At 58.2% G+C, this 57,671-nt stretch carries 51 protein-coding genes (1 of these 51 running past the window's edge); 30 read left to right on the plus strand and 21 right to left on the minus strand.

Annotated elements, in window-relative coordinates:
* Positions 1-462: 462 nt before the first annotated feature.
* The 4 genes from hisF to hisB form a co-directional block, all read right to left on the minus strand.
* Positions 463-1,233: an imidazole glycerol phosphate synthase subunit HisF gene (gene hisF, locus ACP15R_RS19330; protein ID WP_224868493.1), complete on the minus strand. Its 771-nt coding sequence runs from the start codon at positions 1,231-1,233 to the stop codon at positions 463-465.
* A gap of 17 nt (positions 1,234-1,250) precedes the next feature.
* A complete protein-coding gene (gene hisA, locus ACP15R_RS19335) occupies positions 1,251-1,994 on the minus strand; it encodes a 1-(5-phosphoribosyl)-5-[(5-phosphoribosylamino)methylideneamino]imidazole-4-carboxamide isomerase (RefSeq protein ID WP_077407482.1) in 744 nt (247 codons plus the stop codon).
* 210 nt (positions 1,995-2,204) lie between these two features.
* Positions 2,205-2,867 carry an imidazole glycerol phosphate synthase subunit HisH gene (gene hisH / locus ACP15R_RS19340; RefSeq protein ID WP_224868492.1) on the minus strand — a complete coding sequence of 221 codons (663 nt, stop codon included), beginning with the start codon at positions 2,865-2,867 and terminating at the stop codon, positions 2,205-2,207.
* 18 nt (positions 2,868-2,885) lie between these two features.
* Entirely contained in the window at positions 2,886-3,473 is a 588-nt protein-coding gene (hisB, locus tag ACP15R_RS19345; RefSeq protein ID WP_010133126.1) for an imidazoleglycerol-phosphate dehydratase HisB, read from the minus strand.
* Between the two features lie 557 nt (positions 3,474-4,030).
* Here hisB and ACP15R_RS19350 point away from each other — a divergent pair.
* The 4 genes from ACP15R_RS19350 (at position 4,031) to ACP15R_RS19365 (ending at position 10,466) form a co-directional block, all read left to right on the plus strand.
* The gene (locus ACP15R_RS19350) at positions 4,031-6,250 is read left to right on the plus strand and encodes a TonB-dependent receptor (protein WP_224868491.1); all 2,220 of its coding nucleotides are present in this window, start codon (positions 4,031-4,033) and stop codon (positions 6,248-6,250) included.
* Positions 6,251-6,507: 257 nt separating this feature from the next.
* Positions 6,508-6,990 carry a DUF4198 domain-containing protein gene (locus ACP15R_RS19355; protein WP_224868490.1) on the plus strand — a complete coding sequence of 161 codons (483 nt, stop codon included), beginning with the start codon at positions 6,508-6,510 and terminating at the stop codon, positions 6,988-6,990.
* Positions 6,991-7,015: 25 nt separating this feature from the next.
* A complete protein-coding gene (locus ACP15R_RS19360; protein WP_224868489.1) occupies positions 7,016-8,176 on the plus strand; it encodes a lipase family protein in 1,161 nt (386 codons plus the stop codon).
* A gap of 154 nt (positions 8,177-8,330) precedes the next feature.
* Positions 8,331-10,466 carry an AsmA family protein gene (locus ACP15R_RS19365; protein ID WP_424987877.1) on the plus strand — a complete coding sequence of 712 codons (2,136 nt, stop codon included), beginning with the start codon at positions 8,331-8,333 and terminating at the stop codon, positions 10,464-10,466.
* 65 nt (positions 10,467-10,531) lie between these two features.
* Here the strand turns inward: ACP15R_RS19365 and ACP15R_RS19370 are convergent, their stop codons facing one another.
* From ACP15R_RS19370 to ACP15R_RS19380, 3 genes are read right to left on the minus strand one after another with little or no spacing between them, the layout of a single operon-like run.
* Positions 10,532-11,575, minus strand: a complete 1,044-nt coding sequence (locus tag ACP15R_RS19370; protein WP_224868487.1) for a phosphotransferase — start codon at positions 11,573-11,575, stop codon at positions 10,532-10,534.
* Between the two features lie 29 nt (positions 11,576-11,604).
* Positions 11,605-12,810: an acyl-CoA dehydrogenase family protein gene (locus ACP15R_RS19375; RefSeq protein WP_224868486.1), complete on the minus strand. Its 1,206-nt coding sequence runs from the start codon at positions 12,808-12,810 to the stop codon at positions 11,605-11,607.
* Positions 12,811-12,826: 16 nt separating this feature from the next.
* Positions 12,827-13,522 carry a histidine phosphatase family protein gene (locus ACP15R_RS19380; protein ID WP_224868485.1) on the minus strand — a complete coding sequence of 232 codons (696 nt, stop codon included), beginning with the start codon at positions 13,520-13,522 and terminating at the stop codon, positions 12,827-12,829.
* Positions 13,523-13,669: 147 nt separating this feature from the next.
* On the opposite strand from ACP15R_RS19380, the gene ACP15R_RS19385 reads away from it, so the two are divergent.
* The 3 genes from ACP15R_RS19385 (at position 13,670) to ACP15R_RS19395 (ending at position 17,442) form a co-directional block, all read left to right on the plus strand.
* Positions 13,670-14,560 carry a LysR family transcriptional regulator gene (locus ACP15R_RS19385; RefSeq protein WP_224868484.1) on the plus strand — a complete coding sequence of 297 codons (891 nt, stop codon included), beginning with the start codon at positions 13,670-13,672 and terminating at the stop codon, positions 14,558-14,560.
* A 130-nt stretch (positions 14,561-14,690) separates the two neighbouring features.
* Entirely contained in the window at positions 14,691-15,539 is an 849-nt protein-coding gene (locus tag ACP15R_RS19390; RefSeq protein WP_424987878.1) for a type 1 glutamine amidotransferase domain-containing protein, read from the plus strand.
* Positions 15,540-15,600: 61 nt separating this feature from the next.
* Positions 15,601-17,442, plus strand: coding sequence for a sulfatase-like hydrolase/transferase (locus ACP15R_RS19395; RefSeq protein WP_424987879.1), 1,842 nt, complete (start codon positions 15,601-15,603; stop codon positions 17,440-17,442).
* A gap of 116 nt (positions 17,443-17,558) precedes the next feature.
* Here ACP15R_RS19395 and ACP15R_RS19400 read toward each other — a convergent pair whose 3' ends face one another.
* Both ACP15R_RS19400 and ACP15R_RS19405 read right to left on the minus strand, forming a co-directional pair.
* Positions 17,559-19,763, minus strand: coding sequence for a TonB-dependent receptor (locus tag ACP15R_RS19400; protein ID WP_424987880.1), 2,205 nt, complete (start codon positions 19,761-19,763; stop codon positions 17,559-17,561).
* 389 nt (positions 19,764-20,152) lie between these two features.
* A complete protein-coding gene (locus ACP15R_RS19405) occupies positions 20,153-20,722 on the minus strand; it encodes a TetR/AcrR family transcriptional regulator (RefSeq protein WP_424987881.1) in 570 nt (189 codons plus the stop codon).
* Positions 20,723-20,947: 225 nt separating this feature from the next.
* Here ACP15R_RS19405 and ACP15R_RS19410 point away from each other — a divergent pair, with 225 nt between their 5' ends.
* The 10 genes from ACP15R_RS19410 to ACP15R_RS19455 all read left to right on the plus strand — a co-directional run bounded on the left by ACP15R_RS19410 (position 20,948) and on the right by ACP15R_RS19455 (position 31,079).
* The gene (locus ACP15R_RS19410) at positions 20,948-22,036 is read left to right on the plus strand and encodes a DUF2855 family protein (RefSeq protein WP_424987882.1); all 1,089 of its coding nucleotides are present in this window, start codon (positions 20,948-20,950) and stop codon (positions 22,034-22,036) included.
* A 6-nt stretch (positions 22,037-22,042) separates the two neighbouring features.
* Positions 22,043-23,158, plus strand: a complete 1,116-nt coding sequence (locus ACP15R_RS19415) for a hypothetical protein (RefSeq protein ID WP_424987883.1) — start codon at positions 22,043-22,045, stop codon at positions 23,156-23,158.
* 51 nt (positions 23,159-23,209) lie between these two features.
* Positions 23,210-23,893: a glutathione S-transferase family protein gene (locus ACP15R_RS19420; RefSeq protein WP_224868477.1), complete on the plus strand. Its 684-nt coding sequence runs from the start codon at positions 23,210-23,212 to the stop codon at positions 23,891-23,893.
* A 14-nt stretch (positions 23,894-23,907) separates the two neighbouring features.
* Complete coding sequence (locus tag ACP15R_RS19425) at positions 23,908-24,549, plus strand: glutathione S-transferase family protein (protein ID WP_224868476.1); 642 nt, start codon at positions 23,908-23,910, stop codon at positions 24,547-24,549.
* A gap of 104 nt (positions 24,550-24,653) precedes the next feature.
* Positions 24,654-25,889 carry a glutathione S-transferase family protein gene (locus tag ACP15R_RS19430; protein ID WP_224868475.1) on the plus strand — a complete coding sequence of 412 codons (1,236 nt, stop codon included), beginning with the start codon at positions 24,654-24,656 and terminating at the stop codon, positions 25,887-25,889.
* Positions 25,890-25,941: 52 nt separating this feature from the next.
* The gene (locus ACP15R_RS19435) at positions 25,942-26,379 is read left to right on the plus strand and encodes an SRPBCC family protein (protein WP_224868474.1); all 438 of its coding nucleotides are present in this window, start codon (positions 25,942-25,944) and stop codon (positions 26,377-26,379) included.
* Positions 26,376-28,370, plus strand: a complete 1,995-nt coding sequence (locus tag ACP15R_RS19440; protein WP_424987884.1) for an alkyl/aryl-sulfatase — start codon at positions 26,376-26,378, stop codon at positions 28,368-28,370. Before ACP15R_RS19435 ends, ACP15R_RS19440 begins: the two co-directional genes overlap by 4 nt.
* 36 nt (positions 28,371-28,406) lie before the next feature.
* Positions 28,407-29,639: an iron-containing alcohol dehydrogenase gene (locus tag ACP15R_RS19445; protein WP_424987885.1), complete on the plus strand. Its 1,233-nt coding sequence runs from the start codon at positions 28,407-28,409 to the stop codon at positions 29,637-29,639.
* 52 nt (positions 29,640-29,691) lie between these two features.
* On the plus strand, positions 29,692-30,381 hold the full coding sequence (locus ACP15R_RS19450) for a hypothetical protein (protein WP_424987886.1): 690 nt from the start codon (positions 29,692-29,694) through the stop codon (positions 30,379-30,381).
* Between the two features lie 35 nt (positions 30,382-30,416).
* On the plus strand, positions 30,417-31,079 hold the full coding sequence (locus tag ACP15R_RS19455) for a nitroreductase (RefSeq protein WP_424987887.1): 663 nt from the start codon (positions 30,417-30,419) through the stop codon (positions 31,077-31,079).
* Between the two features lie 27 nt (positions 31,080-31,106).
* On the opposite strand, the gene ACP15R_RS19460 is transcribed toward ACP15R_RS19455, so the two are convergent.
* The 5 genes from ACP15R_RS19460 to ACP15R_RS19480 all read right to left on the minus strand — a co-directional run bounded on the left by ACP15R_RS19460 (position 31,107) and on the right by ACP15R_RS19480 (position 36,493).
* The gene (locus ACP15R_RS19460; RefSeq protein WP_424987888.1) at positions 31,107-32,462 is read right to left on the minus strand and encodes a DUF1254 domain-containing protein; all 1,356 of its coding nucleotides are present in this window, start codon (positions 32,460-32,462) and stop codon (positions 31,107-31,109) included.
* 48 nt (positions 32,463-32,510) lie between these two features.
* Positions 32,511-33,587, minus strand: a complete 1,077-nt coding sequence (locus tag ACP15R_RS19465; RefSeq protein ID WP_424987889.1) for a glutathione S-transferase N-terminal domain-containing protein — start codon at positions 33,585-33,587, stop codon at positions 32,511-32,513.
* A 61-nt stretch (positions 33,588-33,648) separates the two neighbouring features.
* On the minus strand, positions 33,649-34,458 hold the full coding sequence (locus tag ACP15R_RS19470) for an SDR family oxidoreductase (protein ID WP_224868467.1): 810 nt from the start codon (positions 34,456-34,458) through the stop codon (positions 33,649-33,651).
* 64 nt (positions 34,459-34,522) lie between these two features.
* Positions 34,523-35,464, minus strand: coding sequence for a haloalkane dehalogenase (locus ACP15R_RS19475; protein ID WP_224868466.1), 942 nt, complete (start codon positions 35,462-35,464; stop codon positions 34,523-34,525).
* Positions 35,465-35,488: 24 nt separating this feature from the next.
* Entirely contained in the window at positions 35,489-36,493 is a 1,005-nt protein-coding gene (locus ACP15R_RS19480; RefSeq protein ID WP_224868465.1) for an NADP-dependent oxidoreductase, read from the minus strand.
* 171 nt (positions 36,494-36,664) lie between these two features.
* Between ACP15R_RS19480 and ACP15R_RS19485 the strand changes: the two genes are divergently transcribed.
* The 4 genes from ACP15R_RS19485 to ACP15R_RS19500 all read left to right on the plus strand — a co-directional run bounded on the left by ACP15R_RS19485 (position 36,665) and on the right by ACP15R_RS19500 (position 40,939).
* Positions 36,665-37,261 (plus strand): hypothetical protein, encoded by a 597-nt coding sequence (locus ACP15R_RS19485; protein WP_224868464.1) that lies wholly within the window; start codon positions 36,665-36,667, stop codon positions 37,259-37,261.
* A gap of 75 nt (positions 37,262-37,336) precedes the next feature.
* On the plus strand, positions 37,337-39,010 hold the full coding sequence (locus tag ACP15R_RS19490) for a sulfatase-like hydrolase/transferase (RefSeq protein ID WP_224868463.1): 1,674 nt from the start codon (positions 37,337-37,339) through the stop codon (positions 39,008-39,010).
* Between the two features lie 30 nt (positions 39,011-39,040).
* The gene (locus tag ACP15R_RS19495) at positions 39,041-39,784 is read left to right on the plus strand and encodes an SDR family NAD(P)-dependent oxidoreductase (protein WP_222231341.1); all 744 of its coding nucleotides are present in this window, start codon (positions 39,041-39,043) and stop codon (positions 39,782-39,784) included.
* Between the two features lie 51 nt (positions 39,785-39,835).
* Positions 39,836-40,939, plus strand: coding sequence for an NADH:flavin oxidoreductase (locus ACP15R_RS19500; protein WP_224868462.1), 1,104 nt, complete (start codon positions 39,836-39,838; stop codon positions 40,937-40,939).
* A 242-nt stretch (positions 40,940-41,181) separates the two neighbouring features.
* Here ACP15R_RS19500 and ACP15R_RS19505 read toward each other — a convergent pair whose 3' ends face one another.
* The 4 genes from ACP15R_RS19505 to ACP15R_RS19520 all read right to left on the minus strand — a co-directional run bounded on the left by ACP15R_RS19505 (position 41,182) and on the right by ACP15R_RS19520 (position 47,210).
* A complete protein-coding gene (locus tag ACP15R_RS19505; protein ID WP_224868461.1) occupies positions 41,182-43,635 on the minus strand; it encodes a hypothetical protein in 2,454 nt (817 codons plus the stop codon).
* On the minus strand, positions 43,635-44,240 hold the full coding sequence (locus ACP15R_RS19510) for a hypothetical protein (RefSeq protein WP_224868460.1): 606 nt from the start codon (positions 44,238-44,240) through the stop codon (positions 43,635-43,637). Before ACP15R_RS19510 ends, ACP15R_RS19505 begins: the two co-directional genes overlap by 1 nt.
* A gap of 164 nt (positions 44,241-44,404) precedes the next feature.
* Positions 44,405-46,150: a phytoene desaturase family protein gene (locus ACP15R_RS19515; protein ID WP_224868459.1), complete on the minus strand. Its 1,746-nt coding sequence runs from the start codon at positions 46,148-46,150 to the stop codon at positions 44,405-44,407.
* Between the two features lie 124 nt (positions 46,151-46,274).
* Positions 46,275-47,210 (minus strand): LysR family transcriptional regulator, encoded by a 936-nt coding sequence (locus tag ACP15R_RS19520; RefSeq protein WP_224868458.1) that lies wholly within the window; start codon positions 47,208-47,210, stop codon positions 46,275-46,277.
* Between the two features lie 158 nt (positions 47,211-47,368).
* Here ACP15R_RS19520 and ACP15R_RS19525 point away from each other — a divergent pair, with 158 nt between their 5' ends.
* From ACP15R_RS19525 to ACP15R_RS19540, 4 genes are all read left to right on the plus strand, one after another.
* The gene (locus ACP15R_RS19525) at positions 47,369-47,602 is read left to right on the plus strand and encodes a hypothetical protein (RefSeq protein WP_224868457.1); all 234 of its coding nucleotides are present in this window, start codon (positions 47,369-47,371) and stop codon (positions 47,600-47,602) included.
* Positions 47,603-48,544, plus strand: a complete 942-nt coding sequence (locus ACP15R_RS19530; RefSeq protein ID WP_224868456.1) for a sodium-dependent bicarbonate transport family permease — start codon at positions 47,603-47,605, stop codon at positions 48,542-48,544. It abuts the gene before it with no gap.
* A gap of 108 nt (positions 48,545-48,652) precedes the next feature.
* Positions 48,653-49,888, plus strand: coding sequence for a Na+/H+ antiporter NhaA (gene nhaA / locus ACP15R_RS19535; protein WP_224868455.1), 1,236 nt, complete (start codon positions 48,653-48,655; stop codon positions 49,886-49,888).
* A gap of 159 nt (positions 49,889-50,047) precedes the next feature.
* Positions 50,048-50,296 carry a DUF6482 family protein gene (locus tag ACP15R_RS19540; RefSeq protein WP_224868454.1) on the plus strand — a complete coding sequence of 83 codons (249 nt, stop codon included), beginning with the start codon at positions 50,048-50,050 and terminating at the stop codon, positions 50,294-50,296.
* A gap of 105 nt (positions 50,297-50,401) precedes the next feature.
* Here ACP15R_RS19540 and ACP15R_RS19545 read toward each other — a convergent pair whose 3' ends face one another.
* Positions 50,402-50,905, minus strand: coding sequence for a YHS domain-containing (seleno)protein (locus tag ACP15R_RS19545; protein WP_224868453.1), 504 nt, complete (start codon positions 50,903-50,905; stop codon positions 50,402-50,404).
* Positions 50,906-51,322: 417 nt separating this feature from the next.
* On the opposite strand from ACP15R_RS19545, the gene ACP15R_RS19550 reads away from it, so the two are divergent.
* From ACP15R_RS19550 to oppF, 5 genes are all read left to right on the plus strand, one after another.
* Positions 51,323-52,999 carry a peptide ABC transporter substrate-binding protein gene (locus ACP15R_RS19550; protein WP_224868452.1) on the plus strand — a complete coding sequence of 559 codons (1,677 nt, stop codon included), beginning with the start codon at positions 51,323-51,325 and terminating at the stop codon, positions 52,997-52,999.
* Between the two features lie 132 nt (positions 53,000-53,131).
* The gene (oppB, locus tag ACP15R_RS19555) at positions 53,132-54,055 is read left to right on the plus strand and encodes an oligopeptide ABC transporter permease OppB (protein ID WP_224868451.1); all 924 of its coding nucleotides are present in this window, start codon (positions 53,132-53,134) and stop codon (positions 54,053-54,055) included.
* A 15-nt stretch (positions 54,056-54,070) separates the two neighbouring features.
* Positions 54,071-54,979 carry an oligopeptide ABC transporter permease OppC gene (gene oppC, locus ACP15R_RS19560; protein WP_222230618.1) on the plus strand — a complete coding sequence of 303 codons (909 nt, stop codon included), beginning with the start codon at positions 54,071-54,073 and terminating at the stop codon, positions 54,977-54,979.
* A gap of 11 nt (positions 54,980-54,990) precedes the next feature.
* On the plus strand, positions 54,991-55,968 hold the full coding sequence (gene oppD, locus ACP15R_RS19565; protein WP_224868450.1) for an oligopeptide ABC transporter ATP-binding protein OppD: 978 nt from the start codon (positions 54,991-54,993) through the stop codon (positions 55,966-55,968).
* Positions 55,968-56,975, plus strand: coding sequence for a murein tripeptide/oligopeptide ABC transporter ATP binding protein OppF (oppF, locus tag ACP15R_RS19570; RefSeq protein WP_224868449.1), 1,008 nt, complete (start codon positions 55,968-55,970; stop codon positions 56,973-56,975). Before oppD ends, oppF begins: the two co-directional genes overlap by 1 nt.
* A 146-nt stretch (positions 56,976-57,121) precedes the next feature.
* On the opposite strand, the gene ACP15R_RS19575 is transcribed toward oppF, so the two are convergent.
* Both ACP15R_RS19575 and ACP15R_RS19580 read right to left on the minus strand, forming a co-directional pair.
* Positions 57,122-57,523, minus strand: coding sequence for a hypothetical protein (locus ACP15R_RS19575; RefSeq protein ID WP_224868447.1), 402 nt, complete (start codon positions 57,521-57,523; stop codon positions 57,122-57,124).
* A 42-nt stretch (positions 57,524-57,565) separates the two neighbouring features.
* Positions 57,566-57,671, minus strand: the 3' portion of a protein-coding gene (locus tag ACP15R_RS19580; RefSeq protein ID WP_424987890.1) for a zinc metalloprotease. 812 nt of this gene lie beyond the right edge of the window; only the last 106 of its 918 coding nucleotides appear in the window; its start codon lies beyond the right edge, outside the window; its stop codon occupies positions 57,566-57,568.

The following is a 57,671-nucleotide window of genomic DNA, read 5'->3' on the forward strand; positions in this document are numbered from 1 at the left end:
CCAACCATATAGGACTCCATACCAACTGCCCCCCAGATCGCGAAAACAAGGGCATGAAAATAGACTAAGTGAGTCGGGGCGTCCGTTCGGTCTCCCCATAGAAAATAGGGTTACCGTAGTAACCGGAGGGATGCGCAAAAGCACAAATATTCATCGCGAGTATGCCAAGAACTGCAACACCTCGTAGAACATCCAACCTTTTATTTCGGCTACCGTCGGAAACCGGTGATGGAATAGCGGACATAGCGAACTCCTGGATCATATCCAGACCCGGGTGCCGCTGGGCCTTTTTCGAGAAAGAGATGAGGGATCACGTATAACGTGCTGACAAAACCAAGTCAATTACAGGCAATTACACACGAATTCACATTCTTGGGAACAAAAATGAGCAATGTGACTTTTGAGAATTAAGAAGCCCGCAGGAACGGCGGGCTAGAAGGGCGAAACATTTAGATAGAGCACCTACAGTCGCATTTCAATTCCCGCGTCCTGCATAAAGGCCTTGGCTTCACCCACGGTGTATTCACCGAAGTGGAAGATGCTCGCCGCGAGGACCGCGTCGGCCCCGCCCTTCAATACACCGTCGGCCAGGTGCTGCAGATTACCCACACCGCCGGAAGCAATCACCGGTACCGATACCGCATCGGAAATCGCGCGGGTCAGCGCCAGATCAAAGCCATTTTTGGTACCGTCTCTGTCCATGCTGGTCAGCAGGATTTCGCCGGCGCCGTAGCTATCCATTTTCTTCGCCCACTCCACCGCGTCGATACCGGTGGGCTTGCGTCCGCCGTGGGTAAAGATTTCCCATTTGGGCTCCTTGTCATTACCCACCTGCTTGGCATCAATCGCGACGACGATACACTGGCTGCCGAAGCGGTCGGCGGCTTCGCGCACGAAATCCGGATTGAATACGGCGGCGGAGTTGATCGCGGTTTTATCCGCACCGGCGTTCAACAGGTTGCGGATGTCCTGTAGCTCGCGCACGCCACCACCAACGGTCAGCGGGATAAACACTTCTGACGCCATTTTTTCTACGGTGTGCAGGGTGGTGTCGCGGCCTTCGTGGGTGGCGGTGATGTCGAGGAAGGTGACTTCGTCGGCACCGGCTTCGTTGTAGCGACGAGCGACTTCTACCGGGTCACCGGCATCGCGGATGTCGACAAAGTTAACGCCTTTGACGACGCGACCGGCGTCAACGTCGAGACAGGGAATAATGCGTTTGGCGAGGCCCATGGTCGGTTCCCGGTAAGTTATTTGGTCCAGTTGTCGCACAGTTCCTGTGCTTTGCGCAGGTCGAGCTTGTCTTCGTAGATGGCCCGCCCGGTAATGGCGCCGAAGATTTCGGTTTTGTCGTCGCCGGCTTTCAGCAGCTGTTCGATGTCTTCGATGCAGCTGACACCGCCGGAGGCGATGATGGGGATCTGTACGGCGCGGGCGAGATCCATGGTGGATTCGAGGTTCACTCCCTGCATCATGCCGTCGCGGGCGATATCGGTGTAGACGATGGCGCTGACACCACAGTCCTGGAACTGTTTGGCCAGTTCGGTGGCCTGCACGTCGGAAACTTCGGCCCAACCTTCGGTGGCGACGAGGCCGTCTTTGGCGTCGAGGCCGACGATGATGTGACCTTCAAACTCGCGGCAGGCTTCTTTCACCAGCTTGGGGTTCTTTACGGCGGCGGTGCCGATGATGGTCCAGCTGACGCCGGCCTCCAGATACCATTCGATGGTTTTGAGGTCGCGGATGCCGCCACCGATCTGGATAGGAAATTGCGGGAACTGGCGGGCGATGGCGTTGACGGCGTCGCCGTTCACGGGGTTGCCGGCGAAGGCACCATTGAGGTCGACGATATGCAGGCGTTTGGCACCCTGGCCGAGCCAGTGTTCGGCGGTGGCAACCGGGTCGTCGGAGAAGACGGTCGCGTCTTCCATTTCACCCTGGCGCAGGCGCACGCACTGGCCGTCTTTCAGATCAATGGCTGGGATTACGATCATTTGTATAACTTCCTGTAGCTCTAGGCCCCGGGGTGTTTTTATCCGGTTCTGTGGCGGTGAAGCATCGGACTTAGGGTTTCGGAACCGCTGTGAATACGTCCCTGTACGCTGCGTCGGCAACATCCCTGTTGCCGACGCTTCCGAAACCCTAAGTCCGACACTCCACCTTCTCGAATTAGATTCTTACTTCGTTAGCAGAAAAAATATTTTCTAATTTGAGCCGTTCCAGCCAACGAAATTTTTCAGCAACTGCATACCCGCATCCGCACTTTTTTCAGGGTGGAACTGGGTAGCGAAAATATTGTTCTTGGTAACCGCAGCCGCAAACGGCACACCGTAGTCGGTCTGGCCGGCAACGGCATCGTTGTTTTCGGCGGGCACATAGTAGCTGTGCACAAAGTAGAAGCGGCTACCGCTTTCGATGCCGTTCCACATGGGGTGATCGATGGTCGGCTTTACACGGTTCCAGCCCATATGTGGCACTTTTAACCTTGGGCCGCGGGCGCCATCCGCTCCTTTATCATGCAGGTCCGTGCCGAAGAATTTCACCGGTTGCGGGAAGATACTCAGGCAGTCAACGCCGCCGTTCTCTTCGCTCTGCGACATCATGATCTGCATACCCACGCAGATACCCAGAATGGGCATGCCGGATTCGATGCTCTGGTTCAGCAGGGGTACGAATCCGGGGCGAATGAAGCCTTCGATGCAGTCGCGGATGGCGCCGACGCCGGGGACGATCAGGCGGTCAGCGCCTTCGGCTTCTTCCGGTGTAGTGGCGAGGACGACCTGGTCATCGGGGGCGACCTTTTGCAGGGCGCTGGCCACGGAGTGGAGGTTGCCCATGCCGTAGTCGAGGACGACGATCTTTTGCATCTTGAGCAGTCTCCTGGCTTACAGCACGCCCTTGGTGGAGGGCATGGCGCCTTCCATGCGCGGGTCCGGGGTCAGGGCCATGCGCAGGGCGCGGCCGAAGGCCTTGAACACGGTCTCGATCTGGTGGTGGGCGTTGAAGCCGCGGATGCAGTCGATGTGCACGGTGACCAGCGCGTGGTTTACGAAACCCTGGAAGAACTCGTAGAACAGCTCGGTATCGAAGTTGCCGATGCGCTTCTGGGTAAAGGGCACGTTCATGGTCAGCCCCGGGCGGCCGGAGAAGTCGATGACGACGCGGCTCAGGGCCTCATCCAGTGGTACGTAGGCGTGGCCGTAGCGGGTCATGCCTTTCTTGTCGCCGACGGCCTGGTTTATGGCCTTGCCGATGGTGATGCCGATATCTTCCACGGTGTGGTGGTCGTCGATATGCACGTCGCCGTCACAGGTGATGTCCAGGTCGATCATGCCGTGACGGGCAATCTGGTCCATCATGTGCTCGAGGAATGGAACGCCGGTGTTGAATTTGCCGGTACCTTTGCCGTCGAGGTTAAGGCTGACCTGGATCTTGGTTTCCAGAGTGTCGCGGTTGACGCTGGCGGTGCGCATAGGGACTACATCCTTTATTGCGAGGTGGGGATGACCCGCTCGGCCGGCCCCAGAGGATAGATGGCGCGGATTATACGCCCAAATGAGGCGAAATTTGGGGGATAGTCTCAGATGTAACTTGATTCACCCCAAAGATCAAATATCATACGCGGCATGAACCTATGTCCCCGCCATAAGACCCCCGTCTGGGTCAGCCTATGCCTGCTGTTTGCGCTGATGCTCGCGCAACCGGTAGCGGCGGAGCATATTCACATCGAAGATCGCGCGCACCAGCTGTGCGACCTGTCCAATAATCACGCCCCCGCCCTCGGTGGTAGTGACCTCACTTTTGTTTCCGACGACCTCGCACCGCTTTACATTGAGCAGCAGGCCCCAGCAGCACGCGACTGCCAACCGGAACGCCAGTCCGCCCGCGGGCCGCCCGCAATCCTGTCTCTTAGCTGATCTCTCTGTCGCCATGCCGCCGTTACCGGGCCGCCGGGCGACCTAATAACGCTTATTTTCCGGGTGTCGGCCTCTTGGGTGGCCGCTGCCCGTGTTCGACAGGATAAAAAACAATGTACCGAGTAAACACTCTGGCGCTGGCCGTTGCCTGCGCGCTGTCTTCTGCTGCCTACGCTCAAAACGACACTGACAAGAACGAAAACCTGGAGCTGGTGAATGTCACCGTTTCCCCACTGGCCAAGCCTGCCGATGTAGTCGCCGCCCCGGTTTCCATCCTCACCGGCGAAGAACTGCGCCAGCAAGCTGCCGGCACCCTGGGTCAGACCCTGACTAACCAGCTGGGCGTGGCCAATGCTTCCTTCGGTAGCGGCGTTGGCCTGCCGGTGATTCGCGGCCAGAGCGCCAACCGCGTGCGCGTGCTGAGCGACAACCTGGACGTATCCGACGCATCCAACACCTCCTCAGACCACGCCGCCAGTATCGAGCCCTTACTGGCCGAGCGCATTGAAATCCTGCGCGGCCCGGCGGCCCTGCGTTACGGCAGCGGCGCCATCGGCGGCGTAGTAAACGTGCTCGACGGCCGTATCCCCAGCGAAGTACCGGAAGCAATGGAAGGCGCTGTTGAACTGCGTCACGACAGCGGCAACAGCCAAGACGCCGGTGTCTTCCGCCTGAACGGCGGTGCCGGTCAGCTGGCCTGGTACCTGGACGGCGTATATCGCGAGAACGGCAACACCCAGATCCCGGGCGAAGCCATCGTGCATCACGAAGAGCATGAAGAGCACGCCGACGAAATGGCTGGCGAAGCCCATGAAGCGCACGAGGAAGAATTCAACACCGACGGCTTCGTGGGTAACACCAACTCCCGCGCCAGCAGCTACAGCGGTGGCCTGTCCTGGATCACCGACACCGGTTTTGTCGGCTTCTCCGTAAACCAGCTGGACAACAACTACGGTATCCCGCTGGGCGCACACGCACACCATCATGAAGAAGAAGAGCACGCCGGCGAAACCGCCGAAGAGCACGCGGAGCACGAAGAAGAAGGCGCAGAAGCCGTGCGCATCGCCCTGCAGCAAACCCGCTACGACCTGAAGGGCGAGCACCGCTTCAACAGCGAATACTGGGAAAAACTGAGCGTGCGTCTGGGCTACAACGACTACGAGCACGTTGAGCTGGAAGAAGACGTCGAAGGCACCCGCTTCACCAATAAAGCGTGGGAAACCCGCGTGGAAATCACCCACGACAACGGCGGCCTGTGGCGTGGCGCTTACGGCCTGCAACTGAGCGACAAAGACTTTGCCGCGGTGGGTGACGAAGCGTTTATCCAGCCGAGCAACACCCAGAGCATCGGCGTGTTCACCATGAAGGAACGCACCTGGGGTAACTGGCACCTGGATCTGGGCGGCCGCTTGGAGCAGGTCACCATCGACCCGCAGGAAGGCGCGTCTCAGGACTTCAACCTACTGGGCCTGAGCGGCACCCTGCAGTACTTCCTGGCCGAGCACCAGCACCTGAGCTTCGGCCTGACCCACGCCGAGCGCGCGCCGGTGGCCGAAGAGCTGTTCGCCGATGGTGAGCACCTGGCGGAAGCACGCTATCTGGAAGGCGAAGAAGATCTTGATAAAGAGAACTCCTTCAACCTGGAACTGGGTTACCACCACCACAACGAAGGCGGTTCCGGCTGGCACGCGCTACAGGTTGAAGCCAACCTGTTCTACAACCGCGTAAACAATTACATCTACGCCGCCAACACCGGCGAGCTCTTCGAAGAAGGACATGAAGAAGGCGAAGTGCACCTCGAAGAGGAACACGAAGAAGAAGGCCTGGCGATCTACGGCTACACCAACCGCGATGCGGTCTTCTACGGTGCTGAAGCGTCCGTGCGCTACCCCTTCGCCGGCGGTCACTACGTAGAACTGTTCGGTGACAGCGTGCGCGCCAGCTTCACCAGCGACCTCGAACTGCACCACGAGGAAGAGGAAGGCCACGAGCACGAAGAGATCGTCGACAACAGCCGTGCGGTCCCGCGTATGCCGCCGCTGCGTGTTGGCCTGGCCTTCGGTGGCAACTACGACCAGTGGAACTGGCAGCTGCGCACCACCAAAGCGTCTGCACAGGAACGCGCCGGTGCCTTTGAAGAGGGAACCGAGGGCTACACCCGCATGGACCTGACCGCGCACTACAACCTGAACATCGGCGGCAACAATGCCGTTCTGTTCGCCAGCGCGCGCAACCTGCTGGACGAAGAAATTCGTCAGTCCACTTCTCTACTGCGTGACTTCGCTCCGGAAGTCGGACGCAGTGTTGAGGCGGGCGTACGCTTCCAGTTCTAAGCACCAGGCTGCGGCCTACGCCGCAACCGAGGCTCTATGAGAAACGCCCGACAGGGAAACCTGCCGGGCGTTTTTTATGGCCGTCCGATTGCCCAATCCGCACCAATTACAACGTTAAAAACGCGCAACACACTGCGGAATATTGTTTTTTTGCAGCACGTAAGTACCAATTAAAACCATTTTCAAACCCATCCTCGACAAGCCCATTTTTCCGCTTTAAATTGTTTGCTCAAACAAAAATCACGGACGAACAATCAGTGCAAAAAATTATTATCATTTTTACGGTGGTACTGATCATTCTTGCCCTACCTTGGCCCGGAGCTGCCATGTCGAACCTGAACCCACTCAAAGCCTGCACCTTTTCTGAAATGCAGATCTCACTTTTCTTTGATGGAAAGCCTGCAACCGGGGCGAAAATCACTCGTACAATCGAATGGCGTAAAGAGCATGTAGATGAATTCACCGCCGACGGGAATGGACAGGTCACACTTCCGGCAGAATTTGAAAATTACTACCTCAAGTTTTTCCCGATGGAGTTTGTCTCAGCACAGTTTCTGACCGTGCAATATGAAGGTAAGGAATACGAAATCTGGAACTACGCCAAGCGCAAAACCGAACTGAATAGCGAGATGGACGGTGAACCGCTGAAACTGTCCTGCGAACTTACCAGCGAGTCCATAACAACGAGAGCCTTCGGGTCCATTCTTGGCACCCGCTGCACTTTGCCACAAGAAAGCTAACAATTTATGTCGAAAAGGATTTCACATGGCTCAGCTAACCCCGGAACTCAGCGCAAACATTGCGAATGATATCTATCTGATTACAAACCAGAATACACGGAAATTATTTTTCGACCTGTACGCAGATCAGTTCGCATTCAAAGATGACGCCAATCTGCAGGGCAAGACTGGCGCATTCATCCTTCTAAAAAAAGAACAGTCGCTGGGTCTGGCGGCTACCGGCATCAAGCAGCGCAAGGGTGAAGCGCTGATTGCGTTAAAGGGGACCTCCAACGGATACGACGGGCTTACCGACCTGAACGCAGGCCTGAAACAATTCAATACCGGAGGATTCGTCCATCAGGGCTTCTATTACGCCTTTCAATCATTTTTGCCGGAGCTCGATCAGTTTCTCGCAAACCTGCCCCCTGACATCCACACAGTCCACTGTGTCGGCCACAGCCTGGGCGGCGCGCTTGCGACCCTGGCTGCCGACTACCTGAAAGCAAAAAGTGGCTGCGCGGTAAACCTGTACACTTTTGGCAGCCCACGTGTAGGCCTGAGTCTTTTTTCCGAGGGCGCACTGCGTCGCCTGGGAGAGAAAAATATCTTTCGGGTATACCACCGTACCGATCCGGTACCCATGGTGCCAACCTGGCCATTTATCCATGTACCCAATGGTGGACTTGGCGATCTATTGCTGAATTCCAGCGTGGCACTCAATCCCATTGAATATCACAAGATGGAAAACTACATTGGCTCCCTATCCGGCTCGGAGATAAAGCACAATTGGGAACTGGTACGCAAAAAGCGCCCACCCGCGCCCATTACCCGCAGTATTGAAAGCTGGCTGAAATCCGATGGGCCGCTGTCGCTCACCCTGAATACGGCATGGGTAGCCGCTGAAGCGGTTATGTGGGTATTGAAGAAAGTGGTGGAGCTAACCGGTATCGCACTGGTAGTGGGCGGTGGCACCGCCTTTACCCTACTCGACCAGATGGCGATCTTCCTGAAAAAAGCCTACGACTTTGGCAAGAAAGCCTCTTACTGGGTCACCCGCCTGCTGGTGCGCCTCGGCAAACTGATTGGCATCACGGTGAGTGAAAGCGTCAACATCACTGCCGCGCTGATTCGGGCGATTTTTATCCGCATGCACTCCGCGGTCTCCGAGCTGGTGATGCGCGCCGGGCGCAACGTCGAGCATTAACGAATGAGCGCCATGGGAGGCGCTCACGCTTTTTGTCCCCGCCGGTTTCATTTCTGACCGGCAACTGCTTCAATAGTCGCATCCATGGTGCCTGCTAATGTTGCCTTGCAGGCGCCGCTTTCCCGCCTTTCTCAGTATTAAGGATGCGCCCTGTATGGCCTGGATCAAACGCGGACTTATCACCCTCGTTGTTCTCTTTGCACTGTTTGCCGGTGCCGTCGCCTGGTTCCTCTCCGGTCTCGATGCCAACCAGTACAAACCCAAGATTGTGCAGCTAGCAGCCGATCAGGGGGTCTCCCTGACGCTGGACGGCGATATCGGCTGGCAGTTGTGGCCGAATATCGCACTCAAGCTGGAAGGAGTGAAAGTCGCGCCACTGGCCCTGCCCAGTGAATCCCTGCTGCAGGCGGACAAGGTCGCCGTTGGCGTGGGGCTGATGCCACTACTCAACAAGCGTATCGAAGCCCAGGAGATTGTATTACTGGCTCCGCAAGTCGCCCTTACCGTGGACCAGAACGGCAAGGGCAACTGGGAGCTGATTACCGACGCCATCGAGGCCAAAGCAGAGCAGGATGCCAAGCAGCAGCGTGAAACGCCGCCCACCTTAGAAGTTCCCCAGCAGGAAGCCGCCCCCAGCGCCGGACTGGAACTGGCCCTGCAGGAACTGCGCCTTGAAGACGGCCTACTGCGCTACACCGATAAACAGAGTGGCAGCGAATACTCGATCAGTGAATTGAATGTTACCGCCGATAATCTGGTGCCCGGGGGCAAGCCCGGCGATGTGCAAGTGCGCGCAAAACTTGCCGGCAGCGATTTCCCGGAGCCGGTGGACCTGAATATTCACAGCAGCCTCGCCATTGACGAAGGGCTGAACGGCCTGCGCCTGCAGCCAGCTACCATCAAGCTCACCAGCGGCGACGATGCGAGTGCGGAAGTGTACCTGCGCGGTAACGTGCGCCGAGCCAAAGCCGACGCACCCTGGCAGATCCAGTTGAACCTGAAAGTGAATGTAGAGCCTGTTTCCGGCTGGCTTGCTGCCGTGGGCAGTAGCTACAAGCCACAAAGCACCAGCGCTCTGCAGAAACTGAAAATCGACACCGACGTAACCGGTAGCGACCGCCAGATGAATATGCAGCCGCTGGAACTGGTGCTCGACGAACATACCTTTACCGGCAGCGCCAGTTATCAGGCCGCTCTTGATAACAGCAAAGGGGCAAACGGAGCCAAGGGCGTGCCCACTGTCTCACTAAGCCTCAAAGGCGGCGACCTGAATGTGGATGACTACCTGCCACCACCAGTTGCCACGCCGGAACAGGATGAGCTCAGCGCGGATATTGCCGCAGCCAAGCCGGTACCACTGCCACTGGAGGCCATGCGCGGCTTTAACGCCAAACTGGATCTGACACTCGACAAACTACACGCACTGGATTTCGATATCGACAAACCCGAGCTCGCCATCAATGTGCAAAACGGCCTCTACCAACTGAACAAACTGGCGGCCGGTGTATACGGCGGCACCCTGAACAGCACCGGCGTATTCAATGCCCGCGGCAAGTCCGCGCGCGGCGAACTGAGCGGCGGTCTGAGCGGCGTGGAGATTTCCAAGGTGCAGGAAGCCCTGTTCGCCAGCGATGAGCCCCAGGCCGCCGACCAGAACAAAGTCACCCTGTCCGGCAAAACCGACCTCACCTGGGTAGGCCAGACCTCCGGCGCAGACACCCAGGCCCTGCAAAAGAACCTGCGCGCCGCGGTTCAACTCAACTCGCAGGAACTGGCATTGGCCCCGTTCAACCTTGAAAAGGGCATGTGCCAGCTGGTGAGCTACGCAGAGAAAACGCCGATGCCAGAGCGCGAATGGCCCGCACAGACCCGCATGCAGGACCTGCGTGCCAGCGTGAATTTAAATGGTGATGTAGCCAAGGTAGATGGTATCAATGCAGGGATTGAGAACATCGCGCTGAGCGGTGATGGCACCATTAATCTGCAACAGCAGAATTTTGATTTTGCCCTGGGCCTGGCACTGGTTGGCGAGCGAACTTCCGGTAACGGCTGTTCCGTGCAGAATTCGCGCTGGCGCAACCGCCCACTGCCGCTGCGCTGCAAGGCGAAATTCTCTGAAGCCGGTGCCACCACCTGTAAACCGGACAGCCGCCGGCTGGATGACCTGATCCGTGAAGAACTGAAATACAAGGCGCAGAAGAAGTACGGCGACCAGCTGGAAGAGAAATCCGAAAAGCTGCGCGACAAGCTAAAAGATCGCTTCAAGGGGCTGTTTAATCGCGGCGATTAAACTACCAACTCCACAATAGAAATAAAAAACGGGGCCAGTGGCCCCGTTTTTTATTTGGTGTATTGCTAACTTTCTTTTTGAATAATATCCAGCGCCATCGCCGCCAGAGGCTCGACAAAGGCGCCGACTTTGGACGCCTCCTTGCTGGACGCATTGCCACCTTGCGCACGTTTGGCGACCCCCTGCACAATCGCGGCCAAACGGAAGAAACTAAACGCTAAGTAATAGGTCCAGTGCTCAATCTGCGCGATCCCCATACGATCACAGTATTGCGCCACATAGTCCTCTTCAGAGGGGATACCAAGCGCGGCGCGGTCGGCGCCCATCAACCCTGAAATATTACCCATACCACCCGGCATACGCAGCTGCATGCACTGGTAGGCGAGATCGGCAAACGGGTGGCCGAGTGTGGACAATTCCCAATCCAACACCGCAATGACCTTGGGTTCCTGTGGCGCAAACACCATATTGTCGAGGCGGAAATCACCATGCACCAGCGACACACGACCGTCGTCCGCTGGCTGCGCCTCGCCGAGCCAGCCAATTAGTTTCTCCATCGCGTCGATTTTATCGATCTCAGATGCACGATACTGGCTGCACCAGCGATCGTACTGCCGTGCGAAGTAGTTACCCGGCTTGCCGTAATCGCTAAGCCCCGCCGCATCCACATCCACACTGTGTAGGTCTGCCAGCACCCGCCCCATCTCGTTGTACATGGCCGTGCGTTCGGCCTTGGCCACTTCTGGCAACTTTGCATCCCAGAAAATACGCCCCTCCATGTGCGACATCACATAGAACATGGAGCCGATTACATCGCGGTCTTCGCACAGGTGGAAAACTTCTGGCACCGGTACGGCGGTGTTTGCCAGCGCCTTAATTACCCGATATTCACGGTCTACCGCGTGGGCGCTTTTCAACAGTTTGCCCGGGGGCTGGCGGCGCAGTACATAAGTCCGTTCCGGTGTTTCCAGTTTGAACGTCGGGTTCGACTGGCCACCGGAAAATTTGCTCGCGGTTACCGGCCCGCTGAAGCCATCAATATGTTCGGCGAGATACTCTGCCAACAGCGCTTCGTCCAGTTGATCAACGGCCTGTTTCAATTCACTCACAACATCCTCTCCCAATTACGCGCCCTGAATTACGCACCGTAGGCCGCAGCAATACCGCGCCCCAGTTGCATCATATGCACCTCGTCCGGACCATCCGCGAGGCGGATAATCCGTGCGTAGGAATAACCCCGTGCGAGGAAGAAATCCTGCCCCAGGCCGGCGGCACCGTGGATCTGAATCGCGCGGTCGAGCACATTGCAGGCCATTTGCGGTGCGACGATTTTAATCATCGCAATCAAATCCTTCGCCCCCTTGTTGCCGACCTTGTCCATACGCTCGGCGGCCTTCAGGGTCAGCAGGCGCGCCTGCTCGATCTCACACTGGCTCTTTGCCAGCACCTCGCGCACACCACCATGGCGCGCCATGGCGCGACCGAACACCTCGCGCTCGCTCGCCCGCTTGGCCATCGCTTCCAGCGCGCGCTGCGCAAGGCCAATCAGGCGCATACAGTGGTGAATACGGCCCGGGCCCAGGCGCCCCTGGGCAATTTCAAAACCGCGCCCTTCACCCAACAGCATGTTGGACGCCGGCACCCGCACATTGTTGAATTTAATTTCCGCGTGACCTTCTGGCGCATCGTCAAAGCCGAGCACCTGCATGGGACGTACCACTTCCACCCCGGGGGTATCCATGGGCACCAAAATCATGGATTGCTGGCGATAGCGATCCGGATTATCCGCGTCGCTTTTGCCCATTACGATCAGGATTTTGCAGTGCTTATTGGATGCACCGCTGATATAAAATTTGTGGCCATTGATTACGTAGTCGTCGCCGTCGCGTAGAATCGATGTTTCGATATTCGTAGCATCACTGGAGGCCACCTTCGGCTCGGTCATGGCAAATGCTGAACGAATTTCTCCGTTTAGCAGTGGCGTCAGCCACTGGGCTTTATGCTCTTCGCTACCGTAGCGTGCCAGCACTTCCATGTTGCCGGTATCCGGCGCACTGCAGTTAAACACTTCCGAGGCAATCAGCGAGCGCCCCATTAACTCGGCGAGTGGCGCATATTCCAGGTTGGTCAGGCCCGCACCGTATTCGGACTCCGGCAAAAACAGGTTCCAAAGCTCCGCGGCCTTGGCCTTCTTTTTCAATTCTTCCATCACCGGCGGCGTATCCCAGCGGTTTTGCTGGAGCTGCTCCTCATAGAGCGCTTCCGCCGGGTAGATGTGTTCCTCCATAAATTGCTGCACTCGTGCCTGCAGTCCTTTTACCTTGTCGGTGTAATCAAAATCCATAGTGCATCGCCTCGTTTTATGCGTAAGTTATGGCGTCCTGGCGCTCGGGGTGCTCCAGGTGCGGTGTGTGGTTGAAGGAGTGCAGGCTGACCGAATCGCGGCCGCGCTGTGCCTGAAAGAAAAAGCGGCTGAGGGAGGTGTTGCGAGTCTGCATATTGAGCTGCACCACGGTTTGCGAGGGTGCACTCAACACCAGCCGGGTGAGCATGGAGATGGTGCCACCGGAGCTGACTACCAAGGTGCGGCCATTGCCCTCGGCGATAATGTCCATGCCCCGCTGCACGCGCTGCTCAAACCCAGCCCAGGTTTCCTCAACCTGGATCTCGTCATCGATCCACGCGTGCATCGCGTCGCGCAACACACGGAAAAAAACACGGGTATCGGCGCCGTCCGGCGGGCGCCGCTCCGGGTGCTTTTGCAAGAACGCGCCCATCACCTGCTTGAACTGGAATTCGTTCAGCTCGGGAAAGCATTCCAGTGCCGGCGTTTGCTGGTCTTCACCTGACCCGCCCTGCATGCCCGCACAGATGGCCTCGGCGGTTTGCCGGTGGCGCAACAGATCGCCGCACAGGATGCGCTCGAAGCGGGTGCCCTGACGGCGAAAGTGTTCGCCCAGCCAGCGGGACTGCTGCTCCCCCAGGGCGGACAACTGGTCATAGTTGTCGCTGCCCAGGGACGCCTGCCCATGCCGTACGGTAAAAAATTCTGCCACCGCAACCTCCCGTCGCCCATCCATCAATGAATACCATTGACGCAATGTAGCGCAGGGCTTTTAATCATTAAAATCAATTGTTCTGATATACCGACATTCACAAAAATTATCAGAAGTGTATTTAAAACCAGTCACATATAGAAAGACATGCACCCCCACCGCATCGACCTCAACCTGTTCGTGGTGATCGACACCATTTATCGCGAGCGCAACCTGACCCGCGCCGCGGAGCAGCTGCACCTTACCCAGCCGGCAGTGAGCAACGCCCTTGCCCGCGCCCGAGAGGCTCTCAATGACGAGCTGTTCGTGCGCACCCCACAGGGCATGCGACCCACAGTATTTACCGAGGCCATCATCGCGCAGGTAAAAACGGGGCTGCAGCAATTGCACCAGAGCGCCACCGCCAATGTGACCTTCGACCCGGCCAGTGCGGAAAAAACCATTCGCCTGAGCATGAACGACCTCACCGAGACCATGCTGTTGCCGGCCTTAGTAGAACGGTTGCAGCAGGCGGCGCCGAATATGCAACTGGAGTCCTACAACGTACCGCGAGAGCAGCTGGAGCGGGAGCTTGCCAGCCACAGCTTGGATTTCGCCATCGACGTGCCCATGATGGGTAATACCCAGCTGCAGCAGCACCCCCTGGGCAAGGACCACTTCGTGTGCATGTTGCGTCGCGACCACCCCCAGGTAAGCAACAATCTGACGTTGGACGACTATCTGGCGCTGCAACATATCCACATCTCCAGTCGCCGCTCTGGCCCAGGACTGGTGGACCTGCAACTGAACAAGCTCGGCCGCCGCCGCAAGATCACCCTGCGCGCCCAGCACTACCGCATCGCACCGATGATTGTGGAATCCTCCAGTCTCGCCCTCAGCGCCCCCAGCAGCTTTGCCAGCCGCTACAACGTGGACTGCTTTGACCTGCCATTCCCGGTGCCCAAAATCGAATCCTGTTTACTCTGGCACAAGAACGCCGAGCAGGATCCGGCCCACCAGTGGCTGCGGGAGTTGATCGTGGACGCCCTGAACGCCTGACATGCCACACCGGGTATCGCCCTGCAAAGGCGATTACTCACCGCAGATGCGCGAGCGAGCCCAGCAATCCTTTTCCTTGAATAAATATTGTCATATATTGTGCCTATATATAAAGCTCGGGATACAGACCATGGCGAAGAAACTACTGATTGGCGCGGCAGGCGTAGCGCTCTTTTTTGGATTACTGGCCGCACTGCTGCCCACCATCCTGCACAAGGCCGGGTTGCACCCGAGTTATCAGGGCGAGATTGTGGAACTGCCGGGCAAACGCGCACTGGTGATCACTACCAGCCACGGCACCCTGAACGCGCCCGGCGAGACCGCCGGCAAAGCGACCGGTGTGTTCGCCTCGGAAATGACCGTGCCTTACTACACCTTCCTGGATGGCGGTATGCAGGTTGATATCGCCAGTGTTCAGGGTGGCGAGATCCCCGTGGACCCGGAATCCTTCTTCTACGCGGTGCGCACCGCGGAAGACGAGCGCTACCTGCAGGATGCGGTAGTGCAGGCCAAAGTAAAGAATTCCCTGCGTATCGACGAGGTCGACTTTACCCAGTACGACATCATCTTTATGGCCGGCGGCTGGGGTGCAGCCTACGACCTGGGTTATTCCGATGTCCTGGGACGCAAGGTCAGCGCGGCCTATTACGATAGCAGCGCGGTGATCGGTGGGGTTTGCCACGGTGTGCTGGGCCTGATCAAGGCCGAGGACAAGGACGGCAACCTGCTCATTGCCGGGCGCCGCATGACCGGAGTCAGCGACAAGCAGATCAAGGAGCTGGGTATCGAGGTCACCCCACAGCACCCGGAAACCGAGCTGCGCAAGGCCGGTGCCGAGTATGAAAAGCAAACCGCCTTCCGCGACATCTTTGCCACCCACGTTGTCGTGGATGATGAACGCCGCTTTGTCACCGGTCAGAACCAGAACTCCGGCTACGAAACCGCGCACCAGATGATGGCCATTGTCGCCGAGCCCTAAGCCCCACGTTCACGTCGCCAGCACTGTCGCTGGCGACCAGCCCCATACAGGCGCAGCCCCTATGTACCGCAAGCCCGCTTCAACCGCTCGCCGCACCGGCAAACGTTTCACCCACACACTGCTCTGCACCTCACTGGCCGCTGCCATCAGCGCTGTGGCGCAGGCGCAAATGAGCGAAAGTACGAGTGAGCCAGAAACATCCGCCGCCGCGAAGCGCCCCAACCTGCTGGTGATCCTCGCCGACGATCTCGGCTACACCGACCTCGGCGCATACGGCAGCGAGATCGAAACCCCCAACCTGGATGACCTCGCGCAACAGGGCCTGCGCTTCAGCAAATACCGCACCGCGCCCAGCTGCGCACCGACCCGCGCCATGCTGATGTCGGGCGTCGACAGCCATCGCGCCGGCGTCGCCAATATCGCCGAAGCACTGACACCGGCACAGTCGCACTCGCCCTTTTACCAGGGGCACCTGCGCAAGGACGTGGTGACCATCGCCACCCAGCTCAAGGATGCGGGTTATCACACCTACATGGCGGGCAAGTGGCACCTGGGCTACAAGGATCCGGCGTTGCGCCCGATCAACCGCGGCTTTGAACAAACCGTCATGATGCCGTATTCCGGCGGCGACAACTGGTCCGACAAAAGTTACCTGCCGCTGTATGAAAAAACCCTGTGGTTTGAGAACGGCGAACCATTTGAACTGCCGGAAGACTTCTATTCCTCGGAGTTCCTGGTAGACAGGGCCATTGCGCAGATCGACAGCAACCGCGCCGACGGCAAGCCATTCTTCACCTACTTGCCATTTATGGCCGTGCATATGCCCATGCAGGCCCCAAGGAAATACACACAGAAATATCTGGAGACCTATCGCCAGGGCTGGGACCCGATCCGCAGCCAGCGCCAGCAAGCGGCGAAAGCGAGGGGACTGGTGCCCGCCGATGCGGCGATGAAGCACATGAACACCACCGCCGAGTGGGCGACGCTGTCGGAAGAGGAACAGCGCTACAACGCCAAACGCATGGCGGTGTATGCGGGCATGGTCGATGCCATGGATGTCCACATCGGCCGACTGCTGCAGTACCTGAAAGACATCGGCGAATACGACAATACCGTTATCGTCTTCACCTCCGACAACGGTCCCGAGCCCAATGAAATTACCGGCCCACAGCGCCTGCTGATGCTCAAGCTGCTGGACTACACCGACGACTACGAAACCCTCGGCGAAAAGGGCAGCTTCGCCACCATCGGCCCGAGCTTTGCCAGCGCCGCTGCCGCGCCCCTCGGGCACTACAAATTTCACTCGGGGGAGGGCGGCATGCGGGTACCGCTAGTGGTCAGTGGCCCAGCCGTTGCCGATGTCCTGCGCGGACAAATCAGCCACGCCACCGCCTATGTCAAAGACCTGGCGCCGACCCTGCTGGAACTGGCCGGGGTTGCCGACCACCGCGGCCAATACCGCGGCCGCACTGTGGAGCCGATGACCGGTCGCAGCCTGCGGCCACTGCTGGAACAGCCCAGTACAGCGGTATACGGCCCCGAGGACACCATCGCTTACGAAATCGGTGGCAATGCGGCACTGATCAAGGGAGATTACAAGATCACCTTCAACCGCGGCCCCAACAACGATGGCCAGTGGCACCTTTACCATATCGAACGCGACCCTGGTGAAACCACACCGCTGGAACAGCAGGAGCCGGCACGCTTTGCCGAGCTGCTGTCCGATTACGAAGCCTATGTGCGCGACAACGGCGTACTGCCGGTACCGCCGGACTACAACCAGCGACGCCAGGTAACCCGCAATGCCGTAAGGCAGCGCTTGCCGCAGATCGCCTTTGCTGCCGGACTATTACTGGCCGGCGTCGCAACGCTGCTGCTGTGGCGCCGTCGCCGCCGGGGCTAGCGGGACGAAAGTACAAACCGAAGAGCACAAAAAAGCCGGCAGCTTCCCGCCGGCTTTTTTGCGTCTGCATGCGCCCATTGTTGGACCCAACACTCACACTAGATCAGCTCCACACCTCAGAACTGGTAGCTGACCGTAGCACCAATGGTGCGCGGCTCGGCGAGCCAGTCCTGCTGGGCGCCGGTCATCGCTGCGGGCACGGTGCGCAGGTAGGAGTAGACATCGTTGGTGGCGTTTTTCGCCCACAGGGCCGCATCCCAGCTTTCGTTACGCCAGCCGGCACGCACATTGACAGTCTCACGGTCCTGCACGAAATCCGGTACATCCGGGTTCACGAGGTGATCCGATGCGTAGTTGTAGTCGGTACGCAGGTAGGCGGCACCATCGGCTACCGGCGCCATCAGGGTAGCGGCCAGGTTGGAGGTCCAGCGCGAGGCAGGGAAGACATCGTTATCCAGGTACTGTACGCCGCCGCTCAGCTTCAGGAACTGCCAGGGTGCCGCGGCAAAATTCAGGTCCACGCCCTTGATCGTGCCTTCGTCCTCCTCATTGGCGACATAGGTACCCAGGCCAATGGCCTGCTGTCTCAGGTACTGCAGGTCATCCACCAGCATATGGAACGCGGTGGCATTCAGCTCCAGCTGGTTGTCGAACAGGCGCGACTTGATACCCAGCTCGTAGTTGGTGGTCTGCTCGTTATCGTAGGTGCGCTCCGCACCCGCCCCCGCCACGCCGTTGAAACCGCCGGACTTGTGGCCAGTGGCGATAGACGCAAACACCATCACATCCTCATTGACGAAATGGGTCAGGCTCGCCATGCCGGTGACACTTTCATCCTCGAGACTGAAGCTGTCGTCCACCGGCGCATAAAGTGCAGACACCAATGTCGGGATAGGCATGGCCGGCACCCCCGGCCCAAAGGCACCGGCGGGGATACCGGTTGCGGTGGAATCAGCCCGCACATACATGTCCGCGGACTTTTCCTCTGCGGTATAGCGCAGGCCAACGCTGGCCTCCCAGCTGTCGGAGAAGGTATAGGTAGCCTGCCCGAAGGCCGCAAAGGTATCAGTCTCCCAGGTATTCTCCGCTGTGGCGCTGTCACCGGGGCGCACCAGCATGGCAAATGCCTGCCCCAGCGGATGCACTTGAGTGCCCACGGTGAGGATGTCCGAACCAAAGGTCGCAATCGGCTGACCATCACCGCGGCCCAGCTCCTCGTGACTGAAGTAGAGGCCCGCCAGATACTGCAGCGGTCCGTCCAGGTCGCTGCTCAGGCGCAATTCCTGCACCAGGCTCTCGCCACGGTAGCTATCATCCACATAGTAGAGGTCGAGCTCGGTGCGATCGCCGTCAAAACTGCTCGCCCATTCGTAATCGTTCCAGGCGGTGATGGAGGTGAGAGTACCGAACGAAAGGTCGTAATCCACCACTGCGCTCAGCGCATCGGCCGAGAGGGTAAACGCCAGCGGGTAATCGTTGTTGCTGTAGTAATCCAGCGGATCGTTTTCGGGCACTTCCAGGCCCTTCATCTGCAACACGCTGGCCATAGCCGGGCTGATGGTAGTGTCGGCGCCACAGCAACTGGAATCCCGTTCTACATGGCTGGCAATCAGGTTCACACTGAGCGCATCGGTGGGCTCCCAGGCAAATTTACCGCGCAGGTTCCAGTCAGACCGGTCGTTCTGGTCCGGGCCGGTACCACTCTCCAGCCAGCCATCGCGCTCGTGAACAGAACCGCTCAGGCGGTAGCCGGCTGTGTCGCCAATCGGTGCGCTCACTGAGGCAGTGTACTTCTGCAGCCCGTAATCGCCGGCGGACGCTTCCAGGCGCGCTTCAGACTCCTGCATGTTCACGCCACGGGTAACGATGTTGAGCACACCCGCATTGGCGTTCTTACCATACAGAGTGCCCTGCGGCCCCTGCACCACTTCCACCCGCTCGATGTCCACCAGGTCCGAAAGGCCGAGGCCGGAGCGACCCAGGTAAACCCCATCGACCACAACCGCCACCGAGGCCTCCAGCGAAGGATCGTTCTGGTTGGTGCCCAAGCCGCGGATGCGGATACCAGCCGCAAACGGGCTCAAATTGCGGTTAACCGTCAGGCTCGGCACCTGCACAGCCACATCCTTTGCATCGTCGATGCCCGCCTGCTGCATTTCTTCGGCGGACAAGGCGCTCACCGAGACGGCAATGTCCTGCACGCTCTGCTCGCGCTTGGTGGCGGTAACGGTGACTTCTTCGAGTTCCGCCCAGGCAGTGGTGGCGGCGCTGGCGAGGCCGACCGCGAGCGCGGTCTTGGTAAACAGTTTATTGATCGGCATGGGTTCTCTCCCAGATCGCTGGATTTTTTATTGTGAATTGGCGAACAAGCCTCACCCAGACCACCGGTGATCCTAATCGCCAACTATTGTCATAACTTGCGACATCAATTTAATGCTAGCCAAGTCGAGGGATTGAATGCAAGGCAAATCGCGGACAGCCGAATAAATCGGCACAACTTGTGTCACTTCTACCCAAATGAAGAGAAACTGTTACCCAGCTATTACGGAAAAAGGCGCAGAACGGAGCAGGCGGACTGCATTGGTGCAGCGGTCGTATGCACCAATCAGTTAGCAGTCAGTTAGCAGTTACCTGAAAGGGAGAAAGATTCAGGCAGAAACAGGGTACATCAGGGAAGCTGAAGAAAGCGGGTAAAAGGAAGGTGACAAGCTCAGGTGAGCAAATCCTTCAGCAGCCCCTCAACGACCCTGCCACAGGCCTTATCAGAGAGCTTCTGGTGCCGGGAAAGACGCTCGTAAAATTCAAACGACATAATTGCATCCACGGCCTCGCGCTTGTCCGCAGGCAACTGCAAAATTTCCGGCAGGCACTTTTCCAGGTTCTTGCGCATCTTGCGCACATTGGATGCATAAACGTCGGAGATGACCTGCGAGCGCCACAGCAGGCTCCACGTCGCCCGCTGCAGCTGGATCAGCTGGGCAAAGGCTTCCATGCGACAGCGCACCGAACCGGTCAGCCGCTCCTCAAGGGAACCCTCCACCGGCATTTTATTGAACAGGGCTTCATACACAGGACGCACCTGCGAATTGAGTTCCGCGTACAGCAGCTCCATTTCGGTGAAGTGCCGGAATACTGTGCGGATGGAAATACCAGCCTCATCCGCCACCTGCTGCGCCGTGGGGATATAGATTTCGCGCTCCATCAGCGCGAGCATCGCGTCAATAATCTGCTGGCGGCTACGCACACTGCGCAGGGCACGACCATCTACTTTGACTTCCATAACGTCCCCGTTTCCTCTTTGAACTTGCCACCACCCATAATTCGGCGCGATATTGTGCCACAGCATACCCTGACGACCTATTCACCGCACAATTTCTCCAGCACCCAGTCATTCTCCCGAATTCGAGCTACCGGTACTTGCTTCTTGCGTGACGAATTGCACTTGGCGAATCAAGTATTGGCATATATAGTGCCATTATATTCATAAAACATAAAGGACCTGAAAATGGCGAGCTGCACTGAACTCTGGGTCGACCGCAAGGACTTCCGCAAGACACGCACGGTCGGTGAACAGGACCTCACCGCCGGGGACGGCCAGGTACTGGTCGCCATCGACAAGTTTGGCCTCACCGCGAATAACGTCAGCTACGCCCTGTCCGGGGAGATGATCGGCTACTGGGGCTATTTCCCTGCGGAAGGGCAATGGGGCAAGGTGCCGGTGTGGGCCTGCGGCACAGTGGTCGAATCCCACAGTCCCGAGGTCCCCGTTGGCGAGCGCCTGTGGGGCTTCTTCCCCATGGCGAGCCACACGGTACTGACTCCGGGCAAGGTGCGTGAAGACCAGTTTATGGATATGGCGGAGCATCGCCAGGCCTTGCCCGCCATGTACAACGCCTACCGCCGCACCCAGGCGGAGCCAGACATCCTCACCAAGCTGGAGAATGAGCGCTGCCTGCTGTTCCCGCTGTTCGCCACCTCCTTTGTACTGTACGACTACCTCATCGACAACGCCCTGTTCGGCGCCGAGCAGGTAATCATCGGTTCCGTCTCGTCCAAGACCGGCTTCGGCCTGGCGCACCTGCTGCATCGCGATAGCGAAATCAGCGCCAAGGTGGTGGGCGTGACGTCCGCCCGCAACACCGCGTTTGTGCGCGACCTGGGTTGCTGCGATCAGGTGGTGAACTACGGCGAGGAAAGCCAGATCGACGCGAGCCTGCGGACCGCCTATATCGACATGTCCGGTAACGTCACCCTGACCCGCGCCCTGCACCAGCATATCGGCGACAACATTGTCGAGAGCGCCATGGTTGGCGCCAGCCACTGGGAAGGCGGCGGTGCTGCCGGCGACCTGCCCGGGGCCAAACCCACCTTCTTCTTTGCCCCCGGCCAGATCGCCAAACGCGATAAGGAGTGGGGGCCCGGTGCGATGATGCAAAAAGCCATGATGGCCAGCGCCGAGATCGCCACGGCCACCAGCGGCAACCTCAAGGTCGAGTGGCTGCACGGGCCCGAGGCCCTGGATAACGCCTGGCAGCAACTGCTGGACAACCAGGTCGGCGCCAGCCGCGGGCTGATGGTTTCACTACTCGACTGATTGCTTATGAAACGCTATTCCTGCGTACTGCTGGCCGGCACCAGCGCCGCCCGACGCATCCGTGAGGAGGGGCTGCACCAGCAGCAGTTCTCCACCCTGATCGGCGCCTCCGGTGGCCCCAAGTGGCTGGCGATCAGCCACCTCGACCGGCTGCTGGCAGGCGAGTTTTTTGCCGGCCGCAACACGCCAATCACCAGTGTCGGCTCCTCCATCGGCAGCTTCCGCAATATGTGTTACGCGCTGAAGGATGCCCCCGCGGCTATTGGCCGGCTCGAAGATGCCTACATCAACCAGCAGTATGAATCGGACAACCCTACCCCTGCGGAAATTACCGCGGTCGGCGAACAGATGGTGCTCACCGCCCTGGGCCCAACCGGCGCCCAGCAGGTAGCAAACAACCCCATCTGGCAGAGCCATTTCGTGACCGTGCGCGGACGCGGCCCGCTGGCCAGCGAAAACCGCGCGGTACTGGCGCCGGTGTTGATGGCATCGGCCATGGCCAATGCGGTGTCGCGCCGCACATTGCGCGCCTTCTGGGAGCGCGTGGTCTTCCACGCCGGCAAATCTGCGTCGGTGCAGTTCGACAACCTGCGCACCGTCAACACCCGGCTGTCCGAGCACAATGTATCCGATGCGGTACTGGCAAGCGGTGCGATTCCGCTGGTCATGGCGGGAGTACAGAATCCCCACGGCGCACCGGCGGGCAACTACCGCGACGGTGGTATTACCGACTACCACTTCGACCTCGCTTTCCGGCACCCACAGGGCCTGGCCCTGTACCCGCATTTTTTCCCGTATATGGTGCCGGGCTGGTTTGATAAGTCCCTCAGCTGGCGCTGGGTGCGCGGTGGTGCGATGGAAAACACCTTGCTTGTGGCGCCGTCACCGGCCTTCGTCGCCAGCCTGCCCTACGGCAAAATTCCCGACCGCGACGACTTCCGCCGCCTGACCGAAGATGAACTGCGTAAGTACTGGAACACCGTGGCCGATATGAACCGTCGCCTCGCCGACGATTTCTTCGAACTTTGGCAAAGTGGCAACCGCGGCGCGCTGGCCGATCACCTGATCGAAGTTGGCCGCGACGACCTGCCACACAAACTCGACCGGGTCACTGCGGCCTGAACCAGCCGCATTTTGACGCGGCAATAATAATCAACAGGAGAGTTAACGCCCATGATCGATCTCTACACAGCCCCAACGCCCAACGGGCACAAGGCATCCTGCACGCTGGAAGCGCTGGAGATTCCCTACGAATCACACTTTGTAAATATCGTTGAAGGCGAGCAGAAAAAACCGGAATTTCTGGCCATGAACCCGAATGGTCGCATCCCGGTCATCGTTGACCGCGCACAGGACAACTTCGCGGTATTCGAGTCCGGCGCCATCATGGTCTATCTGGCGGAAAAGGCCGGCAAGCTGCTGCCCACCGACAGCAAGGGCCGCACTACGGTCATGCAATGGCTGATGTTCCAGATGGGCGGCGTCGGTCCGATGATGGGCCAGGCCAATGTGTTCTACCGTTATTTCCCGGAGAAACTGCAGCCGGCGATCGACCGCTTTCACAATGAATGCCGGCGCCTGTTCGAAGTACTGGACACGCGGCTGGCGGAGCGCGAATGGCTCGCCGACGACTACTCCATTGCCGACATTGCCAACTGGTGCTGGGTGCGCACCCACAAATGGTCCGGTGTATCGGTAGAAGGCCTCGAGCATCTCAATCGCTGGCTCAGCGCCATGTACGAACAGCCCGGCATGCAAAAAGGCATTGCAGTGCCGTTCAGCCTCGGCAACCTGCTCGACGACGAAAAAGAGCAGGAGAAATTCAAAACCGGCGCGCGCAAAGCGCTGCAAACCTAATTGGGGAACACAACATGATTCAGGTCTACGGTGTGCACGGCTCACCCTTTGTCCGCAAAGTTTTGATCGCTCTGGACCTCAAGGGCATCCCCTTCAAGCTGATTCCGCAAATGCCATTCAGCGGCGACGCGGAGTACCTAAAAATCAACCCCCTCCGCAAGGTCCCCACACTGGTGGATGGCGACCTGACCCTGGGGGACTCCAAGGTGATCTGCCAGTACCTGGAAGCGGCCTACCCGGAAACACCACTGTATCCGCAAACCGTGGCTGACAAGGCCAGGGCACATTGGTACGAAGACCTGTGTGGCGGGCGCGTTTCCGAACTCGCCGCGGGTATTTTCTTCCAGCGCTTTATGCGGCCACTTGCGTTCAAGCAGGAACCGGACGAAGCAAAAGTCGCAAAGATCATCGACCGCGACCTGCCGCCGCTACTGGATTACCTGGAGAGCCAGATTCCCGCAGAGGGTTTTGTATTCAGCGACTTCTCCATGGCGGACCTGTGTATTGCCAGCCCGTTCTTTAATGCCAGCTACGCCGGCTACGATGTCGATCCAGCGCGCTGGCCGGCACTGGCGGGTTTGATTGAGCGAGTGAAGGCACTGCCGGCCGTTCAAAAAATTCTGGAAAAAGAAGCACGGGTTCTGGGGCTGAGTTAAACAGCTATACCAGGCGTTACTAACGCACCCGATGAAACGTGAAGCTAAAAATATAATTTGCCAGCGTTTGATACGAGTAGACGGCTCTACCCAACGGAAAAAATATGCAAGAGAATAAAGAAATCCCGGCCAACATCGCACACCAACAGAAGCTGCACGAAGAAAGTAAACAGCTCCACCGCGGCCAAGAGGATCACTACCGCATCTGGCAGGCACAGGCTTCGCCCTACTCCTACAAAGTCATGACCTTTATGAACTACAAGGGCATCCCTTATAAGAAGGTGGGCGCCAACCATATGGAACTCGAGTGGGCAAAGAAAGTGGCCGGACAATCCATTGTCCCCATTATGCTGACACCCGATGATCAGGTGATGCAGGATTCCACTCCGATTGTGATGCATCTGGAAGAAAAATTTCCGGCAGTGGAAACCGTACCGCACGATGCGCGCCTCGCATTCCTGATGTGGCTGATCGAAGAGTTTGCCGATGAATACATGCCGCGCATTCACATGCACACCCGTTGGGGCAATGAACAGAACCGGGCCGCCGTGAGCCACCGCATCGCCAGGGGTTTCACCTTTGGCAGTGCCGACATGGAAGCCAAAGACCTGGCGCCATTCCTGGTGGAACGCCAGTCCGGCTTTAACCAGCACCTGGGTCTTGTGGGTGACGAGGTGCGTGCCAGCATGGACCAGCAAGTTGAAGATCTGCTGGCGATACTCGAACAACACTTCAAGCACCATCAGTTTTTGCTGGGATTCAAACCGTCAGTCGCGGACTTCTCCCTATACGGGCCGCTCAAGGTGCACCTGTATGAAGACCCCCGCTCCAACGAAATCATGGAAGTGAAGGCCCCGCGCACCTGCAACTGGATACAGACCATCACCGACCTGGGGGATACCCGCGGCTGCGCCGGCCAAACCGAGTTCGGCGACTGGATCGACTTTAATGAAGGGTTGCCAGACAGCCTGCTGGCACTACTGGGCTTTATCGGCAAGACCTACCTGCCATTGGCAAAAGCCACCGCGAAGGCCTGCATTGCCCGTGAAAGGCACTTCGAGGAAACCATTTACGGCGCAACCGCGTCCTTCAGTGCGCATCAATACCGCGCCTGGAGCTTCGAGCAGCTGCAGTTGCGTTACGAAGCACTTACCGATGGCGAAAAAGCGGACCTGAGCACCGCACTGCGCGACGCGCAGATAATGCCCGGATTGATCGGCGATGGAATCCTCCACAACAGCCTGTTCGACGGATTCACCCCGCCCTTTATCAAAGATGGTATCCCTGACGCGCGTATTAAGCGCATCAAGGAGAAGGCCGCGCAGGCCAATGCCACCTGATGCGTATCCACTGTTATGCCATTCCCTGTAGCGAATAACGAAGTAAAATTCCATGTTTGATATTCATGTAGAACGTATTATCGACAAAGACATTAATACCGTATTCGAAATACTCGCCGACCACGCGGCGTATGCACGCTTTCGCGGAGTAAACGGTGCAAAGCTTCTGGAGCCCGGGCATACAGAAAAAAATGGCGAGGGAGCGCTGCGCCACATTGACCTGGGCGCGATAAAATTTGCAGAGCGCATTACCTGCTTCGAGCGCCCCTACCGGCTCGATTACAAGATCGAAAAATCCTCGCCCCTGCCATTCAACCACGATATCGGCAGCGTTACCCTGAGCGAGGTAGAAGGGGGGACCAAGGTCACCTGGATTTCCAGAGGTTCCATCAACATCCCTGTTCTCGGCAAACTCTTTCTCGGCCCCCTGTTCGAGCGCAAGGGGCGCCAGGGCTTTGGCTCACTACTCAAGCAAGTCTCTGCACTATGAAGCCGCTTATTCCCGTATTGCTCTGTGCCGTCGCCCTGACTGGTTGCGGCAGTAGTTCTGATAACAACGCCGACAGCAGCATCAACGACAGCCCGGATAAATACGGTTTCAGCGCACCCACCGCAGCGACCATCCGCGCGAATGCCGATGTGCTGAACCAACTGCCGTTTGCCAATCAGCAGGACTTTGCCGATGCCCGCCGCGGCCTGATTGCCAGCGCTGACAAGCTTCGGATTGATGGGCCCGGATCCGGCCCCGTGTGGGACCTTACCGCCTACGACTTCATTCAGGGCGACGCGCCCGCCAGCGTCAACCCCAGCCTCTGGCGCCAGGCCAAACTGAACAATATCCACGGCCTGTTTGAAGTCACCGAGGGCATATATCAGCTGCGCGGCTTTGACCTCGCCAACATGACGCTGATCGATGGGGAAAAGGGCTGGATCGTTGTCGATCCGCTCACCTCCAAAGAAACCGCCCATTACGCCTTCGAATTTGCCATGCAGCACCTGCAGCGCAAGCCAATTTCTGCGGTTATCTTTACGCACAGTCACGTGGACCACTTTGGTGGCGCCACTGCACTGGTCTCCGCCGAGGAGATCGCCAGTGGCAAGGTGGACCTCATCGCCCCCGAAGGCTTTATGGAAGAAGCCACCAGCGAGAACTCCATGGCCGGCATGGCGATGTATCGCCGCGCCCTGTACATGTATGGCAAGCGACTGCCACGTTCCGAGCGCGCACATGTGGACACCGGCCTGGGCAAAGAGCCCGCGCTGGGCTCCAGCAGCGTGTTACCACCAAATTATCTCGTCACTGAAACGCCGCAACAGCACGTGATTGACGGCGTGCCTTTTGTCTTTCAGAACGCACCCCATTCGGAAGCCCCCGCGGAACTGACTTTCTACCTGCCCGAGCACAATGCATGGTGTGGTGCCGAACTGGTTTCACAGCAGATGCACAACGTCTACACCCTGCGCGGTGCCAAGGTGCGCGACAGCCTGAACTGGAGCAACACCATCGATGATGTGATCCAGCGCTTCGGGAATGCGGAGATTTATTTCGGCAGCCACCACTGGCCGATCTGGGGCAACGCGCAGGTGGTGGACTTTCTCAAAAAGCAGCGCGATGTTTATAAATACATTCACGATCAGACAATCCGCATGGCCAATGCCGGCCTGACGCCACGGGAAATCGCCGAACAGATCCAACTCCCCGCGTCGCTGCGCAATAACTTTTCCACCCGCGGTTACTACGGCACCGTCAGTCACAATGTGAAAGCGGTGTATCAGTTTTATTTCGGCTGGTACGACGGCAACCCGGCCAATTTAAATCCGCTGCCACCGGTAGACTCGGCGAAAAAGACCATCGAATTTATGGGCGGTGCCGATGCGGTATTGAGCAAGGCGCAGCGCTCTTTTGACGATGGTGAATATCGGTGGGTGGCAGAGGTGCTCAACCACCTGGTCTTCGCGGAACCCGATAATGACGACGCCAAAGCCCTGCTGGCGAAAACCTACGACCAGCTGGGGTATATCGCGGAATCCGGCCCGTGGCGGGACGTGTACCTGAGCGGTGCCTATGAGTTGCGCCACGGCGGTCCCGAGCACGGCATGGATCTGGCGCTGGCCGCCGAGCAATTGCAATACATGCCCCTGCCACGCTTTCTCGACACCATCGCGGTGGGCCTGGACGGCCCCAAGGCCGAGGGCGAAAACCTGACCGTTAACTTCGTTTTCCCCGACCTCAACCAGAGCTATGTACTGCAGGTCGAAAACGCCGTGCTGCATTACTGGCAGCGGCAACCCGACCCCAACGCGAATGCCACGCTGACCCTGACCCACGACTTGTTTCTGAGACTGTTGACCCGGCAGGCGAGCGCCAAGGAAGTGCTGTTTTCCGATGAGCTGGAAGTTACCGGCAGCAAGCTGGACCTGATCCGGTTCTTTTCACTGTTCAGTATGGCCGATGGGAAGTTTGATATCGTCACTCCGTGACGTCATCAACATTGAAGAGATAGCCAGGAGGACACCATGAAGTGGCCATTACAAAAAGCGCTGTACCGCACTGCACATGCGATTACCAAGCCACTGGTGAATCTGATCAGGGTACCGGTTCCGGAATTGGTCACCGGTGCCGGGAGCGTTACCCAGCTGCCGCTGCTTACCCAGAAGCACGGTGTAGGTCGCGTATTACTGGTCACCGACCAGGGCATCACCCGGCTTGGCCTGGCGGATGCGCTGGTCAAGGCACTGGAAGAAATTGGTATTGGCTGTAGCGTGTTTGACGGTGTGCAGCCCAATCCCACGATCGAGAATATCGAGGCCGGGGTGGCGGCATATCAGCACAATCGTTGTGATGGCATTATTGCCTTTGGTGGTGGCTCGCCCATGGACTGCGCCAAGATGATCGGCGCCCGCGCCAGCAACCCGCGCAAACCAGTGATGAAAATGCGTGGGGCGTTCAAGATTGCCCGCGCACTGCCACCGCTATTTGCAATCCCCACCACCGCCGGCACCGGCTCCGAGTGCACCATTGCCGCGGTGGTTTCCAATCCGCAGGCGCAGGAAAAATTCGCAGTCACCAGCCTGAAGATCGTCCCCCGCTACGCGGTGCTGGACCCCGAGCTGATGCTCGGCCTGCCGCCACACATCACCTCCAGTACCGGCATGGATGCACTTACCCATGCCATCGAGGCCTATATCGGCAGATTTGGCACACCGTTTACCGACGAGAATGCCGAGAAAGCGGTAAAGATTATTTTCCAGGATCTCGAAGCGGTGTATCTGGACGGTAGTGATCTGGATCGACGCAACAATCTGGCCCAGGCCTCCTACTTTGCAGGGCTCGCATTTACCCGGGCACTCATTGGCTATGTACATGCCATCGCACACAACCTGGGTGGCATGTACGGGGTACCTCACGGCCTCGCCAATGCCATCGTGCTGCCGCACATCCTGGATTTCTCGCGCGCGGACTGTGAGCACAAGCTGGCACGCCTGGCGATCGTTGGCGGGCTGGGGGATGCCAGTGAACCGACAGCAGACCTTGCCATGCGCTTTATCGAAAAGGTCCGCGATATGAATCGCAACATGGATATTCCCACGAAGGTAGCGCAATTGCAGGAAAACGACATTCCGCAGCTTGCGCAGCGCGCCCTCAAGGAAGGCAACCCGGACTACCCGGTACCCACGCTGATGAACCAACAGCAGTGTGAGGCGCTTTTGCGTAAGTTATTGCCATCCGTTGAGAATCCTGCCGGATAAATTAGCCGGCGCATTCGAAAAAAATCAAAGCAACACCACTACAGGACTACCGATGTCAACGCGCGTAAAACTCTGGCTATTACCAGCCCTGCTGTATGCCCTTTTTGTTTTCTGGTACACCGATTTTTCCGGCCCGCTCAGTGACGCAGAAGTAGCAAAGATCACCCGGGCACTGACCGACAACGACGTGTCCGCAGAACGGGTGGATGAGCTGGCGCGCTTTATGCGTGAAGACAGCGGCCGCCAGTTCCTGATGGTCAATGCGATCCACAATAATGCCGAGCCACCAGCGGTGGAAGGCGCACCGGCCAACGCAGACGCCGATACCCTGATGGGGCTGTACCTGGAACATATGCTGCCGGCACTCGTGAAACGGGCCAGCCATCCGGTACTTATGGGTGATGCCGTATTCCCGGTGATCGACCTTATCGGACTCGAGGGCGCCGAGGAGTGGACCAGTGCCGCCATCTTCCGCTACCGCAGCCGGCGCGATTTTATGGAGGTCATCAGCAACCCGGTATTTCTCGGCCGCCACGACTTCAAGACCGCAGCACTGGAAAAAACCATCGCCTACCCAATCGAACCCAGCCTGTACCTGGCTGACCCGCGCCTGCTGCTCGGGCTCATCCTGTTTTCTCTGACGGCACTGCTTGATCTGCTACTATCTGCCTTTGCCCGACGCGGCAACAATATGAAAAATGCAACGCGGGAAAATCAAGCCGGAGCAACAGCGACGATTTGAATACCTCTTGTAGCGGATAAAAAGAAGAAGATTGTATGAGCGAACTTTCCCCCATCGACAGCCGGGTCTCCACCCGCGCCTTCAAAGACACACCGGTGCCCCAGGCGCTGCTGAATGACATATTCACCCGCGCGCAACAGTCACCGTCCAACTGCAACGTGCAGCCATGGCAAACTTTCGTCGTCTCAGGCATCAAGAAAGACGCACTGAAGCAGCGCTTTATCGAAGAGCTGATGAAAGGCGAGGGGCCCAAACCGGATTTTGACTGGTCGGTGAAGTACGCCGGCGTCCACCGCGAGCGTCAGTTTGGCTCGGCCAATGCCCTGTATTCCGCGATGGGTATTGCGCGGGAGGACAAGAACGCTCGGCAGATGGCGATGGTGCGAAATTGGGAATTCTTTGGCGCACCGCACGCGGCATTCTTTGTGATGGACAAGTACCTCGGCATCATGGGCGCGGTTGATATCGGCATTTACGCGCAAACCCTGGCACTGCTATTGGAAGAGCATGGACTCGGCAGCTGCTTCCAGGGTGCCCTGGGGCAGTTCCCCGCGCCCGCCCGGGAAATGTTCGGGCTGAGTGAAGATCAGGGTATTCTTTTTGGTATGTCATTCGGCTACCCGGACGAAACTGCAGCCGCGAACACCGCGCGTACCGAGCGGGCAACACTGTCTGAGGCCGTCACTTTTATCAGCTAGGCCAATAACGTTAGCCACGAAAAACTTTTAGCGAACGCGCTGCAGTCCCGGCACCTGCCACTCACCACTCAGGAATTCATCGCCAGGCAAATACAGGCGCATCGTTACCGCAAAAGTGCCGTCCGGTGCCGGCAACCAGTTAGCCTGATTTTCTGGCGGACTAAACTGGATAAGGATGTCCAGGGAGCCGTCCTCGTTGTATTGCAGGGAGTCCCGGTCGCCGATCGTATAGCGGTTAATGGGATTGTCGACCAGGAAGCCGTCCTCGTCGTACATGGTCAGCGACCAGAACGCATCCACCGGCGGCGTCTGCCCGGCAGGAAAATGCAGGCGGTAACGGTTTGCGCCGAGCAATGGGTTACCCTCAACATCGACTTCGGCGTTGGGGTAGGCCGCCTCTTCCGGGGGCAAGGCACCGAGGCCAATAACTGCCACCGCCATACGCAGACCATAATCATCGCCGTAGCGCCCGAGTTTAGAACGCCAAACGGCCCAGCCATTTTCCAGCGCGCGCGGACCATTTACCGCAGACAGTACCCGGTTTTGTGCAATCTTGATTGCCCTGTCCATCAGCAGTGTCTGCAACGGATTCCAACGCTCTTTTACCTCGTTGCTGCCAGGCGCAATTCCCAGTGTACGCAGACCCATCACAGCCACTGCATCCTGCGCGAGGGTTCGTTGCTTCTGCAGTAATCTATGTACCAGTGCGAAATATTCTGTCGCGGACATCGCCATTAGTTCCGCAGCGGGGTCTGTTTTAGCGGATTGCGTATTGGTTTTTGCCGCCTGCCCATTATGGCGCGCCCCGGCCACCCACTTGGCCAATGGCGTGAGGAAAACTTCCCGCTGTAATTCGCGCACACTGGGGATGTCGGAGCGACCGTTGGTCTGGATGCGACCAATAATCCACACGCCGTTGGTGGGCGCGGTAATTTCCCGTACACCGGCGGGCACCGTGCCCTGCCAGTCCGGCCCCGCAATCAGGTAACTGCCGGCGCCGGTGCCGGTGCTCCCTTTGCCAACGGTGGCAAATACATTGGTCCACATATCCATCAGTGGCATGACGTACTGGCGGCCGGCGGTGTCCGGCACGTCCAGCACCAGCGGCCCGGTGGATAAATCCAGCCAGGCAATACTGTAGAGCGTGTCGTTATTTGGACGCACCACGTTGCGAAAAGTGTGGTCGGGAAAAGACTGGATATGGCTGAACTGGTTGAGGGTAAAGCCATTACTGACCATCGACTCGCGCGTAAGCGCCATCAGCGCGAGCGGATAACTGTACACATAGGCCTGAGCGGTCTTTTTGACCAGACTCAGGCCGTATAACACTGGCCCGCCCAGTAGTACGATCAGGGCAGACAACACGAGCAGCGTTTTTTTCATGACAACGCTTCCAGCAGGGAAATAGCTCCGGGTCTCAGACACATTCTTTTAAACAAACCCATCGAGTAACGCCTCACAACCGGTGCCATCCAGGACTCCCAGCACGCGCTGCTGGTCGGCTTTCGCCAGCTGCGTAAACTCCTCGCGCAGCCAACCCAGACACTTGGCCTGGTATGGGAACGCAGACTGGGCCCAGCGCTGACCGTCGATCTCGCATTCCCAGGTATTTTGACCAGCCCGGAGGGCAGCTTCATTGGCGAGCTGTGCCGGCACATAGGTGCGGCCAATTTCATTCAACAACGGGCGCAAGGTCGGTGGAAGGTCCGCGAGGTCGTTCCACCGTGCACCGGCAAGGTCGAGGCCACTCTGGTCTTCCATCAGGCTGGTCCAGGCAACGACCCGGGGCGCCAATTCAAGGGCGATGTGTCGCGGCGTTGGGTCTACACTCACCAGCTGCGTGAGCTGGCCGTACAAGGCGAAGTCGCCAGCACCTGGCCTGGTGCCGAGCATATACGGCTGGCTGGCCAAATGCGCGTCCATTACCTGCAGGAAGCGGCGGTAGCTGACCTCGATTACCGGTGCGGTCTGTTCGCTGGAGCCCACCACACCAAGGCGGCCGATCTGGCGCTCGGACAGCATTGTTTTCATCTGCTGCAACATGGCATCCGACAGGCTCACCGAGTAACCCAGCGGAAGCAGGTTACCCGCGTGACCGGCATCGGCGGCAAAGTGCCAACGGTAGTGAAACATAAACTTGGTTACCCACTCATCGGCATAGTCCTCGAGCAGGTAATCGATAAACGCCAGCGCCGGGTCCTGCGGCAACACGGACCGGTCTGAATACAGGTGCTCAAGACGGCGAATCAAGGGGGTAGAGTCGCACAGCGCCTCTGGCTGAGGGTGAGGGTGAGGGTGAGGGTGAGGCTGCTCATCGTCACCCGGCAACAACAGTACCGGTAACAGGGCGGGCTTGGGCACCGCCACCCCTAAAGATTGCAATGCCTCGCGGGGGTCCCCCCAGGTCACCCGGTAGGGAATCTGCCGGTAACGCATCAGCGCCACCATCTTGCGACTGTAGGGCGAGCCAATGTGGCCGAATATCTGGATCGGGTCGATGTTACTCACTCGCTTTCTCCAAGGTTTCCTATATCAGTAACGTCCCACAGACCAAACCACTGCCGCAGAATCAGGCCAAGCGCGCCGACAGCCAGCGATCCAGCGAAGGCGACAGGCGCTTCAGCCACCAGACCCAATGCGTCGACCGGTGCGGCAACAGCATAAACGTATTTTTGTATACTGCGCGGTAGATCATCTGCGCAATATCCGCGGCGGACAGCGGTGAAGCATCCATGGTTTTGCCAATGCCGGCCTTGGTGCGGTCATTGTTGTTTACCATGGAGTCCAGTAGCCCGGTGCGGAACAGATGCGGGCAAACCACGGTCACACCAATACCGTCAGGGGATAGTTCCGCACGCAGGGTTTCCGACAAGCTGACCACCGCCGCCTTGCTGGCGTTATAGCTACTCATTTTTGGCACCGAGGCGATGCCCGCGATCGACGCAATATTCACAAGCTGGCCACCGCCCTGGGCCTTCAGTGCCGGTGCAAACACCTTGCAACCGCGCACCACCCCCAGGGTGTTGATGTCCAGCAAACGCAGCCAATTGTCGATGGGTTCTTTCTCGATGCGCCCGGCACTGGCAACGCCGGCATTATTCACCAGCACATCCACGCCGCCCCAGTGCTGCTGGCAGGCGCCCAGCAGGGTTTCAAAGTCGGTTTCCTGGCGCACGTCGCAGTGCTGATAGAAGGCCTCTGCGCCGAGGGTTTTGAGCTCCCCTACCACCGCTTCGCCTTCCGCCTCACGCACATCCGCCACGGCGACGCGCCAGCCATTGCGGGCAAAGCACAGTGCCAGTTCGCGGCCGAGGCCGCCGGACGCGCCGGTAATCGCAATGCGGCGCTCGGCGAATGTATTCTTATTCGTGCTGGGCATACTTTTACTCGATTATTCTATTTTTTACTTTTCTATTTTTTGGGCAACCCATCTGCGCCTGGCACTACGCGGGATCGCTTGCGGCCTCGGTGGACTGGTGCACTTCGAGGAACGGCAGTATCTCCGCCACCAGTTCCTCCGGTTTATCTTCCTGGATAAAGTGGCCACCGCCACGGATGATCTTGTGCGCCTGGCCGCGGGCGCCCGGCACATGTTTCTGCAATGTTTTTTCAAAACCGCGGGAGACCGGGTCACGATTGCCAAACAGGGTCAGGAAGGGCTTGTGAAATTGTTTCAGGCCGGCCCAGGTTTCCTTATTCAGCGGTACTCCCGGGTTATCCGGATGGATCGCAATAAGCTGCGGAAACTGCAATATACCGGCTTGGTAACGGCGCGCCGGGAAGGGTGCCTTGCGGTAGGCATCGAACTTCGCCTGATTGAACTCTTCGCACTGGATTGTGTTCTTAAAGGCGATTTTCCACGGGAAGGACGGCATCCAGCGCATCACGGCCAGCCAGATATCCAGGTAGCGGTTGCCGCCCTTGCCGGTGGGCACGCCAGTATTACTGGCAATGACGCGATCAAAACGCTCTGGGAATTTGGCCACCAGGTGCAGACCGATGGTGCCACCCCAGTCCTGACAGAACAGGGTAATGTTGCGCAGGTCGTTGGCGAGCAGCCATTTTTTCATCCAGTCCATGTGCCGTGCGAGGGTGTAATACTGCTTGCGTGCGGGCTTGTCGCTGCGCCCACAACCTACCAGGTCCACGGCAATAACCCGGCGCCCGCTCTGCAGCAGCCCCGGTATCATTTTGCGGTACAGGTAGGCCCAGGAAGGGTTGCCGTGCATCAGCAGGATCGGTTCAGCATCCCGCGGCCCTTCATCCACGTGGTGAATACGAATTTCCGTTCCATCGTCGTCGAGGATGGTGGTGTAGTGCGGCGCAAAGCCATAGCCCGGCAGGTTTTCGAAGCACTCGTCGGGCGTGCGCAGTATGTCCATCATTATTTCAATCTCGCGTATTTTTTGTCACACCAGCTTCAGCATCAGCTTGCCGTGGTTTTCACCGCGGTAGAGCATGTCCACCGCCTGTGGGAACTGCTCGATACCCTCGACAATATGCTCACGGAACTTGAGCTTTCCCTGCTTCTCCCAGGTCAGCAGCTCCACAAACGCCGCAGGCATTTGCTTGAGATAATCGCGCATGGTGAAACCCTGCATCAATCCGCTCTGAGCGATCAGCTGCATGTAATTGCCCGGCCCCACCATATTTTCCAGCTGCCCGTACTGGGATACCGCACCGCACAACACAATGCGTGCATGCCGGTTAATACGCGCGAGCACCGCATCCAGGGTTTCGCCACCCACACCGTCAAAGTAGACGTCGATACCGTCGGGAGCGGCCGCGCTCAGGGCCGCGCCGAGACTGCCCGCGCGATAATCGATCACCGCGTCCAGCTCCAACTCCTCGCGTAGATAGCGGCACTTGTCCGGCCCGCCGGCAACACCCACCACACGGCAACCCTTGAGACGTGCAATCTGGCACACCACATGGCCAACCGCGCCGGCTGCAGACGACACGACCACCGTCTCGCCCGCTTGCGGCTTGCCAATATCCAGCAGGCCAAAATAGCCGGTAAAGCCGGTCATCCCCAGGCCGCCCATATAGCGGCTCAGCGGCGCCAGTTGCGGGTCGACTTTGCGCAGTGTCCTGCCATCCAGGGTGGCGTGGGTCTGGATACCGGTAAAGCCGGTACAGAAATCCCCAACCTGGAAATAGTCCGTGCGCGAAGCGATTACCTCACCGACCCCGAAGCCGCGCATCACCTCACCCTGCGGTACCGATTCGATATAGCTGCGCTTGTTGGTAATCCAGCCTTTCATGGCCGGATCGATGGATAGATAGTGGAGCCGGATCGAGACCTCGCCTTCCTTTGGCTCGGGCAGCGGGTCGTGACTGAACGCCCAGGTTTCCGCCGTTGGTAGGCCGGTGGCGGGCTTGGCGAATCGCACCTGTGTTACCTGCTCATTCATTGGAAATGCCTCTTGTCCGGGTTGCGGCTGGCGGGTGTGGGCCCGCGCCGACTTTGCATTGACTTGTGAGGCCAGTTTCCCCTATTGTCATAATTAGTGTCAATTCAATAGATTGACCGAATCGAACAGATTAGCAGGCATTCCCGCCGGCATATTGCACAGGGGTTGAGTATGGGTTCACATGCAGTCTGGATTATTGGCGGCGCACTGCTCACTTATGGCCTGTTCCATTACTGGTATGTGGGCTTTGGCAAGCGCGTAGCGCCGGAATTGCGCGAGCGCCTTAAATTAGCCATGGAAAAAACGGACATACCCGCGTTCCAGCGGTCCAATATTTTGCAGTTTCTGGAGCGGGACGACGGCAAAGATTTTGTGATGGTCAACCTGCTGGAACTCAAGCAGCCGCGCGCAGAATCCCGCAAAAAGCTGACCGCATACTCGAAGATTTTCCTGGGGCGCCTGCTCCGGCGCGCCGGCCACCCGGTAGCAATGGCTACCGCTGCCTCCGGCAAGATCGAAAGTGTCAATGTGGCCCCGGAGCGGGATTGGGGCGTGGCCTTTCTGGTGCGCTACCGCAGCCGCACGGACTTTGCAGAGGTGATGCTCGAGACCCTCGGTAGCGAGCATCACGGGCTCAAGCTCGACGCGCTGGCCCGCACCATCGCCTTTCCCGCGGCGCCCTGGTCACTGGCCGGTGGCCCGCGCGTTCTGGTACCACTGCTGATTGCCCTGTTGGCCACGATCGCGCTCTACATCAACGCACTTTAATTCTGGGCCTGAAGGCGCCCGCCCGAGAAAGCACAAAACCGAAATACAGAACAAAAAAACGACCACGGACCGCCCATGAAGAAACTCGCCATTACCCTTGCCCTGCTCGTGGCCGCCGGCTATGTCGGCTGGCAGAATCGACTCGACCTGCTGCTGTGGGCGGCCCCCAAACTCACCGAGCTGCGCACCCCCGTTGCCCCCAACCAGCCGGTGAACTGGCAGCAGGGGCCAGAGGTGGCCACACAGTCACCGGCAGAGCGACCGCCCAACATCATCCTGATTCTCGCCGACGACCTGGGCTTCAATGACATCTCCCTCACCAATGGCGGCGCCGCTGATGGCAGCCTGCAGACGCCCTCCATCGACAGCCTCGCGGCCGCGGGCACCCAGTTCACCAACGGCTATGCCGCCAACGCCATCTGCGCACCCTCCCGCGCCAGCCTGATGACCGGGCGCTACTCCAGCCGCTTCGGTTTCGAGTACACCCCGATCTTCAAGCTGGGACCGCGGATTTTCCAATGGATGGAAGATCTGGAGCCGAGCGATCCACCGGTGCTGGTGGACCTGGACGTAACCGCCTCGCTGCCACCCATGGAAGAGCTGGGGATGCCGGCAGAGGAAGTCACCATCGCCGAGGCGCTCAAGCAACAGGGCTACTACACCGCCCATATCGGCAAGTGGCACCTGGGCACCGGTAACGGCATGCGCCCGGAAGAACAGGGCTTTGACGATAGCCTGTATATGAAAGGCACCTTGTACCAGCCCGCCGACCACCCAGAGGTGGTGAATGCGCGGGTGCACGGCGATGGTATCGACAATATGATCTGGGCGACCGGCACCTACGCAGCACAGTTCAACGGCAGCGAGCCCTTTGCCCCGGAAGGCTACCTCACCGATTACTACACCCGCGAGGCGGTCAAGGTGATCGAAGCCAACCGCAACCAGCCCTTCTTCCTGTACCTGGCCCACTGGGGCGTGCACAACCCGCTGCAGGCGTCGCGCGCGGATTACGAAGCGCTGTCTCACATCAAGGATCACCGCCTGCGGGTCTACGCGGGGATGATCCGCGCCCTCGATCGCAGCGTAGCCAAGATCAACGCCGCACTGGAAAAGCACGGCCTCAGCGACAACACCCTGGTAATTTTTTCCAGCGACAACGGCGGCGCCGGCTACCTTGGCCTGCCGGACCTGAACAAGCCCTATCGCGGCTGGAAGCTGTCGCACTTCGAGGGCGGGACCCATGTACCCTTCCTGATGCGCTGGCCGGCACAAATTCCCGCGGGCGGCACCGTCACCGAACCGGCACATCACATTGACCTGTTCCAAACCATCGCCGCCGCCGCAGGCGCTCCGGTACCCGACGACCGCAAGCTCGACGGCATCGACCTGCTGCCGACCATGCGCGGCGAGGTCGACGCAAACCTGCAGCGCCCACTGTTCTGGCGCCAGGGCCACCAGCAGAGCGTGCTTTCCGAGGGCTGGAAACTAATCCGCGCCGCGCAACCGGACAAGCCCGGTGCCGGCCCGCAGAAGTTCCTGTTCCACCTCGCGGCCGACCCCACCGAGCAGCGTGACCTGAGCGCGGAACAGCCGGAGAAAGTCGCCGAACTGGAGGCGCTACTTGCGGCACACAACGCCGAACAGGTACCGCCGGCATGGCCCAGCGCATTGCAAGCGCCAATCCTGATCGACAAGACCACCAACGAAGTTACCGAGGCCGGTGACACCTACCTGTACTGGCCCAACTAAACACGCACTGGAAAATTTGGAAGCTTGACCATGAGTAACAACAAAACCGTACTGGTGACCGGAGGCTCCTCCGGCCTCGGCGCACAGTTCTGCCGCACTCTGGCCGCCAACGGCTATACCGTGGTTGCCGCCGCGCGGCGCCTGGAGCAACTGCAAACCCTGTGTGCAGAAATTGAAGCGGCCGGCGGCAAGGCCTATCCGCTGGAACTGGATGTCACCGACCTGGGCGCCCTCGCCGGTGCCATCGACAAGGCGGAGGCCGTCGTCGGCCCCATCACCTGCCTGGTCAACAACGCCGGCAGCTCGGTGAGCAAGAAAGCCGTAGACATGACCCCGGAAGATTTCGATTTCGTAGTGGACCTGAACCTCAAGGCCCCGTATTTCCTCTGTACCGAATTCGCCCGCCGCTGGATCGCCAATGGCATCCAGGGCCGCATTGTGAATGTGGGCTCCGTCTCTGACCGCAAGGCAATGCCGGGACATACCGTGTACGGCACCACCAAGGCCGCCATCGCCCGCCTGACCCAGCAATTTGCCCGCGAGTGGATCAACAAGGGCATTTGCGTAAACGCACTGGCACCGGGCTATATCCGCACCGAACTCAATGCCGAATACTTTGACAGCCCCGCCGGCCAGGCGGTAACCGCGTTTATGCCGCGCCGCCGTGTGGGCAAGCCCTCCGATCTGGACAAGGCCATCCTGTACCTGTGCGAACCGGACCAGGAATTTTTAACCGGCCAGGTACTGGCACTCGACGACGGCCAGTGCCTCTAATCCGGCACGGCGCTTACCCCAAATTAGTAGATCCCCAGAGAAGTAATAACCATGAGCGAACGGAGCAACCCCCTGTTTACCCCCTTCAGTGTGAAGAGCCTGACCCTGCAAAACCGTGTGGCAATGGCGCCGATGACCCGTGATTTTTCCCCGGGCGGCATACCCGGTGACGATGTGGCCGGCTACTACCGCCGCCGCGCCGAAGGCGGCACCGGACTGATCATTACCGAGGGCACCACGGTCAACGACCCGGTCGCCAGCCTCAGCCAGCGCGTGCCGGAATTTCACGGTGAAGCCGCGCTCGCCGGCTGGAAAAAAGTGGTGGAGGATGTGCACGCTGCCGCTGGCAAAATTTTCCCGCAGCTGTGGCATGTGGGCACCGCGCGGGACGCGCGCAAGTCGGCCAACCCGGAGCTGCCGAGCGCCGGCCCGTCAGGGCTGCTAAAACCGGGCAAGCAAATTGCCGAGCCCATGACCACCGCGCACATCGAGCGCGTGATCGAGGCCTTTGCCGAGGCGGCTGCCGACGCGCAGAAGCTGGGATTTGACGGCGTCGAGCTCCACGGTGCACACGGCTACCTCATCGACCAGTTCTTCTGGGAAGGCACCAACCAGCGCAGCGATGCCTGGGGCGGCAGCATGGCCAAGCGCGGGCAGTTTGCGGTGGAAATCATCAAGGCGGTGCGCGCGGCCACCGGCCCAGACTTCCCCATCATGCTGCGTTACTCTCAATGGAAGCAGCAGGACTACACCGCGCGCCTGGCACAAACGCCGCAGGAGCTGCACGATTTTCTCGCACCACTGGCGGATGCGGGCGTGGACCTGTTCCACTGCTCCCAGCGCCGCTACTGGGAACCGGAATTTGAAGGGTCGGACCTCAACCTGGCCGGCTGGACCAAAGAACTCACCGGCAAGCCCACCGTGACCGTGGGCTCGGTGAGCCTGGATGGGGATTTCTTTGGTGCCTTTGCCGGGCAGTCTTCCGAGACCCGCGCCATCGACGATTTGCTGACGCGACTCGAGCGCGGCGAGTTCGATCTGGTGGCCGTAGGCCGCGCCCTGCTGCAGGACCCACAGTGGGCCAACAAAGTCCGCGATGGGCGTCTCGACGAATTGCAGTCTTTTAACGGCGAATCACTCGGCCGCCTGACCTGAGGCTGCAGGGTAAACGAATACCCGAAAGAAAGAGGGCCCTGACAACAGCAGGGCCCTCTACCGGCGAGCTCGACGCAATCGACAAAAAACTACATTGCTATCGCCCGCCCAGCCACAGAATCTTGAGACTGCTGCAGCATATAAAAATTGTACATCCGTACACATGTTTCAGCTTGATTCCATGCCAAACAAATTCAGCCCGCCATTCGGCGGGCTTTTTTTATTTGGAAGTTAGCTGAAACTTAGTCGTTTAGATGCGCGCAGCGACCAAACTCTGCGCCGTCCTTTATTTCAGCAATCAGCTGATTGGGGAACTTCACTTCGCGATCTTCACCACCGTCACACACAAAAGCAGTTTCCATATCCACAGCGAAGGTGATGGTCGCACCAGCCAGGTTAGCCATCATCTGGTCACCCTTGCCGCTCAGCGCGAGCGGGTTATCCGCCGGCCACTGGGAAGCTTCCACCACACCCTGCTTGTTGAAGAAGTCACGGGTATTGATCCAGCCAACGTCCTTCAGGTACACCGCGCCAATAAAGCCGGTGAAGAAGGAGCCAGCACGGCCAACCAGCACGGTACCGTCTTCGTTCATATCGGTGGGCATCACGCGGATCGGACCAAAGACGCTCTGTACAAACTCAGGCCCGAAACGTGGGTTGGTACACAGGTTGCCGAGGAAGAAATGGTTGTAGTCCATATCCTCACACCAGGTCAGGCCACCAATATCTTCCAGCGCGTCGGTCTTGGTATTCCACAGCTTGACGCCGGTGTCGGTATCCAGTGCAACAACGCTACCGTCGTGGTTCATGGCGGTTGAGTTGCGAGCGCCAAACTCGGTGAACAGATCGCGGAACTGGCCATCGATCCAGGCAACCTGCTTGTAGGTGCTGGAGCCGGTGATGACGTGGCCGGAACCGGAAATGCGGTCGGCACGTACCCACTGCACGTAGCCAGGCAGATCGTAAGAAAGTTCTTCGATTTCACCGTGCTTGTTCCACTTCACCGGAACAATCTCGCCCACACCACTGCGCTGACAGGAGCCATCCGCATCGACATCTTTGTAGGCCAGGCCAACAATTGTGTCGCCGGTGTCGTCCATATCCCACACCGTGGCGCTCTGCACACCAGCGCTGCTACCGCCGCCACAGCTGTCACCGGTCAGGTCCTGCATAGGCGTGAGTTTGTGGCTGGAAAGATCCCAGATTGCTGGGTTTTTAATGCCGTTACCGTCCAGGTCCGCGGTCACCGCCGCCTTGGTGGCGTTCTTGTTCATCTGGCCGCCGCTGGAGCGCAGGCTCACTTCGGGATGCAGCTCGAAGCTTTCCTGTACCGCGTCGTAGATAAACGGAATTCCGCCACCCACGGTACCCAGCGAGCGCTGGCCGTTTTTGGCCATATCGGTGACGAACGCTTCGACTAGTGGTGTGTACTGGATACCATCTTCATAGCCGTTGAAGTACATTTCGACCTGCTTGGATTCACCGGCCTGCAGTACGATCGGCGTCACATCACAGGCAGCATCGTGCGCTGGGTTGCTGCTCTCACCTTCGTTCCAGTATTCGGCTTCGGAAACGATCGCAGTCTGACGCGTGGGGTAGCCGCCCGCCTTGATGGTGTCGGTATACAGTACGTAGCGCGCACCCGGCTGCAGACCGTTGATGGTGAACTTGCCATCCGGACCAACCAGGCCCTGGGTCTGGTTACCAGACTGCTGGGTAATCACGTCGTACATCGGGTCATCGAGGTTACGCGCTACCATGTTGATGCCCGAGTACTCGGTGGAACCGTCCTTCAGGTACAGGGTACCGGTGATGGAGCCGTACTGCGTTTTGTAGGCATCGGTTGGATACAGGTCCGAAATATTTACGATGTCGTCGCGCACACTGATCATCGCCTGCTGGCGACCCTGTTCGCCGCGCACGTTAATGAACGGGAACATGGTTTCGATGGTGTCAGCGGCCGGCTTCGGCCAACCGGTGTACTGGTTGACGTTGCTACAGCCAGGAACACCATCGTAGTAAGGACGATAACCGGCAGCCATGTAGCTAAAGTGTCCGTTAGCCTGCGAGTGCGACATATTAATCGCGTGGCCAAATTCGTGGGTGAACACGCCCGCGACCATTTCGCCATTGGTATCGTTCACATCCACAAACCAGCCGTTCATCAGCGCGGTGGCTTCGGTAATTTCACCGGTCTCTTCGTCGGCCCATTCCGGGAATGCGATACCCAGTACGGCACTTTTCGGCACACCGAAATACTGCTCGAGAATTTGTCCGTCGGTGTCGTAGTTCACCCAGAAACCGTAACCATTTTCTGTAGCGTAAATCTGGCCGACATTGGTTTCGTTAACGTCGGCAATACCGGTCTGTTCTTCAATGGTGCCCTGGATACTCATGCGCAGGGTGGACGTTTCTACATTGGACCATTCGGCAACGGCTTTTGCGGTAATCGCATTGGCCTGGTCGATACTCAGGAACACGGTACCGTCATAGTCCACGGTAAAGGCCTGGGCTTCGCCGCCATCTTTGGTCGGCGTCATCGGACCGCCGTCGGTGTATACGGGGATATCACCTTTGCTGGTATCCCACTTGTACGGCTGCATGGTCGGTTCGTGAATGTAGAGCGGGCCACCGGCCTGAGCGCCTGCCGCAACAACCGCGAGACCGATAGCGAGATTCAGTTTTTTCAATTTCATTACTTCGTCTCCTCTACCAGTTTGCCAACGTAACCCATAAATACAGCGGAGCTGACAGCACCCGGATTGGTAAGCATGTTCTGCTCTTCTGCGGTCATGCCCACGGTGTCCATATCATTGAACAGGCCAAAGTTGTTGAACGCGTTCGCCGCTTTGTCTTCGGTAATTACGAATTTACCCTGCGCCATACCCGCGGTGGTCTGGAAACCGGTCACGCCCGCTTTTTTGTACATGAAGGCAACAACCTGCTCACCTTCATTCCACTTGGCGAAACCTTCCGGGGTAACACCGAGGTAGACCTTGCCATTACCCATGGAGCGCGGCTTCAGCAAACCAAACTGACGAAAGGTGTATTCGCTGTCTTCTGCAACTTTCTTTTTTGCATCGCTACCAACGCGAATGGTGACTTCGGTGAACGGGAGACCGTCCTGGAAGCCGTCGGTTACTTTGGTGACGTTACCCATAAGGATGCTGTCGGATGCAACGACGAGCTCCTTGAGGTTCTGGTTTTTGAGTTTCATGGCATGCGCAGTGGTCGACAGCGCAAGCGCTGCGACAAACGCCGCCAACCAGGAAATGCGCGAGAAGAGTTTCCCTATTTGCATAAGTGTTCCCCGAAAGGTGGTTATTTTTATCGGAATAACCGAACAAAAAATTTGTCCGGTAGTACGGTTACCCGGTTAATTAACCACAAGCGAGAAGGGAAGAGTGGACGCGCCCCGGAAAACGGGGCGAATGTGACAGTGTGTTACCTTACGGGTAATCGAGTTTACATTTTTGTTGTGATTTCATTCACAGAAAGGGCGGGACTAGGGAAGGTTCCTTTTTTCCCAGAAAACACCTTGCGTAGCAACGGCAAGCCGCGGCGTAAGCCGAGGATACTCTGGGCAGTGATTACACCCCCAAACATGGCGCCGCCAACGCCACAGCTAACAATGTCCTGCCCGGTAAGATACAAACCTTTGATGCGTGTTTTTGGTCGCAACCAGCTCTGCTGCCAGCGCGACGGCCCGTGTTGCAGGCCATAGATCTCGCCGGTGCCGTACGCACAGAAGTGTTTTGTGGATAGCGGTGTGGACAGTTCGTAGTAGTCGATCTTGTCGCGCAGGTGTGGGAAGTGGGTGAAAAGTTTCTCAAGCATGCGTCGGCTGAATTTTTCTTTTAGCGCCTCGTATTCTTCACCGCGCTTGCCCCAGGTCTCCCCTTCCCACTGCTTGAACCATTCGTAGCGCGCCGGAGTGACGATTTCGATGGTGGCGCGCCCGGGGTAGCGGCGCAGGAAGTCCGGGTCTTTTGCCGAGGGGAATGAGATATAAGCGAGGGGGAAATCCGCTTCCATATCTTCCACAAAGGCTTTTACGTCGCGATCGTATTCTGCGCTGCTGTAGACCCAGTAGTTAGTCTTTGGCAGTCCCAAGTCCTCGGCGGTGTGCTGCAGGCCGATATACAGGCACAGGTGGGACATGGAAGGCTCCACCGACTTAAGATCGTGGTCGTAGCCGGCGCGCTCGGACGCGCTGTGCGGCAGCAGTTGTTCGAAGGTATTGAATACACCGGCACCGGAAATAACGATGGACGCTTCGATTTCGGTACCGTCTTTCATGCGCACGCCGCGGGCGCGGTTGCCGTCCAGCAGAATGGTTTCCACTTCTGCGTAGGTAAACACCTCGCCGCCGGTGGACTGGATTTGCGGAATAATCGTTTCGGCAATTCGGCTGGAACCCCCCACCGGATAATAGGCACCGTGCAGGTAATGACGGGCAATCATTGCGTGAATCACAAAGCTGCTTTCAGACGGCGGCATGCCGTTGTCACCCCACTGGCCAGTCAGCACCGCAATCAACTCTTCGTTGTCGGTGAGTTCCAGCAAGACCTCGCGGGTGGTTTTAAATACGTAATCGGGTAACCGCCAGCGGCGCAGCGCACGCATCATTGGCCCGCACCAGCGCGGCAGCACCTTTTCCGTTACCAGCATCGGCATAAAGCGGTTGGCTTCCGCCAGGCGTTTGAGATATTCACGCAGCGCGTCTTCTTCCTTGGGGAAGCGCTTGAGCAGCTCCTGAATAAACGCCTCGCGGCCGGCAACCAGGTCGGATCGTTTGTCGCCGTGAATAATTCGGTCGTAGGCGGGATCCATCGGTGCCCACTTGAGGGCGCCGGCGGAGAGAAAATCGTAGAGGTGGCGACTCATGGAGGGGCGGTCGCCCACATCGCCAATGTAGTGCACCCCAACGTCCCATTCGTAACCGTTGCGGTCATAGGCGTGTGTCATACCGCCGGCGGTGTAATGTTGTTCCAGTACCAGCACCTTTTTGCCGGTCGCGCTCAGCAGTGTGCCGGTGGTCAGCCCACCAATGCCGGAGCCAATAATGATGGCATCGTAGGGGCCGTCGAGGCGACTGGGACGATAGCGCCGGCCGATGCGCAAGCGGCTGGGCGTGGGCGCGGACTTGGATGTCGGCTCGGATTTGGACCCAGGGGCAGATTTTTGGGTCTCGGTTTTCTGGCGTTCCACAGTTGTTTCCACGGCAGTGGACCTCTGTCTGATTATAGTTATTCGTCCCCCACCTTAGTCATTGCCACCCCCCGCTGCAATGGCTGCTTTCTATCAGCCTCCTTGGCCAATTACATGCGAATGGTCATCCCCGCGGCAGCATCGTCGTCAGCTGCGCGAGCCGGTCCTCCTGCTTGACGAAGTCGAGTAGCGCCTCTGCGACCGGGGAAATTGGCCGGCTGCGCGAGCGCACCAGAAACCAGTTGGTTTTGATCGGTAGCTCTTCCACATCGAGCACCACCAGGCCGGACGAATCACCGACGCTCAGGGCGTGCTCAGACAGAATCGACACGCCCATGCCCGACATCACCATATGCTTGACGGCCTCATTGCTCTCAATGGTCATGCGAATATTCAGATCGCAGTTGTGCTTTTCCATGTGGCGTTCGATGGCATAGCGGGTGCCGGAGCCCTGCTCGCGCATCAGTACCGGTGCGCGGGCGAATTCCTCCAGTGGTATACGCCCGGCCTGGCTCAGCGCATGCCCGCGGGGGGCAATCGCCACCAAGTTGTTGGGCAGGAATTCCGTGAGCAGGTATTCCGTCTTCTTGGGTGGATGACTGAACACACAGAAGTCGTCGATGCCCTCGGCCATACGCTGGGAGATTTGCTCGCGGTTGCCCACCTTCAGTTCCACGTTGATATCCGGATACAGCTGGCAGAAATCGCCAATCAGGTGCGGGATAAAGTACTTGGCGGTGGTGACCACGGCGATGCGCAAGGTACCGGCGGTCAGCCCGCGCATCTTGGTGAGGTTCATATCCAGGCGTTCAAAGCACGAGAGGATTTCCCGCGCACTGGCGACCACGGCGAGACCCGCATCGGTCAGCTGGATCTGCCGCCCGACTTGGAAATACAGCGGCATCTCCACCGCTTCCGCCAGCTTACGTAACTGCATGGATACCGTTGGCTGGGTAAGGTGCAGGGCTTTGGCGGCAGCCATTACGCTGCCGTGATCCTTGAGTGCGCACAGGATCTCCAGCTGGCGGATTGTCCCCACGCGAGCGTGCAATCGACTCATCGAAGCAATTCCCTCGGTCCAGATGTATAGATAAATATCTAATCAAACATTAGATAATATCTATTTTTGTTTATGTATTACAGCCCACATACTTACCGCCAATTCAGTATCAGACACACCTCTCACAGGGTGAATCAACCAACTAAAGGGTAAGCAACATGCAAAAACAGCAACGGATGTTTGGTCTTTTCTGCGGCGCCACGGTCCTCGGACTTGGCACCGCACTCGCCACTGCCGGTATTACCGGGTGGGCGCTGGCAGCGGTCGGGGTCGGCCTGTGCCTGCTCAACCTCGCCGACCTAATTGTCCCACTGGTCAAGCGTGCCCGCGCACTGCCGGCGCGACTGCCCAATCTCTCCAGCGCCGCGACGGCCAGTGAAGGTGCGCGCTAAATGGCCATCGATATTGTTGTCGCTTTCTTCCTGTTCGGTATGGCCGCCACCCTGATTGGCGGCCGCATCGACTTTCCCCGCGGACTGTACCAGGGCCTGACCCTGTTCCTGCTGCTGGCAATTGGCCTGAAGGGTGGCGTTGCCTTGAGTGAACATGCCAGTGCGACGCTCATTCCCCAGGCACTGGTGGTATTACTGCTGGGCCTGATTCTGCCGTTTATCGCCTACCCCATCCTGCGCAAATTTGGGCAGTGGGACCGCACGGACGCCGCCGCAACGGCTGCGCATTATGGCTCCGTTAGCGTCGGCACCTTCGCCGTCGCGGTCGCACTGCTGGAGAGCCGTGGCATTGCATACGAGGCCTACTTCCCGCTGTTCGTGGTGCTTCTTGAGGTACCGGCCATCGCTCTTGGTATCTACCTGGCCACCCGCCGCGGCGCCGAGGCATCCGCACTCAACTGGCGCACCCTGCTGCTAAACCAGGGCTGCGTATTGTTGCTCGGCGGCCTGCTGATTGGTTGGCTTGCTGGCGTGGAGGGTAGTGCCAAGGTCATGTCGATGTTTACCACCGCGTTCCATGGCGCACTGGCCCTGTTCCTGCTGTATATGGGTTGCCAGGCGGCCCGCTACTTCCCGGAGGTGGTGCGCAACGGTGCCTTCCTCACCAGCTTTGCCATCGTCATGCCGCTCATCGGCGCGACCGTCGGTGGTCTGCTCGCAGTGAGCATGGACTTCTCCACCGGTGGCGTCGCGCTGCTGGCAACGCTCGGTGCCAGTGCGTCGTATATCGCGGCGCCGGCAGCCCTGGGCGTCGCCCTGCCAAAGGCGAACCTGAGCCTGCCACTGACCGCATCGCTGGCGATCACTTTCCCGTTCAACGTATTGATCGGGATACCAATCTATCTCTCGCTCGCAACGTATATACACACGCTGTTCGCGTAAGCGATCACACAATAACGCGCAGAATCAACGCGCCTCTGTCTGGAAAAATAACGCGATGAGCCCCGAGCGTGTGTGTGCGCCCGGGGCGATCATGGAGGACACGCAGCAATGACTGCTGTACGAAAACTTATTGAACACGAATCATTCGGCGGGATACTGCTGGTATCCGCCGCCGTCATCGCCATGCTGCTGGCGAACTCCGCATTGCAGGGGTTTTATTTCGACGGGCTGAACACCACCGTTGCCGTCATTTTTGGCGACTTCGCGATCCAGAAACCGCTGTTGCTGTGGGTCAACGACGGACTCATGGCGCTGTTCTTTCTCCTGGTAGGCCTGGAAATAAAGCGCGAAGTGCTGGAAGGCCACCTTTCTTCCAAGGATCAGGTGATATTGCCCGGCCTCGCGGCCATTGCAGGCATGGCATTCCCGGCACTCATCTATACCGCAATTAATTTTGATAACCCGGAAACCATGCGCGGCTGGGCGGTGCCCTCGGCAACCGATATCGCCTTTGCCATCGGGGTATTCACCCTGTTTGGCAAGCGCCTGCCGGTCAGCCTGAAGCTGTTTCTGCTGTCCGTCGCTATTTTTGATGACATCGGTGCCATCCTGATTATCGCGCTGTTTTACAGCAGCGACCTGTCCATGGTGTCACTGGGCGTCGCATCCGCAGGTTTCGCGGCACTGTTTATGCTGAACCGGGCGCGTGTTACGAATCTCGCCCCCTATGTACTGATCGGCATCATCATCTGGATCGCGGTGCTGAAATCCGGTGTGCACGCGACGCTCGCAGGCTTCCTTACCGCCTGGTTTATCCCGCTGCGGGTCAACCGCGCCAAGCCCCGTGTGCCGCTGCATCGTATGGAGCACGGGTTGCTGCCCTGGGTGACGTTAATGATCCTGCCGGTTTTTGCCTTCGCCAATGCCGGTGTCTCCCTGAGCGGTTTTTCCATCGAGCGTTTGCTGAACCCGGTCACCCTTGGCATCGCCCTCGGATTATTTTTCGGTAACCAGGTGGGGATCTTTTCCACCACATGGCTGACCGTTAAGAGCGGTCTCGCCCGCCTGCCCGCTGGCGCCAACTGGCTCCATGTATACGGCGTCGCGCTACTGTGTGGTGTCGGCTTCACCATGAGCCTGTTTATCGGCACCCTGGCGTTTGAAGGGTACCCACCGGCCTACCAGGAAAATGTAAAAGTGGGTGTGTTGCTCGGGTCCTTCCTGTCGGCGTTTGCCGGTATCGCGGTGCTCTATTACGCCTGCCGCAAACCTTCGGAAGAAGGGAGCAGCCGTAACGAACAGCGCGCCGGAATTTTCCAGGCATCATCCGCTGGCAAAGCGTAATCGTACAAACTTAAGGAGGTTGCTGGACCGCAACGTCAGGCATAAACAAGCGGCAGGGAATGACCATTGCAGCGACCTGTTTGTGCCTGACTCGCCACATTAAGCTTTAACTGTGTAAGTGCAGCTCGCCATATCGACTGAGCCGCCGAGGGAGGCAATATGAATCTGCAGATCATCTCGCTGGAAGGACAGACGTATCTGGTAAACACCATTGATGAGAACGGTGTTCACCCGCTGGAGGACCGCAATAGAAGGCCCAAGCAGTTCCATTGCCTCGAGGAAATCAAGGATTACCTCAATCCCCGCGCATACGATGAAGTGTGGCTGGAGCAACGCACACCCTACGAGGAAATGTGTGGACTGGGGGACGATACGGGTCCACTCCGGGTACAGCTGCACTGGAGCTAATCATCCGCAGCGCGCACTCCATAGCAGGGACACCACTGGATAAGCGATCTTCCTACAGCAAAAGCACGAGGCTGAGCCTTAGCTGCGTGCTTTTGCTGAACGAGTTCACTCTGCGCTGTTGATTTCTACCCAGTTCTCGTTGGCCTTGCTGATATTACCTCCGGTATCCCTTTCCCAGATCTCGAACGATTTTGCATTGTTGTTCAGGTACAGCTTGCCATCGATGATGACCCAGCTGTCCGGGCGCGGTGGTGCCTCAAAACCCTTGGACATGGCGTAGGCACAGTGACCGCCGTAAGCGGGCACGTACTTTGCAGGGTCTGCCGCGAACAGATTGCGGTTTTCTCGTGTGGCAAAGCGCCAGGTCACATCGCCCCAGTCATAGGTGATACTGGCGGAGCCTTTTACCGCTTTTTCACCAGGTTTAAGGCTGTAATAGGCAACAACGTCGGCGCCCTTGAGGGCATCACGGAAGAAGTGAGAATAGACATTCTTGTCGGCGGAGATAGCCGCTGATTGGACAGGGCTCGCTTGGGGCTGGCTGTCCTCGGCCAGCGCAAATGTGGAAATGAACCCTAATAGTGCGGCGAGAGCGGTACGTAGCAACATAAAACATCCTTGAGTATGTGTTCAAAGTATTTTTATAGGCTTTGGGTACGTAACTAGATCACCCGCTTCGAGTGTACGGGAAAAGCCGGCACTGGGTAGGGGGTAACCGCGGGTTTGTTGGTGTGCCCGCGGAAAGTTGCGGTGACATGAAGGCTTGCTGCGCCACTGGGAGTATCACAATCGTCCATTCTTCTGCCCACCTTGTAGCAGGAGGACGTATAACCCACGAAATCCGCTCGGCGCGAGTCGCCACCTTTTGCTATACCTAGCAATTGAATGACAAGACCGGTATTTTCTGTGGGTAACGCGGAACTTTTTGCGACGGTCTGATGTATAAATTCTGACCAACTAATAAATCGATAAACCAAAGTCACAAAATAAGCACAGGTTCCTACAGGAACCGTTGAGGAAAGAATAATGCTTCCCCACCTTCAGCTGAAACGCAGCCGTACCTGGCATATTGGCCCGCTTCTGGCGGCACTGCTCGCACTCGGCGGTTGCGGCGCACCCTCCGACCCCAGCTCCGAAACCAGCAAGCAAACTGCGGTCAAACTGGACCCAACCAAGCTGGCAGCCGACCAGACTCTGGTGCGCGGCGGCGGTTCTGAACCTGAGACCCTCGACCCCCACAAGATCTCCGGCACTCCCGAGTCGGCTATCTTACGCGACCTGATGGAGACTCTGGTAATCGCATCTGCCGACGGCGGTGTGCGCCCGGGTGTAGCCGAGAGCTGGGAGACCACCGACAACCAGCATTACTTCTTCAAGATCCGCGAAAGCGCCAAGTGGTCGAATGGTGACCCTGTCACCGCGGAAGATTTTGTCTATTCATGGCAACGAATCCTGGATCCAAAAACCGCGTCCAAGTACGCCTGGTACCTAGCCGCCGGTAAGGTGAAAAATGCTCAGGATATTGTCGATGGCAAGCAACCACCGGAAAACCTCGGTGTAGAAGCGGTAGACGCAAATACCTTCAAGGTTTCTCTCGAAGCACCGGTTCCCTACTTCGTTTCCATGCTGGTGCACGCCTCCACCTCGCCGGTTCACAAAGGTACCGTTGAGCAATACGGCGACCAGTGGACCCGCGTCGGTAACTTTGTCGGCAACGGCGCCTTCCGGCTGACCGAGTGGGTGGTGAATGAACGCATCGAATATGTAAAAAATGAACACTACTGGGATGCTGACAATGTGAAGCTGGAAAAAGTGCGTAGCTTGCCGATTGCTTCTCCCAATGCGGAACTGAAACGCTATGAAGCCGGCGAGATTGATTTCACTTTCGAAGTGCCTATTGAACATATCAATCGTCTGCGTAAAGAGCGTGCTGATGAGGTACGAACAGCACCCTATATCGGCACCTACTATTACGAATTCAACACCACCCAGCCGCCGTTCAACGATTCTCGCGTGCGCCGCGCACTGGCCTATGCCATCGACCGCGAAATCATGGCGAACAAGGTGATGGGCCGTGGCGAGAAGCCATCATTCCACCTGACCCCGGGTATCGTAACTGGCTTTGATGCGCCGGCCACTTCGTGGAGTCAGAAGACCCAGGCCGAACGCGTGGCCAAGGCCAAGGAGCTGCTCGCGGAAGCCGGCTACAACGCACAAAACCCGCTCAAGTTCAGCGTGCTCTACAACACCAACGACAACCACAAAAAGGTTGCGGTAGCGATCACCGCCATGTGGAAGCAGACTCTGGGCCATGTGGATGTCACCTTGGAAAACCAGGAGTGGAAAACCTATCTGGACACGCGCGCCAATACCGACTTTGATATTGCCCGCGCGGGCTGGATTGGCGACTACAACGAGCCGTCCACCATGCTGAAACTGTTGCTGACCGACGGCGGCAGTAATTACTCAAAGTACAGCAATCCTAAGTACGATGAGTTGTTTGCGAAAAGTGCCAAGGAACTGGATCTCAACAAGCGTGCGGAATACTACGCACAGGCGGAAGAGATCCTTGCCGAAGATATGCCAATCGCACCCATCTATCAGTACGTTACCCAGCATATGGTTAAACGGCACGTTGGAGGCTACGCGCCGGACCCACTGGATAACTACTACTCCAAGGACATGTGGATCATCGAGCACTAATTGATACAAAGCCCGGGAACCCGTTGTGGTTCCCGGGCTTTTTCAATTCCAGGGGGACCCAAAGTTCCCAAGAGGTATGGAAGCGCTTCAGAACAAGTAGGTTCCAAACTAAAGCTATAACAGAAGACGCTTATGTTGAGATTTATCGCCAAGCGCGTGCTGGAAGCCATTCCCACGCTGTTTATTCTGATTACCGTCTCTTTTTTCCTGATGCGCTTTGCGCCGGGAAATCCCTTCTCCGCCGAAATTGCCATGACCCCAGAAGTGATGGCAAATATCGAAGCCAAGTACGGTTTCGACAAACCGGTGCACGAACAATATTTCAGTTACCTCGGTGGCCTGCTGCAGGGCGACCTGGGGCCCTCATTTAAATACAAGGACTTCACGGTAAACGAGCTGGTTGCGCAGGCCTTTCCGGTTTCCCTGAAAATCGGCCTGCTGGCGTTTATCGTGGCGGTGACCTTCGGGGTTACCTTCGGCACCATCGCCGCCCTGCGCCAGAATACCTGGCTCGACTACACCATCATGACCGGCGCCATGGCCGGGGTGGTGATCCCCAGTTTTGTACTGGCACCGCTACTTGTGCTGATTTTCGCCATCGGGCTCGACTGGTTACCCGCGGGCGGCTGGCATAACGGCGCGACACCTTATGTGGTCTTGCCTGTGATCGGTATGTCCCTGTACTACATCGCCTCCATCTCGCGAATTATGCGCGGCAGCATGATCGAGGTGCTGAACGCCAACTTTATTCGCACCGCCAAGTCCAAGGGCCTGTCCACCCCCTACATCATCGTACGCCACGCCTTGCGTCCGGCAATCCTACCGGTACTTTCCTACCTCGGCCCGGCGCTGGTGGGAATTATTACCGGCTCGGTAGTGATCGAAACCATTTTCGGTTTACCCGGTATCGGCCAGCTGTTTGTAAACGGCGCCCTGAACCGCGATTACTCCATGGTGCTCGGGCTGACCATTCTGGTTGGCGCCCTGACCATTACCTTTAATGCCATCGTCGACATTTTGTACGCGGTGGTCGACCCCAAAATCCGCTACGCATAACCAGAGGCTTACGAGATGTTATCCACAACAGCCAATAAAGAAGCGGTCGAAAACTTTTCCGAACAGCTGGAGGTCAAGGGCCGCAGCTTGTGGGACGACGCCCGCCGTCGTTTTTTCAATAACCGTGCCGCGCTCACCAGCCTGGTGATCCTCGGGTTTATCACCCTGTTTGTTTTTGCCGGGCCAATGCTCAGCCAATTCGCGTTTGACGAGGTGGACTGGGGTGCAATGCACGCGGCACCGTCGGTGGCCAGTGGCCATTTCTTCGGTACCGACTCCCTCGGTCGCGACTTGTTTGTGCGCACCGCCATGGGCGGGCGTATCTCGCTGATGGTCGGCGTAATGGGTGCACTGGTGGCGGTATTGATCGGCACCCTGTACGGCGCCACTGCCGGTTTTGTTGGCGGCCGTACCGACCGCGTGATGATGCGCACCCTGGAAATCCTTTACTCCTTCCCGTTTATGTTCTTCGTCATCCTGCTGGTGACATTCTTCGGTCGCAACATCCTGCTGATCTTTATCGCCATTGGTGCAGTGAGCTGGCTGGATATGGCGCGTATCGTGCGCGGGCAGACCCTGAGCATCAAGGGCAAGGAATTTGTCGAAGCGGCCACCGTGTACGGTGTTTCCAAGTGGGCGATGATCACCCGACACATCGTGCCCAACGTGCTCGGCATTGTTGCGGTGTATGCAACTCTGCTGGTCCCGCAGATGATCCTGTTTGAATCTTTCCTCAGCTTCCTCGGCCTGGGTGTACAGGAGCCGATGACCTCCTGGGGCTCGCTGTTGAACGAAGGCGCGCAGACCATGGAAATTGCCCTGTGGCAATTGATTGTGCCGGCCGTATTTATGGTCACCACCCTGTTCTGTTTTAACTTTATCGGCGACGGCCTGCGCGATGCGCTGGACCCGAAAGATCGCTAAGGAGCTGCGCCATGACTTTATTGAATGTGAAAGACCTGCGCGTGGAATTCACCACGCCGGAAGGGGCGGTAACCGCCGTCAACAACCTGAACTTTTCCCTGAACGCCGGTGAAACCCTGGGCATTGTTGGCGAGTCCGGCTCGGGTAAAACCCAGACCGTGTTTTCCATGATGGGTTTGCTGGCCAAGAATGGCATCGTTAGCGGCAGCGCCAAGTTCAAGGGGCAGGAAATCCTCGGCTTACCGGAGCGCGAACTCAACAAGATTCGCGCAGAAAAAATCGCGATGATTTTCCAGGACCCAATGACCTCCCTGAACCCCTATATGAAAGTGGGGAATCAGCTGGCCGAGGTGCTGGTGAAGCACAAGGGCATGAGCAAGAAAGAAGCGCTCGCGGAAGCAGTGCGCATGCTGGATGCGGTAAAAATTCCTGAAGCGCAAAAGCGCCTCAACATGTACCCACACGAATTCTCCGGTGGTATGCGCCAGCGCGTGATGATTGCGATGGCGCTGCTGTGCAGCCCGGAACTGCTGATTGCCGACGAGCCCACCACGGCTCTGGACGTTACCGTACAGGCGCAGATCCTGGCGCTGCTGAACGAACTGAAGCGCGACTTCAACACCGCCATTATCATGATCACCCATGACTTGGGCGTTGTTGCCGGCGCTTGCGACAAGGTACTGGTGATGTACGCCGGCCGCACCATGGAATACGGCAGCGCGGACGATATTTTTTATCGCCCGACCCACCCCTATAGCGAAGGCCTACTCAAAGCCATTCCACGGCTGGACAGCGTCGGCGAGGAACTGCCGACCATTCCCGGCAACCCACCTAACCTGTTAAGCCTCCCTGCCGGCTGCCCGTTCCAGGAACGCTGCCACTGGGTGCAGGACCGCTGCCGCCAGGAGGCGCCGGCACTGCACAATTTTGATGCCGAACGCCTGCGTGCCTGCCATGCAGATGCCAATCAGATTCTGGAGGCCAGCTAATGACTGTTGCAGAAAAAGAATTGCTGCTGGATGTGCAGGACCTGAAAGTGCATTTCCAGATCAAGAAAGAAAATGCCTGGCCCTGGACTAAACCAGCCAACCTGAAAGCGGTGAATGGTGTAGACCTGCAACTGTATGCGGGTGAAACCCTGGGCGTGGTGGGTGAATCCGGCTGCGGCAAGTCCACCCTGGCACGGGCAATCATCGGCCTGATCAAGGCCACCGACGGCAACGTGCTGTGGCTGGGACAGGACCTCACCGAGCTGGACGACAAGGCGCTGCGCGCGACCCGCTCGGATATCCAGATGATCTTCCAGGATCCACTGGCCTCCCTGAACCCGCGTATGACCATCGGCGACATTATTGCCGAACCCCTGCGCACCCTGCGCCCGGATATCCCCAAACAGGAAGTCAGCGACCGCGTACAAGCGATGATGATGAAGGTGGGCCTACTGCCCAATCTGGTCAACCGCTACCCCCACGAATTCTCCGGCGGCCAGTGCCAGCGTATCGGCATTGCCCGCGCGCTGATCCTGGAGCCGAAGCTGATCATCTGTGATGAGCCGGTATCCGCGCTGGACGTTTCTATTCAGGCGCAGGTGGTCAATCTGCTGAAGCAGTTACAGCGGGAGATGAACCTGTCGTTGATCTTTATCGCCCACGACCTGTCGGTGGTAAAACACATCTCCGACCGCGTGGTGGTGATGTACCTGGGTAATGCCGTGGAAGTGGGTACTGCGGACGCGCTGTTCGCCGATCCCCAGCACCCGTACACCCAGGCCCTGATGTCGGCGGTGCCGATTCCGGACCCGGAGGTCGAGAAGGGCAAAGATATCCAGCTGCTGGAAGGCGAGTTGCCATCCCCTATCAACCCGCCCAGTGGCTGTGTGTTCCGCACGCGCTGCCCCCATGCCGATGCAGTCTGTGCCGAACAGGTGCCGGCACTGAGTGGCAGCGCAGAGCACCAGAGTGCCTGTTTGCGCCTGGATGCTTTGCAGGCCGGCTGATTCAAAAATTAGCTGGAGCCATGCCTGTAAAAATGGCTGGGTAAACTTGCGCACCAATAAACTGCAGAGTAGCTAGGCCAGCTATAAAAAAGCCCGAACATTAATGTGTCCGGGCTTTTTTCTATCGCATAAATGATTGCAAGCCTTCAACGACCTGGAAGCTGCCAGTTTACGATCGGCGGCTGATCATCAGCCTGGCACAACCAGATAATCGCGCGCAATCCGCGCCGGTGATTACCTTCTGTGTCGAAGAGCTGACTCCAGTCGTCAGCCGTGAAGGGGCGCCCTGCAAGGCGAAACTGAGCAATAACTTCTTCCCAGCTTGCCCCGGCCATTGTCATAGACTCACTGGTACCGTAATCAGTTTCGATCGCGAGATCGACACTATTTCCCTTGCGATTTACTCGCGTTATTTCGCCCTGCCAGGAGGTCAGCTGATTCCTGTCACAGGTAACGTATTCGGGCACGGCGAGCCGTTGCGCCGCCACTTCCGAAGAGCCCAAGAGGCTGAGCATGCACACGAAAATGAAATGGTAGATGGTATTCATAGGTAGCAGTATAGCGGGGGGTGTTAGCCCCCCGTATAACCATTACAGACCGCGGTAGGTATTACTTTGCTCATCGGCACGTGCCGACTGGCCTTCAGAAAATTCATACATACAGCTGTCGTCAGTGTAATCCATGAAGTTTGTGATC

The sequence above is a fragment of the Microbulbifer sp. S227A genome, from assembly GCF_049800935.1.

Bases quoted from the DNA above. Each gene is read 5' to 3' on its own strand.
- oppF (WP_224868449.1), top strand. From the start codon at position 55,968: ATGACTGTTGCAGAAAAAGAATTGCTGCTGGATGTGCAGGACCTGAAA.
- ACP15R_RS19425 (WP_224868476.1), top strand. From the start codon at position 23,908: ATGATTCAGGTCTACGGTGTGCACGGCTCACCCTTTGTCCGCAAAGTT.
- ACP15R_RS19350 (WP_224868491.1), top strand. From the start codon at position 4,031: ATGTACCGAGTAAACACTCTGGCGCTGGCCGTTGCCTGCGCGCTGTCT.
- ACP15R_RS19390 (WP_424987878.1), top strand. From the start codon at position 14,691: ATGGCGAAGAAACTACTGATTGGCGCGGCAGGCGTAGCGCTCTTTTTT.
- hisB (WP_010133126.1), bottom strand. From the start codon at position 3,473: ATGCGCACCGCCAGCGTCAACCGCGACACTCTGGAAACCAAGATCCAG.
- ACP15R_RS19405 (WP_424987881.1), bottom strand. From the start codon at position 20,722: ATGGAAGTCAAAGTAGATGGTCGTGCCCTGCGCAGTGTGCGTAGCCGC.
- ACP15R_RS19440 (WP_424987884.1), top strand. From the start codon at position 26,376: ATGAAGCCGCTTATTCCCGTATTGCTCTGTGCCGTCGCCCTGACTGGT.
- hisF (WP_224868493.1), bottom strand. From the start codon at position 1,233: ATGGGCCTCGCCAAACGCATTATTCCCTGTCTCGACGTTGACGCCGGT.
- ACP15R_RS19530 (WP_224868456.1), top strand. From the start codon at position 47,603: ATGGCCATCGATATTGTTGTCGCTTTCTTCCTGTTCGGTATGGCCGCC.
- oppB (WP_224868451.1), top strand. From the start codon at position 53,132: ATGTTGAGATTTATCGCCAAGCGCGTGCTGGAAGCCATTCCCACGCTG.
- ACP15R_RS19470 (WP_224868467.1), bottom strand. From the start codon at position 34,458: ATGCCCAGCACGAATAAGAATACATTCGCCGAGCGCCGCATTGCGATT.
- ACP15R_RS19460 (WP_424987888.1), bottom strand. From the start codon at position 32,462: ATGAAAAAAACGCTGCTCGTGTTGTCTGCCCTGATCGTACTACTGGGC.
- hisA (WP_077407482.1), bottom strand. From the start codon at position 1,994: ATGATCGTAATCCCAGCCATTGATCTGAAAGACGGCCAGTGCGTGCGC.
- ACP15R_RS19385 (WP_224868484.1), top strand. From the start codon at position 13,670: ATGCACCCCCACCGCATCGACCTCAACCTGTTCGTGGTGATCGACACC.
- ACP15R_RS19495 (WP_222231341.1), top strand. From the start codon at position 39,041: ATGAGTAACAACAAAACCGTACTGGTGACCGGAGGCTCCTCCGGCCTC.
- nhaA (WP_224868455.1), top strand. From the start codon at position 48,653: ATGACTGCTGTACGAAAACTTATTGAACACGAATCATTCGGCGGGATA.
- ACP15R_RS19410 (WP_424987882.1), top strand. From the start codon at position 20,948: ATGGCGAGCTGCACTGAACTCTGGGTCGACCGCAAGGACTTCCGCAAG.
- ACP15R_RS19575 (WP_224868447.1), bottom strand. From the start codon at position 57,523: ATGAATACCATCTACCATTTCATTTTCGTGTGCATGCTCAGCCTCTTG.
- ACP15R_RS19485 (WP_224868464.1), top strand. From the start codon at position 36,665: ATGGGTTCACATGCAGTCTGGATTATTGGCGGCGCACTGCTCACTTAT.
- ACP15R_RS19475 (WP_224868466.1), bottom strand. From the start codon at position 35,464: ATGATGGACATACTGCGCACGCCCGACGAGTGCTTCGAAAACCTGCCG.
- ACP15R_RS19545 (WP_224868453.1), bottom strand. From the start codon at position 50,905: ATGTTGCTACGTACCGCTCTCGCCGCACTATTAGGGTTCATTTCCACA.
- ACP15R_RS19540 (WP_224868454.1), top strand. From the start codon at position 50,048: ATGAATCTGCAGATCATCTCGCTGGAAGGACAGACGTATCTGGTAAAC.
- ACP15R_RS19450 (WP_424987886.1), top strand. From the start codon at position 29,692: ATGTCAACGCGCGTAAAACTCTGGCTATTACCAGCCCTGCTGTATGCC.
- ACP15R_RS19415 (WP_424987883.1), top strand. From the start codon at position 22,043: ATGAAACGCTATTCCTGCGTACTGCTGGCCGGCACCAGCGCCGCCCGA.
- ACP15R_RS19500 (WP_224868462.1), top strand. From the start codon at position 39,836: ATGAGCGAACGGAGCAACCCCCTGTTTACCCCCTTCAGTGTGAAGAGC.
- ACP15R_RS19510 (WP_224868460.1), bottom strand. From the start codon at position 44,240: ATGCAAATAGGGAAACTCTTCTCGCGCATTTCCTGGTTGGCGGCGTTT.
- ACP15R_RS19445 (WP_424987885.1), top strand. From the start codon at position 28,407: ATGAAGTGGCCATTACAAAAAGCGCTGTACCGCACTGCACATGCGATT.
- ACP15R_RS19420 (WP_224868477.1), top strand. From the start codon at position 23,210: ATGATCGATCTCTACACAGCCCCAACGCCCAACGGGCACAAGGCATCC.
- ACP15R_RS19435 (WP_224868474.1), top strand. From the start codon at position 25,942: ATGTTTGATATTCATGTAGAACGTATTATCGACAAAGACATTAATACC.
- ACP15R_RS19550 (WP_224868452.1), top strand. From the start codon at position 51,323: ATGCTTCCCCACCTTCAGCTGAAACGCAGCCGTACCTGGCATATTGGC.
- ACP15R_RS19480 (WP_224868465.1), bottom strand. From the start codon at position 36,493: ATGAATGAGCAGGTAACACAGGTGCGATTCGCCAAGCCCGCCACCGGC.
- ACP15R_RS19455 (WP_424987887.1), top strand. From the start codon at position 30,417: ATGAGCGAACTTTCCCCCATCGACAGCCGGGTCTCCACCCGCGCCTTC.
- oppC (WP_222230618.1), top strand. From the start codon at position 54,071: ATGTTATCCACAACAGCCAATAAAGAAGCGGTCGAAAACTTTTCCGAA.
- ACP15R_RS19520 (WP_224868458.1), bottom strand. From the start codon at position 47,210: ATGAGTCGATTGCACGCTCGCGTGGGGACAATCCGCCAGCTGGAGATC.
- ACP15R_RS19395 (WP_424987879.1), top strand. From the start codon at position 15,601: ATGTACCGCAAGCCCGCTTCAACCGCTCGCCGCACCGGCAAACGTTTC.
- ACP15R_RS19360 (WP_224868489.1), top strand. From the start codon at position 7,016: ATGGCTCAGCTAACCCCGGAACTCAGCGCAAACATTGCGAATGATATC.
- ACP15R_RS19400 (WP_424987880.1), bottom strand. From the start codon at position 19,763: ATGCCGATCAATAAACTGTTTACCAAGACCGCGCTCGCGGTCGGCCTC.
- ACP15R_RS19365 (WP_424987877.1), top strand. From the start codon at position 8,331: ATGGCCTGGATCAAACGCGGACTTATCACCCTCGTTGTTCTCTTTGCA.
- ACP15R_RS19505 (WP_224868461.1), bottom strand. From the start codon at position 43,635: ATGAAATTGAAAAAACTGAATCTCGCTATCGGTCTCGCGGTTGTTGCG.
- ACP15R_RS19490 (WP_224868463.1), top strand. From the start codon at position 37,337: ATGAAGAAACTCGCCATTACCCTTGCCCTGCTCGTGGCCGCCGGCTAT.
- ACP15R_RS19375 (WP_224868486.1), bottom strand. From the start codon at position 12,810: ATGGATTTTGATTACACCGACAAGGTAAAAGGACTGCAGGCACGAGTG.
- ACP15R_RS19430 (WP_224868475.1), top strand. From the start codon at position 24,654: ATGCAAGAGAATAAAGAAATCCCGGCCAACATCGCACACCAACAGAAG.
- ACP15R_RS19525 (WP_224868457.1), top strand. From the start codon at position 47,369: ATGCAAAAACAGCAACGGATGTTTGGTCTTTTCTGCGGCGCCACGGTC.
- oppD (WP_224868450.1), top strand. From the start codon at position 54,991: ATGACTTTATTGAATGTGAAAGACCTGCGCGTGGAATTCACCACGCCG.
- hisH (WP_224868492.1), bottom strand. From the start codon at position 2,867: ATGCAAAAGATCGTCGTCCTCGACTACGGCATGGGCAACCTCCACTCC.